The sequence below is a fragment of the Streptomyces cinnamoneus genome, from assembly GCF_014650495.1.
In the GTDB taxonomy this organism is placed as follows: Bacteria; Actinomycetota; Actinomycetes; order Streptomycetales; family Streptomycetaceae; genus Streptomyces; species Streptomyces cinnamoneus.
Window position 1 is genome coordinate 1 of sequence record NZ_BMVB01000030.1, and the last position, 55,011, is coordinate 55,011.

At 72.3% G+C, this 55,011-nt stretch carries 57 protein-coding genes; 29 read left to right on the top strand and 28 right to left on the bottom strand.

Annotation, left to right across the window (positions count from 1 at the left end):
* Positions 1-199: 199 nt before the first annotated feature.
* Positions 200-319 (bottom strand): SapB/AmfS family lanthipeptide, encoded by a 120-nt coding sequence (locus IE182_RS28050; RefSeq protein ID WP_190112769.1) that lies wholly within the window; start codon positions 317-319, stop codon positions 200-202.
* 365 nt (positions 320-684) lie between these two features.
* Positions 685-1,545 carry an NAD(P)-binding domain-containing protein gene (locus tag IE182_RS28055; RefSeq protein WP_190112770.1) on the bottom strand — a complete coding sequence of 287 codons (861 nt, stop codon included), beginning with the start codon at positions 1,543-1,545 and terminating at the stop codon, positions 685-687.
* 100 nt (positions 1,546-1,645) lie between these two features.
* Between IE182_RS28055 and IE182_RS28060 the strand changes: the two genes are divergently transcribed.
* Positions 1,646-1,981: a winged helix-turn-helix transcriptional regulator gene (locus tag IE182_RS28060; RefSeq protein WP_190112771.1), complete on the top strand. Its 336-nt coding sequence runs from the start codon at positions 1,646-1,648 to the stop codon at positions 1,979-1,981.
* Positions 1,982-2,125: 144 nt separating this feature from the next.
* Here IE182_RS28060 and IE182_RS28065 read toward each other — a convergent pair whose 3' ends face one another.
* Both IE182_RS28065 and IE182_RS28070 read right to left on the bottom strand, forming a co-directional pair.
* Positions 2,126-2,737 carry a hypothetical protein gene (locus IE182_RS28065; RefSeq protein ID WP_190112772.1) on the bottom strand — a complete coding sequence of 204 codons (612 nt, stop codon included), beginning with the start codon at positions 2,735-2,737 and terminating at the stop codon, positions 2,126-2,128.
* Positions 2,738-2,861: 124 nt separating this feature from the next.
* Positions 2,862-3,230 (bottom strand): hypothetical protein, encoded by a 369-nt coding sequence (locus tag IE182_RS28070; protein ID WP_190112773.1) that lies wholly within the window; start codon positions 3,228-3,230, stop codon positions 2,862-2,864.
* Positions 3,231-3,417: 187 nt separating this feature from the next.
* Here IE182_RS28070 and IE182_RS28075 point away from each other — a divergent pair, with 187 nt between their 5' ends.
* Positions 3,418-4,104 carry a hypothetical protein gene (locus tag IE182_RS28075; RefSeq protein ID WP_229845181.1) on the top strand — a complete coding sequence of 229 codons (687 nt, stop codon included), beginning with the start codon at positions 3,418-3,420 and terminating at the stop codon, positions 4,102-4,104.
* Positions 4,101-5,462: a nucleotidyl transferase AbiEii/AbiGii toxin family protein gene (locus IE182_RS28080; RefSeq protein ID WP_190112774.1), complete on the top strand. Its 1,362-nt coding sequence runs from the start codon at positions 4,101-4,103 to the stop codon at positions 5,460-5,462. Before IE182_RS28075 ends, IE182_RS28080 begins: the two co-directional genes overlap by 4 nt.
* Before the next feature lie 42 nt (positions 5,463-5,504).
* Here IE182_RS28080 and IE182_RS28085 read toward each other — a convergent pair whose 3' ends face one another.
* Positions 5,505-6,074, bottom strand: a complete 570-nt coding sequence (locus tag IE182_RS28085) for a class I SAM-dependent methyltransferase (RefSeq protein WP_190112775.1) — start codon at positions 6,072-6,074, stop codon at positions 5,505-5,507.
* A gap of 55 nt (positions 6,075-6,129) precedes the next feature.
* On the opposite strand from IE182_RS28085, the gene IE182_RS28090 reads away from it, so the two are divergent.
* Positions 6,130-7,008: a helix-turn-helix domain-containing protein gene (locus IE182_RS28090; RefSeq protein ID WP_190112776.1), complete on the top strand. Its 879-nt coding sequence runs from the start codon at positions 6,130-6,132 to the stop codon at positions 7,006-7,008.
* A gap of 270 nt (positions 7,009-7,278) precedes the next feature.
* Here the strand turns inward: IE182_RS28090 and IE182_RS28095 are convergent, their stop codons facing one another.
* Positions 7,279-8,475: a DUF2786 domain-containing protein gene (locus tag IE182_RS28095; protein WP_373303631.1), complete on the bottom strand. Its 1,197-nt coding sequence runs from the start codon at positions 8,473-8,475 to the stop codon at positions 7,279-7,281.
* 303 nt (positions 8,476-8,778) lie between these two features.
* Complete coding sequence (locus IE182_RS28100) at positions 8,779-10,056, bottom strand: L,D-transpeptidase (protein ID WP_190112778.1); 1,278 nt, start codon at positions 10,054-10,056, stop codon at positions 8,779-8,781.
* 319 nt (positions 10,057-10,375) lie between these two features.
* On the opposite strand from IE182_RS28100, the gene IE182_RS28105 reads away from it, so the two are divergent.
* On the top strand, positions 10,376-10,651 hold the full coding sequence (locus IE182_RS28105; protein ID WP_190112779.1) for a hypothetical protein: 276 nt from the start codon (positions 10,376-10,378) through the stop codon (positions 10,649-10,651).
* Between the two features lie 7 nt (positions 10,652-10,658).
* On the opposite strand, the gene hutH is transcribed toward IE182_RS28105, so the two are convergent.
* The 5 genes from hutH to IE182_RS28130 all read right to left on the bottom strand — a co-directional run bounded on the left by hutH (position 10,659) and on the right by IE182_RS28130 (position 16,705).
* Positions 10,659-12,197 (bottom strand): histidine ammonia-lyase, encoded by a 1,539-nt coding sequence (gene hutH, locus IE182_RS28110; protein ID WP_190112818.1) that lies wholly within the window; start codon positions 12,195-12,197, stop codon positions 10,659-10,661.
* Positions 12,198-12,330: 133 nt separating this feature from the next.
* Entirely contained in the window at positions 12,331-13,446 is a 1,116-nt protein-coding gene (locus IE182_RS28115; RefSeq protein WP_190112819.1) for a sensor domain-containing diguanylate cyclase, read from the bottom strand.
* Between the two features lie 212 nt (positions 13,447-13,658).
* Positions 13,659-14,453: an enoyl-CoA hydratase/isomerase family protein gene (locus IE182_RS28120; RefSeq protein ID WP_190112780.1), complete on the bottom strand. Its 795-nt coding sequence runs from the start codon at positions 14,451-14,453 to the stop codon at positions 13,659-13,661.
* Between the two features lie 103 nt (positions 14,454-14,556).
* A complete protein-coding gene (locus IE182_RS28125) occupies positions 14,557-15,699 on the bottom strand; it encodes an adenylate/guanylate cyclase domain-containing protein (RefSeq protein WP_190112781.1) in 1,143 nt (380 codons plus the stop codon).
* 130 nt (positions 15,700-15,829) lie between these two features.
* A complete protein-coding gene (locus IE182_RS28130; protein WP_190112782.1) occupies positions 15,830-16,705 on the bottom strand; it encodes a biotin--[acetyl-CoA-carboxylase] ligase in 876 nt (291 codons plus the stop codon).
* 147 nt (positions 16,706-16,852) lie between these two features.
* Here IE182_RS28130 and IE182_RS28135 point away from each other — a divergent pair, with 147 nt between their 5' ends.
* From IE182_RS28135 to IE182_RS28150, 5 genes are all read left to right on the top strand, one after another.
* Entirely contained in the window at positions 16,853-18,451 is a 1,599-nt protein-coding gene (locus tag IE182_RS28135; RefSeq protein ID WP_190112783.1) for an acyl-CoA carboxylase subunit beta, read from the top strand.
* Between the two features lie 104 nt (positions 18,452-18,555).
* Positions 18,556-18,762 carry an acyl-CoA carboxylase epsilon subunit gene (locus tag IE182_RS28140; RefSeq protein ID WP_190112784.1) on the top strand — a complete coding sequence of 69 codons (207 nt, stop codon included), beginning with the start codon at positions 18,556-18,558 and terminating at the stop codon, positions 18,760-18,762.
* Positions 18,763-18,854: 92 nt separating this feature from the next.
* The gene (gene mmpB / locus IE182_RS32560; protein ID WP_263868884.1) at positions 18,855-18,983 is read left to right on the top strand and encodes a morphogenic membrane protein MmpB; all 129 of its coding nucleotides are present in this window, start codon (positions 18,855-18,857) and stop codon (positions 18,981-18,983) included.
* 131 nt (positions 18,984-19,114) lie between these two features.
* Positions 19,115-20,566: a peptidoglycan D,D-transpeptidase FtsI family protein gene (locus tag IE182_RS28145; RefSeq protein WP_190112785.1), complete on the top strand. Its 1,452-nt coding sequence runs from the start codon at positions 19,115-19,117 to the stop codon at positions 20,564-20,566.
* A gap of 29 nt (positions 20,567-20,595) precedes the next feature.
* Positions 20,596-21,207: a nucleoside triphosphate pyrophosphatase gene (locus IE182_RS28150; RefSeq protein ID WP_190112786.1), complete on the top strand. Its 612-nt coding sequence runs from the start codon at positions 20,596-20,598 to the stop codon at positions 21,205-21,207.
* A gap of 13 nt (positions 21,208-21,220) precedes the next feature.
* Here the strand turns inward: IE182_RS28150 and IE182_RS28155 are convergent, their stop codons facing one another.
* On the bottom strand, positions 21,221-21,802 hold the full coding sequence (locus IE182_RS28155; RefSeq protein ID WP_190112787.1) for a hypothetical protein: 582 nt from the start codon (positions 21,800-21,802) through the stop codon (positions 21,221-21,223).
* 164 nt (positions 21,803-21,966) lie between these two features.
* Here IE182_RS28155 and IE182_RS28160 point away from each other — a divergent pair, with 164 nt between their 5' ends.
* The 3 genes from IE182_RS28160 to IE182_RS28170 all read left to right on the top strand — a co-directional run bounded on the left by IE182_RS28160 (position 21,967) and on the right by IE182_RS28170 (position 25,524).
* Entirely contained in the window at positions 21,967-22,725 is a 759-nt protein-coding gene (locus tag IE182_RS28160) for an IclR family transcriptional regulator (protein WP_190112788.1), read from the top strand.
* Positions 22,726-23,020: 295 nt separating this feature from the next.
* Entirely contained in the window at positions 23,021-24,775 is a 1,755-nt protein-coding gene (locus IE182_RS28165) for an acetyl/propionyl/methylcrotonyl-CoA carboxylase subunit alpha (RefSeq protein ID WP_190112789.1), read from the top strand.
* 188 nt (positions 24,776-24,963) lie between these two features.
* A complete protein-coding gene (locus IE182_RS28170; protein ID WP_190112790.1) occupies positions 24,964-25,524 on the top strand; it encodes a TetR/AcrR family transcriptional regulator in 561 nt (186 codons plus the stop codon).
* 11 nt (positions 25,525-25,535) lie between these two features.
* Here the strand turns inward: IE182_RS28170 and IE182_RS28175 are convergent, their stop codons facing one another.
* Entirely contained in the window at positions 25,536-26,576 is a 1,041-nt protein-coding gene (locus IE182_RS28175; RefSeq protein ID WP_190112791.1) for a DeoR/GlpR family DNA-binding transcription regulator, read from the bottom strand.
* Positions 26,577-26,668: 92 nt separating this feature from the next.
* Positions 26,669-28,117 (bottom strand): NAD(P)H-quinone dehydrogenase, encoded by a 1,449-nt coding sequence (locus IE182_RS28180; protein WP_190112792.1) that lies wholly within the window; start codon positions 28,115-28,117, stop codon positions 26,669-26,671.
* Between the two features lie 164 nt (positions 28,118-28,281).
* Between IE182_RS28180 and IE182_RS28185 the strand changes: the two genes are divergently transcribed.
* The 3 genes from IE182_RS28185 (at position 28,282) to IE182_RS28195 (ending at position 31,668) form a co-directional block, all read left to right on the top strand.
* Positions 28,282-28,719, top strand: coding sequence for a gamma-glutamylcyclotransferase family protein (locus tag IE182_RS28185; RefSeq protein ID WP_071965776.1), 438 nt, complete (start codon positions 28,282-28,284; stop codon positions 28,717-28,719).
* Between the two features lie 101 nt (positions 28,720-28,820).
* Positions 28,821-29,642 carry a purine-nucleoside phosphorylase gene (locus IE182_RS28190; RefSeq protein ID WP_190112793.1) on the top strand — a complete coding sequence of 274 codons (822 nt, stop codon included), beginning with the start codon at positions 28,821-28,823 and terminating at the stop codon, positions 29,640-29,642.
* Positions 29,643-29,949: 307 nt separating this feature from the next.
* Positions 29,950-31,668, top strand: coding sequence for a phospho-sugar mutase (locus IE182_RS28195; RefSeq protein WP_190112794.1), 1,719 nt, complete (start codon positions 29,950-29,952; stop codon positions 31,666-31,668).
* Between the two features lie 263 nt (positions 31,669-31,931).
* On the opposite strand, the gene IE182_RS28200 is transcribed toward IE182_RS28195, so the two are convergent.
* From IE182_RS28200 to IE182_RS28220, 5 genes are all read right to left on the bottom strand, one after another.
* On the bottom strand, positions 31,932-32,519 hold the full coding sequence (locus IE182_RS28200; RefSeq protein ID WP_190112795.1) for a PH domain-containing protein: 588 nt from the start codon (positions 32,517-32,519) through the stop codon (positions 31,932-31,934).
* An 18-nt stretch (positions 32,520-32,537) separates the two neighbouring features.
* Positions 32,538-33,173: a class F sortase gene (locus IE182_RS28205; RefSeq protein ID WP_190112796.1), complete on the bottom strand. Its 636-nt coding sequence runs from the start codon at positions 33,171-33,173 to the stop codon at positions 32,538-32,540.
* Between the two features lie 212 nt (positions 33,174-33,385).
* Positions 33,386-34,582: a hypothetical protein gene (locus IE182_RS28210; protein WP_190112797.1), complete on the bottom strand. Its 1,197-nt coding sequence runs from the start codon at positions 34,580-34,582 to the stop codon at positions 33,386-33,388.
* 190 nt (positions 34,583-34,772) lie between these two features.
* Positions 34,773-35,378 carry a hypothetical protein gene (locus tag IE182_RS28215; RefSeq protein ID WP_229845182.1) on the bottom strand — a complete coding sequence of 202 codons (606 nt, stop codon included), beginning with the start codon at positions 35,376-35,378 and terminating at the stop codon, positions 34,773-34,775.
* 195 nt (positions 35,379-35,573) lie between these two features.
* Positions 35,574-36,716 (bottom strand): hypothetical protein, encoded by a 1,143-nt coding sequence (locus tag IE182_RS28220; RefSeq protein WP_190112798.1) that lies wholly within the window; start codon positions 36,714-36,716, stop codon positions 35,574-35,576.
* 320 nt (positions 36,717-37,036) lie between these two features.
* On the opposite strand from IE182_RS28220, the gene deoC reads away from it, so the two are divergent.
* The 3 genes from deoC to IE182_RS28235 are packed head-to-tail and all read left to right on the top strand — an operon-like array spanning position 37,037 to position 40,348.
* A complete protein-coding gene (gene deoC, locus IE182_RS28225) occupies positions 37,037-38,038 on the top strand; it encodes a deoxyribose-phosphate aldolase (protein ID WP_190112821.1) in 1,002 nt (333 codons plus the stop codon).
* A 2-nt stretch (positions 38,039-38,040) separates the two neighbouring features.
* On the top strand, positions 38,041-39,471 hold the full coding sequence (locus IE182_RS28230) for an aldehyde dehydrogenase family protein (RefSeq protein ID WP_190112799.1): 1,431 nt from the start codon (positions 38,041-38,043) through the stop codon (positions 39,469-39,471).
* Positions 39,464-40,348, top strand: coding sequence for an aldehyde dehydrogenase family protein (locus tag IE182_RS28235; protein WP_190112800.1), 885 nt, complete (start codon positions 39,464-39,466; stop codon positions 40,346-40,348). Before IE182_RS28230 ends, IE182_RS28235 begins: the two co-directional genes overlap by 8 nt.
* Positions 40,349-40,416: 68 nt before the next feature.
* Here IE182_RS28235 and IE182_RS28240 read toward each other — a convergent pair whose 3' ends face one another.
* On the bottom strand, positions 40,417-40,848 hold the full coding sequence (locus IE182_RS28240) for a hypothetical protein (protein ID WP_190112801.1): 432 nt from the start codon (positions 40,846-40,848) through the stop codon (positions 40,417-40,419).
* Between the two features lie 74 nt (positions 40,849-40,922).
* Here IE182_RS28240 and IE182_RS28245 point away from each other — a divergent pair, with 74 nt between their 5' ends.
* On the top strand, positions 40,923-41,612 hold the full coding sequence (locus tag IE182_RS28245) for a uridine kinase family protein (RefSeq protein ID WP_190112822.1): 690 nt from the start codon (positions 40,923-40,925) through the stop codon (positions 41,610-41,612).
* A 152-nt stretch (positions 41,613-41,764) separates the two neighbouring features.
* On the opposite strand, the gene IE182_RS28250 is transcribed toward IE182_RS28245, so the two are convergent.
* Complete coding sequence (locus IE182_RS28250; RefSeq protein ID WP_190112802.1) at positions 41,765-42,523, bottom strand: SigE family RNA polymerase sigma factor; 759 nt, start codon at positions 42,521-42,523, stop codon at positions 41,765-41,767.
* A gap of 217 nt (positions 42,524-42,740) precedes the next feature.
* On the opposite strand from IE182_RS28250, the gene afsQ1 reads away from it, so the two are divergent.
* The 5 genes from afsQ1 (at position 42,741) to IE182_RS28275 (ending at position 46,570) form a co-directional block, all read left to right on the top strand.
* The gene (gene afsQ1 / locus IE182_RS28255) at positions 42,741-43,418 is read left to right on the top strand and encodes a two-component system response regulator AfsQ1 (protein ID WP_177338123.1); all 678 of its coding nucleotides are present in this window, start codon (positions 42,741-42,743) and stop codon (positions 43,416-43,418) included.
* A gap of 132 nt (positions 43,419-43,550) precedes the next feature.
* Entirely contained in the window at positions 43,551-45,044 is a 1,494-nt protein-coding gene (locus tag IE182_RS28260) for an ATP-binding protein (protein WP_308432176.1), read from the top strand.
* Complete coding sequence (locus IE182_RS28265; protein ID WP_190112804.1) at positions 45,041-45,634, top strand: hypothetical protein; 594 nt, start codon at positions 45,041-45,043, stop codon at positions 45,632-45,634. Before IE182_RS28260 ends, IE182_RS28265 begins: the two co-directional genes overlap by 4 nt.
* 67 nt (positions 45,635-45,701) lie before the next feature.
* Positions 45,702-46,256: a VanZ family protein gene (locus IE182_RS28270; RefSeq protein WP_190112805.1), complete on the top strand. Its 555-nt coding sequence runs from the start codon at positions 45,702-45,704 to the stop codon at positions 46,254-46,256.
* 101 nt (positions 46,257-46,357) lie between these two features.
* The gene (locus IE182_RS28275; protein WP_190112806.1) at positions 46,358-46,570 is read left to right on the top strand and encodes a PspC domain-containing protein; all 213 of its coding nucleotides are present in this window, start codon (positions 46,358-46,360) and stop codon (positions 46,568-46,570) included.
* A gap of 109 nt (positions 46,571-46,679) precedes the next feature.
* Here IE182_RS28275 and IE182_RS28280 read toward each other — a convergent pair whose 3' ends face one another.
* The gene (locus tag IE182_RS28280) at positions 46,680-47,069 is read right to left on the bottom strand and encodes a hypothetical protein (protein WP_190112807.1); all 390 of its coding nucleotides are present in this window, start codon (positions 47,067-47,069) and stop codon (positions 46,680-46,682) included.
* Between the two features lie 191 nt (positions 47,070-47,260).
* Positions 47,261-48,409, bottom strand: a complete 1,149-nt coding sequence (locus IE182_RS28285; protein ID WP_190112808.1) for an adenosine deaminase — start codon at positions 48,407-48,409, stop codon at positions 47,261-47,263.
* Between the two features lie 104 nt (positions 48,410-48,513).
* On the opposite strand from IE182_RS28285, the gene IE182_RS28290 reads away from it, so the two are divergent.
* The gene (locus IE182_RS28290) at positions 48,514-49,308 is read left to right on the top strand and encodes an alpha/beta hydrolase (protein WP_190112809.1); all 795 of its coding nucleotides are present in this window, start codon (positions 48,514-48,516) and stop codon (positions 49,306-49,308) included.
* Between the two features lie 190 nt (positions 49,309-49,498).
* On the opposite strand, the gene IE182_RS28295 is transcribed toward IE182_RS28290, so the two are convergent.
* Positions 49,499-50,431, bottom strand: coding sequence for a LysR family transcriptional regulator (locus IE182_RS28295; protein WP_373303630.1), 933 nt, complete (start codon positions 50,429-50,431; stop codon positions 49,499-49,501).
* A 171-nt stretch (positions 50,432-50,602) separates the two neighbouring features.
* On the opposite strand from IE182_RS28295, the gene IE182_RS28300 reads away from it, so the two are divergent.
* Both IE182_RS28300 and IE182_RS28305 read left to right on the top strand, forming a co-directional pair.
* Positions 50,603-51,868: an MFS transporter gene (locus IE182_RS28300; RefSeq protein WP_373303632.1), complete on the top strand. Its 1,266-nt coding sequence runs from the start codon at positions 50,603-50,605 to the stop codon at positions 51,866-51,868.
* Between the two features lie 204 nt (positions 51,869-52,072).
* A complete protein-coding gene (locus tag IE182_RS28305; protein ID WP_190112812.1) occupies positions 52,073-52,633 on the top strand; it encodes a hypothetical protein in 561 nt (186 codons plus the stop codon).
* A 68-nt stretch (positions 52,634-52,701) separates the two neighbouring features.
* On the opposite strand, the gene IE182_RS28310 is transcribed toward IE182_RS28305, so the two are convergent.
* Positions 52,702-53,307 carry a Uma2 family endonuclease gene (locus IE182_RS28310; RefSeq protein ID WP_190112813.1) on the bottom strand — a complete coding sequence of 202 codons (606 nt, stop codon included), beginning with the start codon at positions 53,305-53,307 and terminating at the stop codon, positions 52,702-52,704.
* 246 nt (positions 53,308-53,553) lie between these two features.
* On the opposite strand from IE182_RS28310, the gene IE182_RS28315 reads away from it, so the two are divergent.
* Positions 53,554-54,066, top strand: coding sequence for a hypothetical protein (locus tag IE182_RS28315; protein WP_229845184.1), 513 nt, complete (start codon positions 53,554-53,556; stop codon positions 54,064-54,066).
* A 50-nt stretch (positions 54,067-54,116) separates the two neighbouring features.
* Here the strand turns inward: IE182_RS28315 and IE182_RS28320 are convergent, their stop codons facing one another.
* Both IE182_RS28320 and IE182_RS28325 read right to left on the bottom strand, forming a co-directional pair.
* The gene (locus IE182_RS28320; protein WP_190112815.1) at positions 54,117-54,809 is read right to left on the bottom strand and encodes an RraA family protein; all 693 of its coding nucleotides are present in this window, start codon (positions 54,807-54,809) and stop codon (positions 54,117-54,119) included.
* A complete protein-coding gene (locus IE182_RS28325) occupies positions 54,803-54,997 on the bottom strand; it encodes a DUF397 domain-containing protein (protein WP_190112816.1) in 195 nt (64 codons plus the stop codon). The genes IE182_RS28320 and IE182_RS28325 overlap by 7 nt, the downstream gene beginning before the upstream one ends.
* Between the last annotated feature and the right edge of the window lie 14 nt (positions 54,998-55,011).

The window sequence follows — 55,011 nt, forward strand, 5'->3', positions numbered from 1 at the left end:
CGCGAGCCACTACCAGGCCATAGTCACCCTCGCCTGCCTACGGCTATGGCTGCCCTGACTTTGCGGACACGCCCTAGCGGGCGTTTCGGCCCCGGCGTCACCCACCCTGCGCGCCCAGTTCCTGCCGCCGCGGCACCGGAACCATCCGTTGGAACCGCCCGGTGGGGGCACCACACCGATGCCCCCACCCCCTGTGCAGCTAGTCCTCGTCGTGGCAGAGCAACAGGCTTATGTCACTGTTGCCGATGCTGGCACCGAACGTCAGCCGGGCCTCGTGTCCTTCCGCAAGGTTCATGACTTGCAGGTCGAGGAGCACCACCCCTCATCACCTCCCTCCCTGCCGATTCGAGGCAGGCCGGGCTCGCAGGGGACAACGGCCGACCCCAAGCGCCGGTCCACCCCACCTCATCGTCGCAATGAGCCATGGCCCCACACAGGCGCAAGCCCCCGGCGGCTAGCTCGCACCACCCCGCCGCAGCGCCCGACCGGCGCAAAACCGGATCACACACCAGCCCGTCCAAGGTGCGATCGCCATGGACGACACCGGCCCACCACCCATCCACGTTGCTGCGGCGGCCCACCCCGGGGGTGCGCTTTCGCCCTGTCCACGGGCCGCCACGCCGATCCCGGCACGGTCGAGCGGGCCTCGGGCCCCGTGGCACGTCCCTCCGACCTACCGCTGACCTACCGCCGCAGCAGCGCGAGCATGCCCGCCGTGTCGTCCAGGCCGTCGCCGGTGCCCTGGGCGAGGCGGCGTTCCATCAAGCGGAAGTACGGCAGGACCAGTTCGGCGCTGACCCCCTGGTCCTGGGCCGTGCGCAGGAGGGTCGCGGTGCCCGCCACCTGCATGGCGAGGTTGGAGTCGGCGCCGGCCGAAGCGCCCGCCGCGTGGGCTGCGGTCATGGCGCCGAGCCACTCGGTGAGCAGCGGGGTGAAGGCGGCGCGGTCGATGCCTTCTCCCTCGACCAGGGCGGTGGCCTGCATCATCCCGGCGAAGAGGCCGTACATGCCGCACAGCAGTGCCACGTCGTGCAGGGCCGCGTAACCCGCGTCCGTGCCCACGAAGCGCGCGCCCGCCGGGACCTCCAGGGTCGCGCGGTGGGCGTCGTACAGCTCGCGGGAGCCGCTGTAGAGGACGTACGCGCCGGATCCGGCGGCCCCGATCATCGGCGGGACGGCCATGATCCCGCCGTCCAGGAACCGGGCCCCGCGGGCGCCGGCCCATGCCGCCCGTTCCCGGGCCGCCGCCGGGGTGCCGGTGGTCAGGTCGATCACGTCCTTGCCGGTGAGGTCGACGCCGTCCAGGACGGCGTCGACCGTGGCGCCGTCGAGCAGGCACAGCACGACCAGGTCGGCCGCGGCGACGGCCTCGGCGGGGCTCGCGGCGGTCCCGGCGCCTTCGGCGGCTAGGGCCTCGGCCTTGGCGGGGGTGCGGTTCCAGACGGTCAGGGGCCGGCCGGCGGCCAGCCAGGCGCGGGCGAGGGCGGTGCCCATGGCTCCGAGTCCGAGGAGGGCGATGCGGGTGTTCTTGTGCGCGTTCGTCATGCCCTTAGCCTTGGGCGGGACCGATAGTTGATCAAGTACGCACTTCGAGGTGGGTACTTACCCCGGGGTGAGCGTGCTGGTCAGAGGGGGAGGAGCGAGGATGGCGACGAGCGGCAGGCCCGGCGCGGCCCACTGCGGGATCGACGCGGCGATGGAGGTCGTCGGCGGCAAGTGGAAGGTGCTCATCCTGTGGGTCCTGGAGCAGGGGCCCCACCGGTTCGGCGAGCTGCGCCGTCTGATTCCCGGCGTCACCGAGAAGGTCCTGGCCGCGCAGCTGCGCGAGCTGGAGGCCGACGGCATTGTCCACCGCGAGGTCTACGACGAGGTGCCGCCGCGCGTCGAGTACTCCCTGACGCCGATCGGCTGCGAACTCGGCGAAGCACTCGCCCCGCTGGGGGCCTGGGGCGCCAAGCACCTGGTCCCCGGCGGGGCGTGACCGGAAGCGGCGAGTACGGACGCGGCGAGTACGGACTCGGGCCGGTACGGACTCAGGCCGGTACGGACTCGGGCCGGCACGGACTCGGGCCGGTGCGGATGCGGGGGCATTGGTTGCTGTCCCCGCATCCGCAGGAGGCGGGGGTCAGCCGCAGATCGGGTTGACGACCTGATCGTCGACGTTCACCGCGTATCCGTCACAGCCACCACGGATGTTGGAGAAGTGGTACTGCAGGTGCGGCTTCGCCACGAGGGGCTTGACCAGCGACACGTACTGGTAGGCGTCGCCGTGCCCGGCCCGCTTGAGGATGTCGTACGCCTGGGCGGGGCTCAGGTACGTCGGCCCGTCGATGGCCGCGACCCCTCCCCACGGCGCCCGGTAGGTGGTCAGCGGACCCACCTCGCCGTTCAGAGTCGCTTTGACCTGCACCGACTTGACGGCCGACTGGCGGTCGGCAGTGTTGAAGACGAACCGCCAGTCCGTGACCTTCGAGACGTCCTGGGTCCTGCCACCGGGTGCGCTGCCGTCCGCCAGCATGAGCTTGGCGTTCGGGTACTCCAGGTGCACCCGCAGGGTGACCAGCTCGGTCAACTGCTGCAGGGAGAGCTGCGCGACGCCCTGCGCGACGTGCGCCGCCGGGCCGGCCGCGACGGGCACGACGGGCACGGCCGCCTGCGCCGCGCCGGCGCCGAGCATGCCCGTCGCGACGAACGCGCAGGCTGCGACCGGGGCTACGAGTCTCGCCTTGAGTTTCATGCCACTCCGTTTCGTGGAGATGCGTACTCGGGCGGATCGGCCCGCGCCACGGCGCGGGCACGACGGCGAGCCTCGTCGATGCGGAATGTCCGGGCAAGCGGTCATTCGGCCACGGACCGCGCGGTCAGTAGCGGACGGTCTGCCAGTCGCTGTCGTCGTTCACGCGACGGATGTTGGGGTGCAGGATGGTGATCAATCCGCGGCCCGCCTCGTCACAGTGCCTGTTGCCGAAGAGCTTGACGTCGACAACGCCCTTCCACCAGTGTCCGCGCACGTACGTGTCGGCCGTCGGCGTCTGCCAGCACAGGCCGACGTTCTGGCCGTTCTGGTTCGATCCGTAGATCCAGATCGATGCCACCTTCTTCCTGGTGTCCTTGAAATGGATCTGCTGTCCGTTCTGCCCGGCGACGGCCGTACCGGTCGTGGACAGGACACCGGCGGCGGCGATGCCGAGAGCGGCCACGCCGAGGGCGGTGGAGCGCACGATGCGCATGATGGGGTTTCTCCCTTGTGAGCCGAGTGGTCGGTGGGCGCCCGACGGTGATCATTTCGGCTCGCCCGTCCACCGGGAAGATCGTTTCTGGTCAACGCCCTGGCCGCCGCGCTTCCGGGCCGCCGGGCCTCCGGGCCTCCGGGCCTCCGGGCCTCCGGGCCGTCGACACGGCTGACATCATCTGCCGGTGACATCCAGCCCCCCGGCCCGTACCGCCACCGTCCCCGCCCCCGCCCCCGCCCCCGCCTTCAGCGGTGACTTCGAAGCCCACATCACCGTCCCGGCCGGTGACGCCCCGCTCGCCGAGCGGTACGCCGCGGCGTGCGGTGCGAAGTTCACGCACATCCTGCTCGACCGCGGGCGTACGCCCAGCCAGCCGATGGTCACGCTCCGCTCCTCCGGACCGCTGCCCGACGTCCGCGAGGCCGTCGACGGCGTCGTGCGCGGGCTGCAGGACGCGGGGGCCGAGGTGGTGCGGGTGAAGGTCGAGGCGGTGCCGTGGGCCCTCGGGGTGCCCGAGAGCGACGAGGCCGCCGCAGCGCTCGGGGAGAGCTACTACTTCGAGCACCACCTCAAGCTGCTGCTCCCGCCCGGCGCCGACCTCACCGCGCTCGCCCGGCTCGCCTCCGCCCACACCGCCCACCTCTCGCGCAACGCCCGCCGGGTGCGGGCCGACGGGCGTGCCGAGCGGTTCGTGACGCAACGGTGCCGCGCGGTCGGCCGGCGGACCGCCGGGGTGCGGCTGGACGCGCTGGTGGCGGCCGTGGAGGACGGCGGCCACGACATCATCTCCGCCGAGCGCGAGTTCGTCGTCCACGACAGCGACGGATCGCTCGACGCGGGCTGGATCACCGAGCAAGGGAGAGACGCATGACGGCCACACCGTGGGAGCAGTTCGGCTACGGCCCCTGGGACGACACGGCGGTCGTCCCCCAGTCGCCGCCCGACGAGGCCACCCGCCTGGCCAAGGACCTGCCGCCGACCCTGCTGCCGGTGGTCGGCGAGGGCGTCGTCCAGCGCGCGGCCTACGACCCTGCCGTCAATCACCACATGCGGGGCATGCGGCTCACCGAGCCGCAGTTCGCGAGTGCCCGTACCGGCGAAGCGTGGCTCTCTGCCCGGCGCCGGGCCCTCGACCTCGCCCTCGCGGCCGTCGCCGGCTCCGGGTGGGCCGGCCATCTCGTGCTGCGCGGCAGCGTGCTGCTGAAGGCGTGGTACGGGGACGCCGCGCGCGAGCCCGGCGACCTGGACTTCGTGGTGGTGCCCTCCACCTGGGCCCTGGAGGACGAACGCACCGACGCCCTGCTCGACGACATCGCACGCGCCGCCGAGGACCTCTCGCGTGCCGGGGGCGGCGTGCTCATCGACGCCTCGGGCGCGGTCAGCGGCGAGATCTGGACGTACGACCGGGTACCGGGCCGCCGTCTCGTGCTCCCCTGGACCGCACCGGCCGACGGGCCGGACGCCCTGCCCTCCGGCAGCGTCCAGCTGGACTTCGTCTTCAACGAAACCCTTCCCGCCCTGTCCGTGCGCACCGCAATCCCCCGCCACGACGGCGGCGAACCGGCCGTCCTCATGACCGCCGGCCCCGAGCTCTCCCTCGCCTGGAAGCTCCTGTGGCTGATGACGGACATGCACCCGGAGGCCAAGGACCTCTACGACGCGGTCCTCCTCGCCGAGAACTGCCGGCTCCCCTACGAGTTGCTGCGGCGCGTGCTCCTCACCTCGGAGGAGTACGGCGAGGGATCGGAGTTCCACCTCGTGCAGGTCCTGGCGGCGGCGTCCCAGGCCGACTGGCCCGAGTTCCGCAAGGACCATCCCGGCTTCCCCGTGCCGGAGGCCGCCTGCTTGACCCGCCTGGCCGTCGCCCTCGCCCCCGTCTTCCACCCCGCCGAGCAGGGGTTGTACGCACGGCTCGCCGTGGCCTTCGCCCCCATCACGGACATCCTCCGCGACGAGCACGGGAACGGGGGCATGGCGGCGGTCGAGGCGTGGTTCTGCGCCCGCCACGTGCACAGCGTCGAGGCGCTCGTCGCCGTGCGCGGGCTCCTCGGCGACGCGGAGTGCACGTGGCGCGCCGCCGCGGACCTCCTCGTCTCCTTCCGCTGCACGGACCGGCGCCCCCGCGGGAAGGACAGCGGCCCCTTCACGGGCGAGTGGTGCGGGGCGCCGCACCAGGTCGCCGCCTGGCTGGAGGCCGCCGAGGCGGACGAGGCCGCCGGTCCCTCCTGACCCCCGCCCCAGCGCCTGCCCCTGCCACCGCCACCGCCCCGCCTACCCCCCGCGCACCGCCCGGAAGCGGAAGCTGCCCTTCCCCACGGTGACCTCCGCCTCCCCGAACCCCGCGGCCCGCAGCCGTGCCGCCAGCGTCGCCGGCGGCACGGGCACGCACGTGTCGCCGAGGTGGATCAGCCGGAAGCTCCAGCTGCTCAGCGCGTCGCACCCGGCGAAGACCCCGCCCGGGCGCAGCACCCGCCGCGCCTCGGCGAAGAGCACGTCCTGCAGCCGTGGCGAGGGCACGTGGTGCAGCATCGTGAAGCAGGCGACGGAGTCGAAGCGCCCGTCGGGCAGGGGCAGCGCGGCACCGTCGCCGTGCAGGACCTCGGCGCGGTCGCCGAACTCCCGGCGCAGGCCCGTCACGTACGACGCATCGGCCTCCACGACGCTCAAGTGCCGCACCCGTGGCAGCAGTACGCGCGTCGTGGCCCCGTAACCGGGCCCGATCTCCAGGGCGTCGGGCCCGAGGGACACGTCCTCCAGGGCCCAGGGCAGCAGCTGTTCCTCGACCGCCCGGGCCCACTTCCGGGAACTGCACAGACGTCGGTGGATGAGATTCATCGGCATACGGCGAGGCTAGGAACCGGGCGTGGATGTCGTATACGGGCCAGGAGGCCAACCCATGTCGCGAGACGGACACCCGACGCCCGGCGAGGACGCCCCGAACGCCCCGCACACCCCGCACGCCCCGCAACCCGTGACGGGCGCCGCCCACGTCGTCGCCCCCGCCGGCAGCGCCATCGCCGTCGGCACCTTCGCGCTCGCCGACGACGAGTGGTTCGACGAGCACGAGCACGGCTTCCACCAGCTCGCCTGGGCCCCGCACGGCGTGCTGGCCGTGCGGGCCGCCGGCCGCACGTGGGTCCTGCCCTCGACCGTCGCCCTGTGGATCCCTGCAGGCACCCCGCACGCCACCGGCGCGACCTGCGCCGCCCTGATGCGCAGCCTCTACTTCCGGCCGGAGCAGTGCCCGCACACGTGGCCGGCGCCGTGCGTCGTGCCGGTGCCGGGGCTGTTGCGCGAGCTCATCGGCCACCTCTCGCAGGACCTCGCACAGGGCGGTCCCGATGCCGCTGCTCGCCGGCGCGCCGAGGCGGTCGTCCTCGACCAGCTCCGTCCCGTGTCCGTGACGACCGTCCGGGCCCCGCTGCCCGCCGACGCCCGGGCCCGCCGCGTGGCGGAGGCCCTGCGCGCCGACCCGGCGGACGGGCGGACGCTCGCGCAGTGGGGCGCGGTGGTGGGCGCGAGCGCCCGCACGCTGGCGCGTGCGTTCGCGGCCGGTACGGGCATGTCCTTCGCGCGGTGGCGCACCCAGCTGCGACTGGAGGCGGCGATGCCGCTGCTGGCCGGAGGCGCGACGGTCTCGGCCGTGGCCCGGCGGGTGGGTTACGGCTCGCCGAGCGCGTTCGTGGCGGCGTTCCGGCGGGGGGTCGGGGTGCCGCCGGGCGCGTACTTCACGCCTGCTCCCCGGCGGGGGTCCGGGGGGCCACCGGGCGCGTAGCCCACGTCCGCCCGGGGGGTCGGGGTACCGCCGGGCACCTACTGCACACCTGCTCCCCGACGGGCGGCCCGGGGGCCACCGGGCGCGTAGCCCACGTCCGCCCGGGGGTCGGGGTGCCGCCGGGCACCTACTGCACACCTGCTCCCCGACGGGAGGTCAGGGTGCCTCCCGGCGCGTAGTCCACGTCCGCCCGGGGGGGCGGGGTGCCTCCAGGCACCCACTTCACGCCCGCTCCCCGGCGGCAAGCCGAGGCCCCGCCACCCACCTACCTCACGCCCGCCTCCCGGCGGAGGGGCGGCCGGACAGGCGGGCCGAGTCCGCGGCCTCGCGGCCCTGTGCCCAGCCCTCCGCGTCGCGCCCCTTGAGGCGGTACGAGGTCGTCTCGGGGAACATCCGTCCGGCCGTCTCGCCGACCGCCACGTCCCGTGCGGCGAGCACCGGCAGGACCTCCGGCCGGGCCTCCGCCGCCGCCACGTCCTGCACGGCCGCCGAGAGCCGGTCGCTGATCCGGCCCGCGTAGGCGATCAGGAACGACTCCCGGAAGTCGCGCGTGCGGCGCGAGCGGCCGCTGGCGTGGTGGTCGTCGGCGGCACGGTTCATCGCCGAGGTGGCCTGCACCAGCAGGGACGTGTAGAGCAGCTCCACCAGCTCCAGGTCGGCGTCGAAGCCGACGACCGTGGAGAAGCCGTACTCGGCCGACCAGACCGACTGGCAGTGGTTGGCCGCGGCCACCGCGTCCAGGAGCAGCGCCTTGGCCGATTCGTACGGGCCCTCGACGCCGATCCGCCAGGCGCCCGGCCCCTCGCCGGCGCCGTCGGAGCCGGCGGCCAGCAGCGCCTCGTCGATGGAGTGCCGGGCCATGAGCTCCTGCGCCTTCGCGGAGAGGGCCTCCGCCTCCTCCGGGAACTGCGTCGACTCGGCCTTGGCCAGCAACGCCCGGATCCGGCCGAGCATGCGGGGCGGGGCGGCCGTGGCCTGCGCGCCGACGTGGGCGGTGCCGGGGAGCGGGCCGGCGCCGCCGATGCGCGGGAGCGAGTCCAGCAGCCGCAGCGCGCCGAGCGCGCAGGCGGCCGTCTCGAAGCGGGTCAGCCGCTCGCGCCGCCCGAAGCCGCCGAGGAACGCCTGGTCGCCGCCGGCGTCCTCCTCCCACCACGCCTGCGCGTCCAGCTCGGTGAGCTGCGCGGCCCAGCGGGCGCCGAGCGTGTCCGGTGCGTAGCGGCGCGCCTCCGCGGCGATGACGCCGACGGTGAAGCGCGTCTCGGCGGGCGTCAGGTCCCGCCGGGCGAGCCGTACGACGTCCGCGGGCTGCCAGCCGTACTCCCAGCAGCGGCGTACGGTCGCCGAGGCGATCCGCAGCACCGCACCGCTGATGGCCTCCCAGCCGGCGGGGGCGGCGGCCAGGGCGGATGCGGCCGCGTAGACGGCGTCGTCGAGCGCGTCGCCGTGCAGGCCCCGCAGGCCGCGCACGGCGGCCTCCACGGTCTGCAGCGGCGGCTCGGGCTGCGCGGGCGTCTGCACAGTGGTGGTCCTTCGAACGTGGGGGGGCCACCCCGGTACGGGGCGGGAGGCCATTCTCGCGCACGCCCGAAAATCCCTGCGCTGACCTGCAGGCATGCTTCGAACACCGAGAGTGGCGGGCAGGCCGGCCGACGCCCCGGGCAGACAGCCGAAGGCCCCCTCGGCGGTGTGCCGAGGGGGCCTTCGTCAGGTGACGGACGCCCGGTGACGGGCGTCGGACCCGGCCGTCAGGGACGACCTGGCGTCAGGGCGTCAGGAGCCGGTCGCGCTGCCGGCCACCCACTTCGCCCAGTCCATGTTCCAGCCGTTGAGGCCGTTGTCGGGGGCGATGGTCTTGTCGTCGGAGTTCTTGACCTCGACGACGTCACCGATCAGCGAGTTGGCGTAGAACCAGGCGCCCGGGGTGTTCGGGTCGTTCGCGCCCTGCTTGTCCTCCAGGCCCACGCAGCCGTGGCTGGTGTTGGAGACGCCGAAGACGCCGCTGCCCCAGTAGTTGCCGTGGATGAACGTGCCGGACGTGGACAGGCGCATGGCGTGCGGCACGTCCTTGATGTCGTACTCGCCCTTGCCGTCCGCCTTCGAGAAGCCGACGGTCGAGCCGTCCATCCGGGTCTCCGTGAACTTCTCGGAGATCACCATCTTGCCGTTGTACGTCGGGTTCGACGGGCTGCCGGCCGAGATCGGGATGGTCTTGATGGTCTTGCCGTCGCGCACCACCGTCATCTGGTGGGTCTTGGCGTCGACCGTGGAGACCTGGGAGTGCCCGATCTTGAAGTTGATCGTCTTCTTCTGGACGCCCTTGATGCCCGGGGCGCCCTCGACGCCGTCGAGATCCATCTTCAGGGTGACCTCGGAACCGGACTTCCAGTACTCCTGCGGGCGGAAGTCCAGGCGCTGGTCGCTGAACCAGTGACCGACGACCTGCTGGCCGCTGCTGGAGGTGACCTGCAGGTGGGACTGGACGGCCTTGCGGTCCTTGATCGGCTTGTCGAAGTTGATCGACACGGGCATGCCCGCGCCGACCGTCGAGCCGTCCTCCGGGTTGAAGGAGCCGATGAAGCTGTTCTTGGGCGAAACGGTGGAGAAGGCGGAGTTCTCGGTGGCCTTGCGGCCCTTGTCGTCCTTGGCCTCGGCGATGACCTTGTACTTCGTCGAACGTTCGAGCTGCTTGTTCGGCTTCCAGGTCTTCTTGTCCGAAGATATTGAACCCTCGACGGGGGTGCCCTTGTCCGTCGTCATCTTGACGCTCACGAGCTCGCCGTCACTGACGGTGACCTGAACGGCGTCCGTGGTGATACCGGCGTCGGCGACACCGCTCTTCGGCGTGATCTTGATCTGCGCCTTGGACGCGTCCTTGGCCGCCGCGGCGTCGACCTGGCCCTGCGACTTCTTGCCCTTGCCGTCGTCGCCGCCCTTGGCGCCGTCGTCGTCGCCGCCGCACGCCGCCAGAGTCAGTACACCGCCGAGCACAGCGGCCGCGGCCACCAGGCCCTTGCGGCGCTTGCCGTACGTCATCACACGCTTCTCCATTGCTCCTGGACCCCGGAATCCCCGAGCCGATCATGGGGCTCGTGGGGTTGCACGCATCCCGGCTACTACATACAAGAACGCCTGCACCCTTTCTCCCGTTCCACGCTTCGGAAAATTGTGGGGAAGGCCACGACAAGTAAAGACCCCCGGACGGCAGACGCCGCAACGAGGGTCTTGCTCAAGGGCGGAAGCCCTGCTAGAGGAGCGGGTGGCGCACGCGACTTCCCCAGGGGCCGCCCCTGTCACTAACATCGTGTCAGTCGGGACGCGCCGAAGCTCCACGACCCCCAATCGCCGTCGCCCCAAGGGGGATTCTCCCGTGACCGCACGCCGCCCGCTGCTGACCGCCGTCGCCGCCGGCACGCTGTTGTGTGCGGTGTGGTTCGTGCCGAGCGCCAACGCCTCGGCGGACCGCCCGGCCCCGGCCGACCGGCAGCAGGCCCGTCAGACGCCCGCCCCCGCCGCCGAGCTGGCCCTGGCGGACACCGGCAGCGTCGACACCACCCCGTACGTCTTCGGCGGCGTGGCCTTCGTCGCCGCGGGCGGCGCGCTCGTCACCGCCGCTGTGCGCAAACAGCGCACAGCGGCTCGGTAACGCAGGGTCAGCCGAGCGGTCCGGTCACCGTCTCGACGGCCTCGACCAGCTTCCCGGCCCGTACGAACGCGTCGGCCGCGGCCAGGTCGGGCGCCAGGAAGCGGTCCTCGCCCGGACCCTCCACGCCCGCCTCGCGGACGGCCTTGAGCACCGCCTGCGTGGCCGGGCCCGGCGTCAGACCCTCCCGCAGCTCGATGGCGCGGGTGGCGGCGACCAGCTCCACGGCCACGACCCGGCCGAGCGCCTCAAGGGCCGTGCGCAGCTTGCGCGCCGACGACCAGCCCATGGAGACGTGGTCCTCCTGCATCGCGGAGGACGGGATCGAGTCCACGGACGCGGGCACGGCCAGCCGCTTCATCTCGCTGACCAGGGCGGCCTGCGTGTACTGGGCGATCATCAGCCCGGAGTCCACGCCCGCGTCGCCCGCCAGGAACGGCGGCAGCCCGTGCGAGCGGTCCTTGTCGAGCAGTCGGTCGGTCCGGCGCTCGGCAATGGAAGCAAGGTCGGCAGCCGCGATCGCAAGGAAATCAAGGACGTAGGCCACCGGCGCACCATGGAAGTTGCCGTTGGACTCGACGCGGCCGTCCCGGAGCACGACCGGGTTGTCGACGGCCGACGCCAGCTCGCGGTCGGCGACCAGCCGCGCGTGCGCGAGGGTGTCCCGCCCGGCGCCCGCGACCTGCGGCGCACAGCGGATCGAGTACGCGTCCTGCACCCGCGGCGCGTCGTCCTGGTGGTGCCCGGTGAGGCCGGAGCCCTCCAGGACCGCGAGCATGTTGGCCGCGGAGACCCCCTGGCCCGGGTGCGGACGGATGGCGTGGAGCTCCGGCGCCAGGACCTTCTCCGAGCCCAGCAGCGCCTCCAGCGAGAGCGCGGCCGTGATGTCCGCCGAGGTCATCAGCCGGGACAGGTCGGCGCAGGCCATCACGAGCATGCCGAGCATGCCGTCGGTGCCGTTGAGGAGGGCCAGGCCCTCCTTCTCCCGCAGCTCAAGGGGCTCGATGCGGTGCTCGGCCAGCAGCTGGGCGGCCGGGCGCACCACGCCGTCGGGGCCCTCCGCGTCGCCCTCTCCCATCAGGGTCAGCGCACAGTGCGAGAGCGGCGCGAGGTCGCCGGAGCAGCCCAGCGAGCCGTACTCGTGCACGACGGGGGTGATGCCGGCGTTCAGGACGGCGGCCATCGTCTCCACGACCAGGGGCCTGACGCCCGTGTGGCCGGAGGCGAGCGTCTTCAGGCGCAGGAACATCAGCGCCCGTACGACCTCCCGCTCGACGCGCGGACCCATGCCGGCGGCGTGCGAGCGGACGATGTTGCGCTGGAGGCGGGCGCGCAGCTCGGGGCTGATGTGGCGCGTGGCGAGGGCACCGAATCCGGTCGAGACGCCGTAGACGGGGTCGGGCTTGGCGGCCAGGTCGTCGATGACCTGCCGGGCTGCGGCGACGGCGGCCAGGGCTTCCTCGGACACGACGACGCGCGCTCCCTTGCGCGCCACGGCGATCACATCATCCGCGGTCGTCCCGGTCGTCCCCACCACCACAGTGTGCATATCCATATTCAGGCACCCTAGAGACTGAATCGCGACCTGTCACCACCCCTTTTTCCAGTACAACGAACAAAGGCCCGACGACCTTCCTCCACCGGGCCCGATGACCTTCCTCCGCCAGGCCCGACGATCTTCCTCAGCCGGACCCCCCGCGGCCCCGGAACCGCCGCCGTTCCACCGCGCCCCCGGGCCCGGCCGTGGGCGCCGGCGGCCGGTCCGCCATCCGCACCACCGGATCCGGCCGCCCCCTGCCCCCCTCCCGCCCCGCAACCACCGGCTCCGCCGACCGCGCCCCCTTCGCCCGGTACTGCGCCGCGTCCGCCAGCCGGAACAGCCGCCGGGCCGAGCGCACCGGCCCGATCGGGTCGCCGGTCGACGCGACCCCGCACGCGACCCCCTCCCCCAGTTCCAGCTCCCCGGCCCGCCGGCACAGCTCACCGGCCACCCGCACCACCTCGTCCGCCTCCGGCCCCACCATCAGCAGACAGAACTCGTCACCGCCCAGCCGCGCCGCCAACGCCCCCGGCAGCATCGCCCCGCACAGCGACAGCACCGAGCTGAAACGTTCCAGCAGCCGGTCGCCCACCGCGTGCCCCAAGGTGTCGTTGACGCGCTTGAGCCCGTTGAGGTCGCACACCACCAGGCTCACGACGACACCGTCCAACTGGTGTCGTTCCACGGCCTCGTCGAGTCGCGCGTCGACGGCCCGACGGTTCGCCAGCCCCGTCAGCGGATCGGTGAACGCCAGCCGCCGCGCCTCTTCCAGCCGCTCGGTCTGGGCGATCCCCGACGCGGTCACCGCCGCCAGCACCGTCGCGAACTCCGCGTCCGCGCGACCGAAGACCGGCGACCCGACGGGGCGCGCCACGTACAACTCGCCCCAGGCGCGGCCGTGCAGGACGATCGGGGCGACGATGCAGCACCCCCGCCCGCGCCGCCGCAGGCCGGCCGCACGCCGGCGGTGCGCCTCCTGTCCGGGGGCGTCCGCCGTCTCCACCCACGCGCACGGCGAGCCCCCCGCCCCCTCCTCCTGCAGGACCCCGGCAATCTCCGGAAAGGCGTGCACGGGGTAGGACTCATCGCCGGGGAAACGTTCCTCTCCGGGGGCCAGCTCCCCGGCGTTGACGAGCACCCGCAGCCGTCCGCGCTCGCGCTCCCACACCGAGACGGCGGCGAACGCGGCGCCCAGCGCGCGTCGCGCGCCCTCCGCGGCGGCCTCGACGCTTTCGAGGGGGGTGGGCGCGGCGGCCATCGCCTGCGCCAGCTCCACCACGGCGCGCAGGCGGTCGTCGCGCTCCCCGTCAGCTGCCACCCGAGCCTCACATTCCGTCACGGTGCGCAGGTTCTGCACTCCAGCCTAAGAACGTTGGGCTCATTCCGCTTTATAAGAACCTTTATGCACACTTGGCCGACGGAACGGCTCCCGGAGCCGGCGCCCGGAGCGGGCCCGGCCGCGGGAGCCGCTCACTCGCCCGGCCAGTCCGGCGTCCGCTTCTCGTTGAAGGCCGCCACGCCTTCCGCCCGGTCGCCGGAGAAGGCCGCCGTGCGCCACGCCGCGTCCTCCACCTCCAGGCCCGCCCGCAGGTCCAGCCCGTGCCCCAGCCGCAGGGCCCGCTTCGCGGCGCGCACGCCGACCGGCGAGTTGCCCGCGATCCGTCCGGCCAGTGCCAGCGCCTCGGTACGGGCCTGCCCGGCATCCACCAGCACGTCGACGAGCCCCAACTCGCGGGCCTCGGCCGCCTCCACGCGCCGCGCGGTGAAGATCAGCTCGGCCGCGCGGGCGGCTCCGACGCGGCGGGGCAGCAGCTGGGTGCCGCCACCCCCGGGGATCACGCCCACCGAGACCTCGGGGAGGCCGACGACGGCGGTGCTGTCGGCGACGATCAGGTCGCAGGACAGGGCGAGCTCGAAGCCACCTCCCAGGGCGAAGCCCTGCACGGCGGCGATGGCGGGCACGGGGAGTTCGAGCACGCCGGTGTAGCAGGCGCGGGCGTAGGGGCGCTGGCGGCGCAGGTCGTCGTCGCTGAAGGAGTTGCGCTCCTTCAGGTCCGCGCCCACGCAGAACGCGCGGTCGTTCGTGGACGTCAGGACGACGGCCCGGACGTCGCGGTCGGCGGCGAGGGCGGCGGTGGCCTCGGTGACGCCGCGGCCGAGTTCGGTGGAGACGGCGTTCATGGCCTTGGGGCGGTCCAGTACGAGCTCGGCCACGTGGCCGTGCCTGCGGATGGCGATCCATTCCCCGAAGCGGCGCTCACTCACGTTTGCCCTCCTGATCTGCGACTGATCCATGTCCGGCTGTGGGCACTGATCATGCCGGGACCCGGGGCGCGGGACCAGAGCCGTGCGCCCCGCAGGGCGCCGGTCAGTCGCCGCGGCGGGTGAGGAGCCAGGGCTCCACCACGCCCAGGCCCCGTACCGGCCGCTGCCACATCGGCTGGAGTGCGAAGCGGTACTCGGGGTGCTCCTCGCCCGCCTCCTGGGCCGCCGCGGCCTCCGCCTCCGACTTGGGGGCGTCCCCGGCGCGGGCCAGTTCCTCCGCGAGGGCGCCGTCCACCAGCACGGCGTCCTTCGGCGCTATCGACGTCAGCCGGCTGGCGAGGTTGACGGTCGTGCCGAAGACGTCGCCCATGCGGGTCGTGACCGTCCCGAAGGCGATGCCGACCCGCAGTTCGGGCATGGTCTCGTCGTTGGTGAGGGTCTCGATGAGCCGCAGGCCGATCTCGGCGGCGGTGCCCGCGTCGTCGGCCGCGTACAGGACCTCGTCGCCCAAGGTCTTGATCAGGCGGCCCCCGTGGGCGGCCACGAGGTCGGCGGCCGTGGTCTCGAACGCCTCGACCAGCTCGCCGAGCTCCTCCTCCTCCAGGCGGCGCGTCAGCCGGGTGAAGCCGACGAGGTCCGCGAAGCCGACGGCGAGGCGCCGGTCGACCATCTCCGCGTCGTCGGCCGCCTGGACGACACGGCCGGTGGCGGCGGCCAGCTGGCGCCGCCAGACGTAGATGAGGAACTCCTCCAGCTCCGGCAGGAGCAGCTCGACCAGCGGATAGGTGATCTCCGTGCGGCTCATGCCTTCCTGAGGCTCGGTCAGGCCCTCCAGGAAGGAGTCGATCTGCCAGTCGGCGAGCCGGGCCGTGGTCTGCCCGGTCGAGCGGGCGACCTGGACGGCCATGGGCTCGCTGAGCAGTCCCGCCTCGACCAGGCCGGCCAGGCGCCGCAGCGCCAGCACGTCGGCCTCGGTCAGCGCCCTGGCCTGGCCGATGTCGGCGAAGCCCATGGCACGCCAGAAGCGGGCGGCCAGGTCCATGGAGACGCCGGCCGCGCGGGCGGCCTGGAACGGGGTGTAGCGCCGCTCGGCTCCCAGGATCAGGGCTTCGAGCCGGAGGGCGAGGGGGTCGCCGCCCTCCTCGCCGTTCTCCTCGCCGAAGTCCTCCTCGGAGGCTGCGCCTGCGGCACCGTCCTCCCCCGTGGCCCTGACGGCACGGGAGATGCCCCCATCGTCGGCGGTCACCGCCCGCCCCCTGTCCGATCCGTGCGCACTGCCCTGCCGATCACTGCTCGCTTAGGTTCCGCGCACAACGATACGTCAGGTGTGCCGTAGCTCACTCTCCCAACGACACGGCACTCACTCTTTACGACGTTTACGACCCTGCCGGCCGCAAATGGACGATGTCACCCGCTCCGACCGGCTCCTGCACCCCGTCGGCCGTCGCCAGCACCAGCCGTCCGTCGCCGTCGACGGCCACGGCCTCGCCGACGAGCTCCCGGCCGCCCGGCAGTTCGGCGCGCACGGTCCGGCCGAGGGTGGCGCAGCCCGCGGTGTACGCCTCCTGCAGGCGGCAGGCCGCGGGGTCGCCGCCGGCGGCGCGCCACTCGCCGTACCACTCCTCCAGCGAGCGCAGCACGGCCCGCAGCAGCGGGTCGCGGTCGAGGACCCCCGCCCCGGCGAGCGCGAGCGATCCGGCTCCCGGCACGGGCAGCTCGTCGGCGCGCAGCGAGACGTTGAGGCCGATGCCGACCACGACGCTGTCCCCGGCGCGCTCGGCGAGGATGCCACCGGCCTTGCGCTCCTGCCCGTCGACGGTGACGAGCAGGTCGTTGGGCCACTTCAGGGCGGTGTCGACGCCGGCGGCGCGGGAGAGCGCGGTGGCGGTGGCGACGCCGGCGAGGAGGGGGAGCCAGCCCCAGCGTCCGACGGGCACGCCGGGGCCGGGGGTGAGGCGGACGGAGAAGAAGAGGCCGGAGCGGGGCGGTGCGGACCAGGTGCGGTCGAGGCGGCCGCGGCCGGCGGACTGCTCCTCGGCGACGAGCACGGCACCCTCGGCGCCGCCGGAGGCGACGAGGTCGGAGTTGGTGGAGCCGGTCCGCTGCACCACGTCGACGGAGGTCCACAGCGCGCCGGGGCGCAGCAGTCCGCGCCGCAGGGCGGTGACGTTCAGCGGGGGCCGGTCCAGGTTGGACCAGCGGTTCGCGGGGTCGGGGGAACCAGGGGAGTCAGGGGCGTCAGGGGGCGTCATAACAGCCACCATAGGAGGCGGACGAGGAGGAATCGGTGTGGCCAACGACGCACTGCCGCAGCGCAGCCACGCGGATACGCTACGGACCGGTAGCACCCGGTCAGCCCGAACTCACCCACACCTCTGGACGAGCAGGAGCCGTATCCCGTGTCCGAGCCGCACACCTCTGGATTCGACATCCACACCACCGCCGGCAAGCTCGCGGATCTGCAGCGCCGGATCGAGGAGGCGACGCACGCGGGCTCCGCGCGTGCGGTGGAGAAGCAGCACGCCAAAGGGAAGCTGACGGCGCGCGAGCGGATCGATCTGCTGCTGGACGAGGGCTCGTTCGTCGAGCTCGACGAGTTCGCCCGGCACCGCTCGACCAACTTCGGCATCGAGGCCAACCGCCCCTACGGGGACGGCGTCGTCACCGGCTACGGCACGGTCGACGGCCGGACGGTCTGCGTGTACTCGCAGGACTTCACCATCTTCGGCGGTTCGCTCGGCGAGGTGTACGGCGAGAAGATCGTCAAGGTGATGGACTTCGCCCTCAAGACGGGCTGCCCGGTCATCGGCATCAACGACGGCGGCGGGGCGCGGATCCAGGAGGGCGTGGTCGCGCTCGGACTGTTCGCCGAGATCTTCCGTCGAAACGTCCACGGGTCGGGCGTGATCCCCCAGATCTCCCTGATCGTCGGGCCGTGCGCGGGCGGTGCGGTCTACTCCCCGGCGATCACGGACTTCACGGTGATGGTCGATCAGACCTCGCACATGTTCATCACCGGCCCCGACGTCATCAAGACGGTCACGGGCGAGGACGTCGGCTTCGAGGAGCTGGGCGGCGCCCGGACGCACAACACCACCTCGGGCGTGGCGCACCACATGGCGGGCGACGAGAAGGACGCCATCGACTTCGTCAAGGCGCTGCTGTCGTACCTGCCGTCGAACAACCTCTCCGAGCCGCCGGCCTTCCCCGAGGAGGCGGACCTGGAGGTCTCGGACGCCGACCGCGAGCTGGACGTGCTGATCCCGGACTCGGCGAACCAGCCCTACGACATGCACACGGTGATCGAGCACGTCCTGGACGACGGCGAGTTCCTGGAGACCCAGGCGCTCTTCGCACCGAACATCATCACGGGCTTCGGCCGGGTCGAGGGCCACCCGGTGGGCATCGTCGCCAACCAGCCGATGCAGTTCGCCGGCTGCCTGGACATCAACGCCAGCGAGAAGGCCGCGCGCTTCGTGCGCACCTGCGACGCCTTCAACGTCCCGGTGCTGACGTTCGTGGACGTCCCCGGCTTCCTGCCGGGCACCGACCAGGAGTACAACGGCATCATCCGGCGCGGCGCCAAGCTGATCTACGCCTACGCCGAGGCGACGGTCCCGCTGATCACGGTCATCACGCGCAAGGCGTTCGGCGGCGCGTACGACGTGATGGGCTCCAAGCACCTGGGCGCGGACCTCAACCTGGCCTGGCCGACCGCTCAGATCGCGGTCATGGGCGCGCAGGGTGCGGTCAACATCCTGCACCGCCGTTCCCTCGCGGCCGCGGAGACGCCCGAGGCGCAGGAGGAACTGCGGGCGCAGCTGATCGCGGACTACGAGGACGCGCTGCTCAACCCGTACGCCGCGGCCGAGCGCGGCTACGTCGATGCGGTGATCATGCCGTCGGAGACGCGCCGGCACATCGTGCGCGGGCTGCGGACGCTGCGGGACAAGCGTGAGGTTCTGCCGCCCAAGAAGCACGGGAACATTCCCCTGTAGGGACGCACCTCTCAGGCCCGATCAGGTCAGGCCCTATCCGGTCGGGCCCGATCAGGTCGTGCCCGACCGGGCAACAGCACCAGGCAACAGAAAGGGAAGCCGTCGTGATCAAGGTCGTACGGGGCAACCCGACCCCCGAGGAGCTGGCCGCCGCCCTGGCGGTGGTCCAGGCCCGCGCGGCGGCGGGGGCGGCCGCCGCGCCGTCCGAGCCCGACCGGCCGGAGTGGTCCAGCCCCGAGCGGCTGGTCGCGGCCCGGCGCGTCCCGGCCCCGGGGCCGCGCTCGTGGCGCACCACCTACTGGCCCTCCTGAGCCCCGGAAGCACCCGTCGTTCCCGTTTTGCGCGTGGCGCCTGAGTACGCGTACTCAGGCGCCACGCGCGTTCCGGCCGGACCATGGGGGCCATGCTCTGGTCCGACCCGTCCGATGAACCGCCCGAGGAACTGCGCGAGGCGCAAGCCATGCTCCGGCGGGCCGGGATCGTGCTGGCGGTGGGAATGGTGCTGCTGTTCCTGCTGCTGGGGACGGGCTGAGCGGGGCGGCCGGGACGGCCGGGGTCACAGGCGCCTCATAGGTTTGCCCCTTCTGCAACCGCATTCGCCCTATTCGCGTCATGCCCAGTGATATGCCGTGAACGGGGAGAACCGCGGGAGTCCGTCTCATCATGAACAAACCCGTACGACGAATAGCGATATTCACCGGGGCGCTGATCCTCTCCCTGCTGATGCAGGCCACGTGGGTGCAGTTCGTCCGCGGCGACGAGCTGGCCGGCCACGAGAAGAACCGCCGGGTGGCCATCGCCGGCTTCTCGCAGCCGCGCGGCAACATCATCGTCGGCGGCCGGCCCGTCACCGGCTCCACGGCGACGGACGGCGACCTGAAGTACAAGCGGACCTTCACCGACGGCGCGATGTACGCCCCCGTCACGGGCTTCTCCTCGCAGAGCTTCGGCAGCTCCTACCTCGAAGGCGTCAACGACAAGCTGCTCGGCGGCGCCGACGACCGGCTCCTCCTGCAGCACCCGACGGACATGCTGACCGGCAAGAAGCCCCGGGGCGGCGACGTGGTGACGACCATCGACCCGAAGGCCCAGAAGGCCGCCTACGAGGGCCTGGGCGACCGGAAGGGCGCCGTCGTCGCCCTCGACCCGCGCACCGGCCGGATCCTCGCGGCCGCCTCCACGCCCTCGTACGACCCGTCCGTCTTCGCGGGGAACACCAAGAAGGACCAGGCCGCCTGGGAGGCGCTGCAGAAGGACCCGGACAAGCCGATGAACAACCGGGCACTGCGGGAGACCTACCCGCCCGGCTCCACGTTCAAGATCGTGACGGCGGCCGCGGCCCTGGAGAACGGCCTCTACACGGACGTCGACGCGAGCACCGACTCCCCCGACCCGTGGATCATGCCCGGCACGGTGACCCGGCTGCCCAACCAGAACCCCAACGCCCCCTGCAAGAACGCCTCGCTCAACGTCGCCATGCAGAACTCCTGCAACACCGTCTACGGCAAGGTCGGCTCCGACCTCGGCAAGGACAAGCTGCGCGGGACGGCCGAGAAGTTCGGGTTCAACCAGGAGTACTTCGTGCCGGTGCGGGCCAGCAAGAGCACGTTCCCCAAGGACATCAACAAGTCCCAGACCGCGATGGCCGGCATCGGCCAGGGCAGCCTCACCGCCACCCCCCTGCAGGTCGCCATGATGACCGCCGCCATCGCCAACGACGGCAAGCTGATGAAGCCCTACATGGTCGAGGAGCTGCGCGGCCCGGACCTGTCGACGATCGAGAAGCACGAGCCGGAGCAGATGTCCCAGGCGGTCTCGCCCGAGCTCGCGCGGAAGATCCAGCGGATGATGGAGGACACCGCCACCAAGGGCACCGGCAAGGCCGCGCTCATCGACGGCGTCACCGTCGGCGGCAAGACCGGCACCGCCGAGCGCGGCAAGGACCAGAAGAACCTGGCCTGGTTCATCTCCTACGCCAAGACCTCCGACGGCTCCCCCGTCGCCGTCGCCGTGATGGTCGACCCGGACGACAGCGTGCCGGACGACGAGATCTCCGGCGGCCGGCTCGCCGGGCCGATCGCCAAGAAGGTCATGCGGGCCGTGCTCGACAAGTGACGCCCCGTGCCGCCCGTAGGCTGGCCCGTATGACCGACAGCACCGCGCGCCGCCGCCTCGTCCTCGCCTCCCAGTCCCCCGCCCGCCTCGGCCTGCTGCGCCAGGCCGGGCTGGCTCCCGAGGTGATCGTCAGCGGAGTCGACGAGGACGCGCTCGACGCCCCGACCCCCGCCGAGCTGGCCCTGGTCCTCGCCGAGGCGAAGGCCGCCGCCGTCGCCGGCCAGGACGCGGCGGCCGGGGCGCTGGTCGTCGGCTGCGACTCGGTGCTGGAGCTGGACGGCCTGGCGCTCGGCAAGCCGGCCGACGCCGAGGAGGCGACGGCCCGCTGGAAGTCGATGCGCGGCCGCTCCGGTGTCCTGCGCACCGGGCACTGCGTCGTCGACACCGCCACCGGCCGCCGGGCCTCGGCGACCGCCTCCACCACCGTCCGCTTCGGCGAGCCGTCGGACGCCGAGATCGCCGCCTACGTGGCCTCCGGCGAGCCGCTGCACGTCGCGGGCGCCTTCACCCTCGACGGCCGCTCCGCACCGTTCGTCCAGGGCATCGACGGCGACCCCGGCAATGTGATCGGCCTGTCGCTGCCGCTGCTGCGCGAGCTGCTCGCCGAGCTGGGGGTCGGCATCACCGACCTGTGGGCGTGACGTCGGGCGGAGCCTAGAGCGGCAGCGCGGCGGGGACCTGCTTCAGCTGGTTCAGCTGGTCGAGCTTGCGCAGCCCGTTGACGATGCCGGGGTGCAGGCTCTGGTCCTGCGGCGGCGCGATGTCCGGGGCGATCGGCGCGTCCGGCATGCCCTTCGGCGGCTGCGGACCGGACTGGCCCTGAACGGCGTGCGCGGCCTTGGCGGGGGCGCTCTTGGCGTGCGCGCCCTTCGCGTGCGCAGCCTTGGCAGCCTTGGCGGGAGCGCTCTTCGCGTGCGCAGCCTTGGCCGGCGCCCCCTTGGCGGGAGCGACCTTCGCCGGCCCGGTCTTCGAAGGCCCGGGCTTCGCGGGCCCGGTCTTCGCGGGCGCCGTCCTGCCCGGGGTCGCCTTCGCCGGGGCCGTCTTCCCCGGGCCCGGCTTGGCGGCCTTCGCGGGGGCGTCCTTCGGCGGGGCGGTGACCTTGACGGGGCCCGCGCTCGACGAGGGCGGCGGCGCGACCGGCGTCGGCGCGACGGGCGAGGCGGAGGCGGTGGCGGCCGAGGACAGGGACAGTGCGGCCCCGGCCAGGGCCGCAGCGGCAGCAATGCGCTTGATCATGACTTCATCAACGATGTCAGGGTATTTCGGTCACCCCCGCCTCCCCCGGTCGAGCGGTTTTCGCCACCTGCCCGGAACCCGTACATTTCCCATAACTTCCCTTTAAATACTGCCCCTTCACCTACCGCTGCACACTGCTCGAACAACCGCGAGAGAGGTCCGTCATGCCGCAGTCCGTCGACCGCGCCCTGGACGTCCTGGACGCCGTCGCCGCGTCCGACGGGCCGGTCCCCGCCAAGGCGCTCGCCCGGCAGCTGGGCTGCGGCCTGTCCACCGTCTACGAGCTGCTGGGCACCCTCGCCGCCCGCGGCCACGTGGTCCGTACGCCCGCCGGCTACGTCCTGGGCTACCGGGTGCCGGCCCTGCACGACGCCTTCCGGCGGCAGATGCGGATGAGCGGCGAGGTGCAGGAGCTGCTGCAGCAGACACGCCGGGCCGTGGGCGTGGACACCTACTTCAGCACCTACCGCGATGGCGGCATCGCCGTGCTCGCCGCGGCGACCACCACCCACCCGGCCACCGGCGGCTTCACGCTCGGCCGGGACGACGACGGGCACGCCACCGCCCACGGCAAGGTCCTCCTCTCGGCCCTGCCGCGGGCCGCCCGGCTGCGCTATCTGGCGGCATCCGGGATGCGGGCGATCACCCCGCGCACCATCACCTCCCCGCAGCGACTGGACGCCCAGTTGCGCCGGGTGCGCCGCGAGGGGGTGGCCGTGGAAGTGGAGGAGTGCGCGCCCGGCGTGGCGTGCGTGGCCGTGCCCGTACCGACGGCCGGAGCGCTCACGGCCGTCTCCGCCGCGCTGCCGCTGGAGGACTTCCACCGCCACGGCCGGGACGTGGCCGAAACGCTGCGCCGGGTGGCGGCGGAGGCGGCCGCGTTCCAGAACGCGGTGGACATCAGCAGCGCTACTGGCGGGTAAGCCCATGGATACGGGGCCCTACGGTCCGGGACTGCACGCAAACTTTCCGTCACCCGTTCGTAGGGACTCCACAAAGAAACGGCTTCACAAGGGCCCGGCACCACCCGAGAGCTTGACCACACCTTCGCGCGATCGGCACGCCGGGAAACCCGGCGTACCGTGGATGATCTGGGGACTTCCGCCCGCACACGGCTCCCTTCTCACGCTCCGTGTGGGCAAGGTCACCCCGGAAGTCGGGTCGGCACAGAGTGTCGCCAGTACCTAAACTCGCCTTGTTTCAAGGAGGGAGCCAATCGTGCGCAAGGTGCTCATCGCCAACCGTGGCGAAATTGCTGTCCGCGTCGCTCGTGCGTGCCAGGACGCCGGGATCGGAAGTGTGGCGGTGTACGCCGATCCGGACCGCGACGCGTTGCATGTCCGCGCGGCCGACGAGGCCTATGCGCTGGGCGGTGACACCCCCGCGACCAGCTACCTCGACGTGGCCAAGGTGCTTGCCGCCGCAGCCGAGTCCGGCGCGGACGCCATCCACCCGGGTTACGGATTCCTCTCGGAGAACGCCGACTTCGCCCAGGCCGTCATCGACGCCGGCCTGACGTGGATCGGACCGCCCCCGCAGGCCATTCGCGACCTGGGCGACAAGGTGGCGGCCCGTCACATCGCCCAGCGTGCGGGCGCTCCGCTCGTCGCCGGCACCTCCGACCCCGTCAGCGGGGCCGAGGAGGTCGTCGCGTTCGCCGAGGAGCACGGCCTGCCGATCGCCATCAAGGCCGCCTTCGGCGGCGGCGGCCGCGGCCTGAAGGTCGCCCGCACCCTCGAAGAGGTCCCCGAGCTCTACGACTCGGCCGTCCGTGAGGCCGTCGCCGCCTTCGGCCGCGGCGAGTGCTTCGTCGAGCGCTACCTGGACCGCCCGCGCCACGTCGAGACCCAGTGCCTCGCCGATAAGCACGGCAACGTGGTCGTGGTCTCCACCCGCGACTGCTCGCTGCAGCGCCGTCACCAGAAGCTCGTCGAGGAGGCCCCCGCGCCGTTCCTGAGCGACGAGCAGAACGCCGAGCTGTACCGCGCCTCCAAGGCCATCCTCAAGGAGGCCGGCTACGAAGGCGCCGGCACCTGCGAGTTCCTGGTCGGCCAGGACGGCACGATCTCCTTCCTGGAGGTCAACACCCGTCTGCAGGTCGAGCACCCGGTCACCGAGGAGGTCACCGGCATCGACCTCGTGCGCGAGATGTTCCGCATCGCCGACGGCGAGGAGCTGGGCTACGACGACCCGCCGCTGCGCGGCCACTCGTTCGAGTTCCGCATCAACGGCGAGGACCCGGGCCGCAACTTCCTGCCGGCCCCCGGCACCGTCACCCGCTTCGACCCGCCGGCCGGCCCCGGCGTCCGCCTGGACGCGGGCGTGGAGTCCGGCTCGGTCATCGGCCCCGCCTGGGACTCCCTGCTGGCGAAGCTGATCATCACCGGCGCCACCCGCGAGCAGGCCCTGCAGCGCGCGGCCCGGGCCCTGGCGGAGTTCCAGGTCGAGGGCATGGCCACGGCCATCCCCTTCCACCGGACGGTCGTCGCCGACCCCGCCTTCACCTCGGACCCCTTCCGGGTCCACACCCGGTGGATCGAGACCGAGTTCGAGAACACCATCGCGCCCTTCGCGGGTGCGGCGGTCGACGAGGACGAGGAAGCGCCCGGGCGCGAGACCGTGATCGTCGAGGTGGGCGGCAAGCGCCTGGAGGTCTCCCTGCCCTCCTCGCTCGGCATGACCATCGCCCGCACCGCCGCGGCCGGCGGCGCCAAGCCCAAGCGCCGGGCGGCCAAGAAGTCCGGCTCCGCGGCCTCCGGCGACGCCCTGGCCTCCCCGATGCAGGGCACCATCGTCAAGGTGGCCGTCGAGGAGGGCCAGCAGGTCAACGAGGGCGACCTCATCGTGGTCCTGGAGGCCATGAAGATGGAGCAGCCGCTGAACGCCCACCGCTCCGGCACGGTCAAGGGCATCACGGCCGAGGTCGGCGCGTCCGTCTCCTCCGGCGCCGTGATCTGCGAGATCAAGGACTGACCCGGTTCAGCTCCGCCCACGGGCCCCGGCCGCACAGGCCGGGGCCCGTGGCATTCGTGGGCCGGGGCGCGCACGGGCCTGGCATCCTTGACCGACGGGGACTGTGGGACCTGAGGCCGGCTTTGCGGCCACCGATCGGGAGGACTGACGGAATGGCGACCGACGCGGCGCAGACGTCACCACGGCCTATGCGCGCGGACGCCCGGCGCAACTACGAGCGGCTGCTCGTGGAGGCCCGCACGGCGTTCACCGAGCACGGCACGGACGCCTCCCTGGAGGACATCGCCAAGCGGGCCGGGGTCGGCATCGGCACGCTCTACCGGCACTTCCCCAACCGCACCGCGCTGATGAGCGCGGTCTTCCAGGGCGAGGTCGACGGCCTGCTCGCCCGCTCCCGCGAGCTGCTGGCCTCCCCCGAGCCCTGCCGGGCGCTGGTCGCCTGGCTGCGGGCCATCGTGGCGCACGCCAGCACCTACCGCGGCCTGTCCCGGGCCCTGATGGCCGCGCAGACCGACGAGGGCTCCGCGATGTCCCGGTGCAGCCTGCCGATGCGCGAGGCGGGCAGCATGCTGCTGGCCCGCGCGCAGCGGGCCGGCGCCATCCGCGACGACGTGGACATCGTGGACCTGATGCAGCTCACCAATGCCATTTCGCTGGCGGTCGAACAGTCCCCGGACGACCCGGAGTTGGCCGACCGCCTGCTCACCCTGACGCTGACGGGGATAAAGGCCCGGACCGTCCCGGCCTAGGTCCGTCCCGCCTAGCGGCGACGCGGGGCCAGGTCCGTCACCCGGGCCGTGGCCTGGTCGCCGAGGGAGACCGCGCTGCGCAGCTGCGCCCCCGGCGGCCCGCCCGGTACCGGGCCGCCGCCCTGTCCGTGGCCCAGGGGCAGGTTTCTGCGCTGCCCCGGCAGCGGCGGCACGTCCCGGCGGCGGGCCGCCGGGGAGACCGCGTCGCCGTGCGCCGCCGCGGCCCCCGGGCCGGAGCCGGCACCGGGCCCGGCGACCGAGATGTGCACGCCCTGGTCGGCCAGCGCCTGGAGCTCGGTGGCGGCCCGGTCGTCGTGAGCGGGCGGTTCGTCGGTCACGAGTCTGGTGATGACGTCCGTGGGCACGGTCTGGAACATCGTGTCCGTGCCCAGCTTGGTGTGGTCCGCGAGGACCACCACCTCCGCCGCGGCCTGCACCAGCGCCCGGTCCACGCTCGCGGAGAGCATGTTGGACGTGGACAGCCCGCGCTCGGCGGTCAGCCCGCTCCCGGACAGGAAGGCCCGGGAGACCCGCAGCCCCTGCAGGGACTGCTCGGCGCCGCTGCCGACCAGGGCGTAGTTCGACCCTCTCAGGGTGCCGCCGGTCATGACGACCTCGACGCGGTTGGCATGGGCCAGCGCCTGGGCGACGAGCAGGGAATTGGTGACCACCGTCAGTCCCGGTACGCGGGCGAGCCGGCGGGCCAGCTCCTGCGTGGTGGTACCGGCGCCGACGACGACGGCCTCGCCCTCTTCGACGAAGCTCGCCGCCAGATCGGCGATGGCCGTCTTCTCGGCGGTCGCTAGATGGGATTTCTGCGGGAAGCCGGACTCCCTGGTGAAACCGCCCGGCAACACCGCACCGCCGTGCCGGCGGTCGAGCAGTCCTTCGGCCTCCAGCGCCCGCACGTCCCGCCGTACGGTCACTTCTGAGGTCTGGACGACGCGGGCGAGCTCCCGGAGCGAAACCGCTCCGTTGGCCCGCACCATTTCGAGGATCAATTGGCGACGTTCTGCAGCGAACACGAAACCGACAGTAACGCCAACGTCCATCTGTTTTCAGCAGGTTGCAGCAATTAACGGAAGTTGTCCGTGCCGCAACCCATGGAGTGGTATAGGGAACCGGAAGGCCCGGTCCCCTCCCGCTACGCCTCCCGCTGCGTCTTCCTCGTGTGCAACTGGCGTGCCACCTCGGCAATCGAACCGGACAGCGAGGGGTACACCGTGAACGCGTTCGCGATCTGCTCCACGGTCAGATTGTTGTCGACCGCGATCGAGATCGGATGAATCAGCTCGCTGGCCCGGGGCGAGACGACCACACCACCGACCACGATGCCCGTGCCGGGACGGCAGAACATCTTCACGAAACCATCCCGAATACCTTGCATCTTCGCTCGCGGATTGCGCAGCAACGGAAGCTTCACGACACGCGCGTCAATCAGACCGCTGTCGACATCGGCCTGCGTATACCCGACCGTAGCAATCTCGGGATCCGTAAATACGTTCGCGGATACAGCCTTGAGATTGAGCGGGGCGACCGTGTCGCCGAGGAAGTGGTACATCGCGATCCGGCCCTGCATCGCCGCGACCGACGCCAGCGCCAGCACGCCCGTGCAGTCACCGGCGGCGTAGACGCCCGGCGCGCTGGTGCGCGAGACCCGGTCCGTCCAGATGTGCCCGGACTCCTTGAGCCGGACCCCGGCCTCCTCCAGGCCGATCCCCTCGGTGTTCGGGATCGAGCCCACCGCCATGAGGCAGTGCGTGCCGCTGATGACGCGCCCGTCGGCCAGCGTCACCTCGACCCGGTCCCCCACCCGCTTCGCGGACTGGGCCCGCGAACGCGCCATCACGTTCATGCCGCGCCGCCGGAAGACGTCCTCCAGCACCGCCGCGGCGTCGGGGTCCTCGCCCGGCAGCACCCGGTCCCGCGACGACACCAGCGTCACCTTGGAGCCGAGCGCCTGGTAGGCGCCGGCGAACTCCGCACCGGTCACACCGGAACCGACCACGATGAGCTCCGCGGGGAGCTCGTCCAGGTCGTAGACCTGCGTCCAGTTCAGGATCCGCTCGCCGTCCGGCAGCGCGTCGGGGACCTCCCGGGGGTGCGCACCCGTCGCGATCAGGACGGCGTCCGCGGGCAGCGTCTCCTCGGCGCCGTCGGCGGACGTCACCACCACCCGGCGCGAGCCGTCCGCCGCCTGGTGCGGCTCCAGCCGTCCCCGGCCGCGCAGCACGCGCCCGCCGGCCCGGGTCACGGAAGCGGTGATGTCGTGCGACTGCGCCAGCGCGAGCCGCTTCACACGCCGGTTGACCTTGCCCAGGTCCACGCCGACCACGCCGGCCGCCTGCTCCAGCGGCGGCGTGTCGTCGGCGACGATGATCCCCAGCTCCTCGTACGAGGAGTCGAAGGTCGTCATCACCTCGGCCGTCGCGATAAGAGTCTTCGAGGGTACGCAGTCGGTCAGTACCGACGCCCCGCCCAGACCGTCGCAGTCGACGACGGTCACCTCCGCGCCGAGCTGAGCGGCGACGAGCGCCGCCTCATAGCCGCCGGGTCCGCCACCGATGATCACGATCCGAGTCACGTACTCCATTGTCCCGCACCCATCAAAGTGACTCCTTCCGGGGCCTCCCTACGCGCTCGGCGCGCCGATCCGTGCGAACTCTGTACGAATTCCGACAGAAAGTTCCGCCCGAGCCTCCCTTCGAGATTGCCACCCCAAATGCCCTCCCGCCTCACTCACGTACCCTCGGAACCATGTCGCTCTACGCCGCGTACGCCGGCAACCTCGACGCGCGGCTGATGACCCGCCGCGCACCTCACTCACCACTGCGCGGCACCGGCTGGCTCAACGGCTGGCGGCTCACGTTCGGCGGGGAGCAGATGGGGTGGGAGGGCGCACTCGCCACCATCGTGGAAGCACCCCGCTCGCAGGTCTTCGTGGCCCTCTACGACATCGCTCCGATGGACGAGGACTCGATGGACCGTTGGGAGGGCGTCGGCCTGGACATCTACCGCCGCATGCGTGTCCGCGTGCACACTCTGGACGGTGAGGAGCCAGCCTGGGTCTATGTCCTCAACGGTTACGAAGGCGGTCTGCCCTCCGCCCGCTACCTCGGCGAGATCGCCGACGCCGCCGAATCCGCCGGCGCGCCCCACGACTACGTCATGGAGCTGCGCAAGCGTCCGTGCTGAAGGTGACGATTGCATCTCGTCGCAAAGCACAAAGCAACAATCGGAACACCGTAACCAGCGACATCTACGCGCGTAGGCCATCAGCGGTTACCCTCGTCCGCGTGAACGCTTCTGTTACCCCCGACATCCAGGCCGACCCGTACGCCGCGGCCGACGCCGCCGCCGCCCGCCTGCGCGAGCTCACGGGCGCCGAGACCCACGACGTCGCCCTGGTCATGGGCTCCGGCTGGGTCCCCGCCACCGAGGCGCTCGGCGCCCCCGAGGCCGAGTTCCCGGTCACCGAGCTGCCCGGCTTCACGCCGGCCGCCGTCGCGGGCCACGCGGGCACGATCCGCTCCTACAAGGTCAACGACAAGCGCGCGCTCGTCTTCCTCGGCCGTACGCACTACTACGAGGGCCGCGGCGTCGCCGCCGTCGTGCACGGTGTCCGCACCTCCGTCGCCGCCGGCTGCAAGACCGTCGTCCTGACCAACGGCTGCGGCGGCCTCCGCGACGGCATGCGCCCCGGCCAGCCCGTGCTGATCAGCGACCACATCAACATGACGGCGACCTCGCCGATCGTGGGCGCCAACTTCGTCGACCTCACCGACCTGTACTCGCCGCGCCTGCGCGCCCTGTGCCAGGAGGTCGACGAGACCCTCGAAGAGGGCGTCTACGTCCAGCTCCCCGGCCCGCACTACGAGACCCCGGCCGAGATCAAGATGGTCCGCACCCTCGGCGGCGACCTCGTCGGCATGTCCACCACCCTCGAAGCGATCGCGGCCCGCGAGGCCGGCGCCGAGGTCCTGGGCATCTCCCTCGTGACCAACCTCGCCGCGGGCATGACGGGCGAGCCGCTGAACCACGAAGAGGTCCTGGAGGCCGGCCGCGACGCCGCTGCCCGCATGGGCTCGCTCCTGGCCCAGGTCCTGCCGAAGCTCTGACCTTTCCTGCTCCGCGCCGGAGGCCCCGCGTCTCCGGCGCGGGGCTTTTTGCGCGCCCCAGGCGCGCAGCGCCCACCCGCCCGGAACTGCCCGGCAGCGGGCCGAGGCAGCCCCACCGGCCCGCGGACGCCGAACCGGCCGGAGGGGCCGGGGCGGGATGGGCCCTGGCAGGGGGCGTGAAGCGTGATTTGCGGCGGCATTGGGGGCACCCTCAACGCTGGGCCCGTCCGCCGTAAATCATGCAGCCCCCAGAAGGGCCCGTCCCGCCCCGGCCCCGCCCCCGAACGCACTGCACCGCACCGCACCCATGCGCACCCCCAAAGACCTCCGGAGGAAAACCGTGGAGCGAGACCTCATCGCACAGGCCCAGGCATGGCTCGCCGAGGACCCCGACCCCGAGACCCGCGACGAGCTCGCGCGGCTCATCGACGCCGGTGACCTCACCGAGCTGGGCAACCGATTCGCCGGCACCCTCCAGTTCGGCACCGCCGGCCTCCGCGGGGAACTCGGCGCCGGCCCCATGCGCATGAACCGCGCCGTCGTCATCCGCGCCGCCGCCGGCCTGGCCGCCTACCTGAACGAGCAGGGCCACACCGGTGGCACCGTCGTCATCGGCTACGACGCCCGCTACAAGTCCGCGGACTTCGCGCTGGACACGGCCGCGGTCATGGTGGGCGCCGGCCTGAAGGCCGCGCTGCTCCCCAGGCCCCTGCCCACCCCCGTCCTGGCCTTCGCGATCCGCCACCTCGGCGCCGTGGCCGGCATCGAGGTCACCGCCAGCCACAACCCGCCGCGCGACAACGGCTACAAGGTCTACCTCGGCGACGGCTCCCAGATCGTGCCACCCGCCGACGCGGGCATCGCCGCCGAGATCGCCGCCGTCGCGAGCCTCAACGACGTGCCGCGGCCCTCCGCCGGCTGGGAGACCCTCAGCGAGGACGCCGTGGTCGGCGCCTACCTGGAGCGCACCGACGCCGTCCTGACCGGCGGCTCCCCCCGCGACGTCCGCGTCGTCTACACCCCGATGCACGGCGTCGGCCGGGACGTCCTGACCGCCGCCTTCGCCCGCGCCGGGTTCCCGGCGCCGGCCGTGGTCGCGGAGCAGGCCGAGCCCGACCCGGACTTCCCGACGGTCGCCTTCCCGAACCCGGAGGAGCCGGGCGCGATGGACCTCGCCTTCGCGACGGCCCGCGCGGCCGCGGAGGCGGGCGACGCGCCCGACATCATCATCGCCAACGACCCCGACGCCGACCGCTGCGCCGTGGCCGTACCGGCCCCCGACACCGTCGAGGGCTGGCGCATGCTGCGCGGCGACGAGGTGGGCGCGCTGCTGGCCACGCACCTGGTGCACAAGAGCGCCCGGGGCACGTTCGCGACGACGATCGTCTCGTCCCAGCTGCTGTCGCGGATCGCGGCCGCGGCCGCCGGGGCGTCGTACGAGGAGACGCTGACGGGCTTCAAGTGGCTCGCCCGGGTGGACGGCCTGCGGTACGCGTACGAGGAGGCGCTGGGCTACTGCGTCGACCCGGAGGGCGTGCGGGACAAGGACGGCATCACGGCCGCGCTGCTCGCCGCGGAGCTGACGGCGGAGCTGAAGGCGTCCGGGCGGACGCTGAGCGACCTGCTGGACGACCTGGCGGTCGAGCACGGGCTGCACGCCACGGACCAGCTGTCGGTGCGGGTGGAGGACCTGTCGCTGATCGGTGCGGCGATGCGCCGTCTGCGGGAGCAGCCGCCGACCGTTCTGGCCGGACTGCACGTGGTGTCGGCGGAGGACCTGACGAAGGGCACGGAGTCGCTGCCGCCGACGGACGGCCTGCGGTACGCCCTGGCGGGCGACGAGGCGGGTGCGGTGTCGGGGGCACGGGTGATCGTGCGGCCCAGCGGCACGGAGCCGAAGCTGAAGTGCTACCTGGAGGTCGTGGTGCCGGTGGCGGCGTCCGCTGCGCTCGCGGATGCGCGGGGGCGTGCGGCCGAGGTGCTGGCGGCGATCAAGACGGACCTGGCGCGGGCTGCGGGCATCTGACGCCTGCGTCTCGCGTCCCGCGTCCCGCTTCCGTTCCCGTGCCGTTGTGGTGCGGGGGCGGGGCGGGGCGGCAGGGGACGGGCCCTTCTGGGGGCTGGATTATTTACGGCAACGGTCAGCCGTTCAGGTTGCCCGGAACGTCGCCGCAAATAACCCTTACGCCCCCTGCCAGGGCCCATCCCCTACCGCCCCACCCCGCCCCCTCCCGCCGTCGGGCGAGTGCGGCACCGAACGGCACCGGGTCATCGGGCGCATGCCGGGGGTCAGATCACCGCGGCCAGTACCGCCAGCAGCACCAAGCCGATGGCGGACGGCACCATCAGTTCGTACGCCCAGCGCACGCTGGGCTGGCCCTGGGCGCCCTCGTTCGACGCGCAGCGCTCGGCGAGCTCGCCTAGATCGGCGATGGCCTGGTCGGACGGGGCGCGCAGCGGCCCGTCCTGGGAGCCGGACCCCTGCCGGCGCGTCGCCCGCTTGCGCTGGCGCAGGGACACCGGGATGGCCCACAGCTGGTACTTCGCCCCGCCGGCGAGCACCTCGCTGGAGTAACCGGCCCGGACGGCCTCGACGCAGGCCCACGGCAGTGTGATCGTGCGGAACGGGTTCCGCACCAGCAGCCGCTCCTCCCCCGCCCACACCGCGGGCCGCAGCGTGAACGCGATGATCAGCGGCACCGCGAAGAGCAGGCCCGCCAGAGCGAGCCAGGGCGCGTCGCCCTCGCCGCTCACGATCGCGTCGCCTCCCAGCCACGCGGCCAGCGCCAGTAGGAGCACACCGCCGCCGATGCCGCCGGAGGAGCGGTAGCACCGCTCGGCGTATTCCTGGCCGGGGGCGTCAGGGGATCTCGTCATGGCGCCGATTCTGCACGACTACGCGCGGGGGGTGGCAGCCGTGGTCGAGGTGAGGTCGGCGTACAGGACGATGTTGTCCGGCCGGTGGCCGTCACGGAGGTCGCCGCCGCAGGTGATGAGGCGCAGCTCGGGGCGGTCGGTGTTGCCGTAGACCTTCTGGGTGGGGAAGTTCTTCTTGTCGACCTGCTGCAGCTCGCGGACGGTGAAGGTCGCGGTCGAGCCGTCGGCGCGGGTGACGGTGATGCGGTCGCCGGTCCTGACCTTGGCGATGTCCTTGAGGACGGCCGGCCCCTCGGCGGTGTCGTAGTGGCCGATGAGGACGGCGGGGCCGGTCTCGCCGGGGGTGACGCCCTTGTCGTACCAGCCGATGCGGTCGGCCTGCTCGACGGAGGGCACCTCGACGGTGCCGTCGTCGGCGAGCCCGAGGTCGAGGATGGGGCCGGCGTCGACGGAGGCCGCCGGGATGGTGACGCGGACGGGCTTGGAGGCGGCCAGCCCGGGGACGGCGGCGGGGCGGGGCGCGGTGGTGGCCGAGACGTGGGCGCCGGCCTTGGCCGTGTGCGAGCCGTTGCCGCAGGCGAGCAGCCCGCCGCCGAGGGCGACGGCGAGCAGCGCGGCCGCGGCGGCCCGGCGGGGACGGGAGGACAGGGACATGTGGGGCTCCTGGCAGGGGAAGCCGGCCGCCGGGCGGAGGGGGCGGGGTGGGGCGGCAGGGGATGGGCCCTGGCAGGGGGCGTAAGGGTTATTTGCGGCGACGTTCCGGGCAACCTGAACGGCTGACCGTTGCCGTAAATAATCCAGCCCCCAGAAGGGCCCGTCCCCTGCCGCCCCGCCCCGCCCCCGCACCACAACGGAACGGTGACCGGTCAGACGCCGGCGCGAACGGCGCGGCGGCGCAGCACGGCGAAGGCGACACCCGCGGCGCTGACCGAGGCGAGGGCGCCACCGGCCGCGAGGAGCGCGGTGTCGTTGCCCTCACGCACGCCCTCGGCACCGGCCGCCACGCCGCCCTGCGGGATGGCCTTGGTCTGGGTCATCTGGGCGGAGGCGTTGCCGGCGGTGGCCTGGGTGGCGGAGCCGCCCGCCTTGCTGCCGGAGGTGGTGGCCGAGTCCTTGGTGACGCTCTTGGCGAGGACCTCGCCGCGCAGGGCGGTGAGCGTGATGGACATGCCGTTGTACGCGAAGGTCACGTCCTGGCCGTTGGCCGTGACGGACTTGACGACCTGACCACCGGAGATGATGTCGACGCGGTGGGTCTCGGGACCCGACTCGAAGACCTTCGCCACGCTGCCGTCGGCAAGGGTCACCGTGCGGTGCAGCCACCAGGAGCCCGCGACCTTCTCGGTGCGGATCTCGCCGCGCAGGGCGGTGAGGGTGAGCTTCATGCCGTTGTAGTCGAAGGTCACGTCCCGGCCGTTGGCCGTGACGGACTTGACGACCTGACCGCCGGAGACGATGTCGACGCGGTGGGTCTCGGGACCCGACTCGAAGACCTTGGCGACGCTGCCGTCGTCGAGGGTCACGGTGCGGTGCAGCCACCACGAACCGTAGACCTTCTCGGTGCGGACCTCGCCGCGCAGGGCGGTGAGCGTGATGGACATGCCGTTGTACGCGAAGGTCACGTCCTGGCCGTTGGCCGTGACGGACTTGACGACCTGACCGCCGGAGACGATGTCGACGCGGTGGGTCTCGGGACCCGACTCGAAGACCTTGGCGACGCTGCCGTCGTCGAGGGTCACGGTGCGGTGCAGCCACCAGGAGCCGTAGACCTTGTCCTCGCCCTTGCCGGTCTCGGTCTTCTTGCCCGTCTCGGCCTTGGCTCCGGCGTCCTTCTTGGTGCCGGTGGCGGCCTCGGTCTTCTTCTCCTCCGCCTTGGCGGGCGTCTTGGTGCCGGCGGTCGGCTCGGTCGCCTTGGTGACGGGGGCGGCCGGGGCGGCGGGAGCCGCGGGCGCGGCCGGCTCCGCCGCGAAGGCGGCGGTCGGCGCCAGGACGGCGGAGGCGAGTGCGGCGGAGGCGACGGCGGCGCGGAAGGCGATACGGCGGCGCGGGGACATAGCTGACATGCTGGACTCCTGGCTGGTCTGGCCTGGGAAGAAGGGAATTCGCATGCCGCTTCCCTCAGTTCGGGGTTCCTCGTTGTGGTTGAGGCCGGAGAGGTCGGGCGGGGCTGCTGAGAAAAATCTTACGGATCACAAGTGATCGAACTTTCTGCTTTTTGTCACCAAACATCGACAGCAAGCGGAAGACGTATCGTCACTTGCGATCAAATCCGTATGAACCGGACGCCTCGGGGGTGACATTCCGGCGCCGCCGGGCGTACGCGACCGTGAGGATGGCGACCAACGGCCCCCACAACAGCAGCGGGAAGTAACAGGCGTTCATGACGAACGCGGCCGTCCCCTGTGGAGCCTCGGCGCCACCGGCGCCGGCGGGCGTGGTGAGCAGGAACATCGGCCATGCCAGCGCCGTGGCCGCGAGCGACCCCAGCGTCGCCGGGACGACCGCCACCCACACCGGAATACGCCTGTCGGCCAGGAACGGGACCCAGCCCGGCACCCGCTCGCCCCAGGGCCTGACCAGCCCGAGCGCCAGCAGTGCGAAACCTTCGCTGACCAGGGTCAACAAGGTGATGTAGGTGGAGGTCTCGGGGCCGGCTTTCCAGTCCTCGGCCAACTGGCCGGTGAAACCGACCGGGATGCCCACTGCCATGGCCATCCGCCACAGGCCCGACGGCAGGACGGCCAGCGGCACGGCACGCGCCATCCACTCCGCCCGGCGCGGCACCACCCGCGGAGCGGCGGCATCGGCAGTGTCGGCGGTGTCGGCGACATCTGCGGGCAAGGCATTCGGGGTGACCATGGCGACCTCCGGAACGGCACGGGTGCCGTCCCAGGCTCCTCTCCTGCCCCCTTGGCGCACGTCCCTCCAGAGGGCTGTCGCATTCGTCCCGCTCCCCCATCCGGATGGGCTACCCACCCCTCCGGGAGGATGACGAAAGGGCGGACCGCTGCCGGGTAGCAGCGGTCCGCCCTTTCGTCTCTTGCTATGAGGTTGTCAGGAGTTGAGGCCCGCCACCGTCCGGCGGCGGTACAGCACCGCGAAGCCGAGGCCGGCCGCGCCGGCCGACGCCAGGGCGCCGCCGCTCGCGAGCAGGAGCGTGTCGTCGTTGCCCTGGCCGACGCCCTCGGCACCGGCCGCCACGCCGCCCTGCGGCATGACCTTGGTCTGGACAGCGGCAGCGGCCTGGGCGGCCTGCGCGGGCTGCGCCGCGGTGGCGGCCTTCGCCTGGGTGGCCTTGGCCGCGGTGCCGGCAGCGGCCTTGGTCACCGTGCCCCCCGCGGGGAACGCGAAGGTCTTGCCGCCGACGCGCAGCACGGGGCGGGAACCGTCCGCGCCCTCCAGGCTCAGGTGCAGGCCACGGACCGTCTCGGTGCGGTGCTCGCGGTTCAGCACGGTGGCCACGCGGCCGGTGACCACGTCGCCCTGCTGCCACGTCGGCCCGACGTAACGGATCCACGCCTCCGGCCCGCCCGTGTTGGGGTCGTGGCGGAGAACGGCGATCATGCCGTTGCCGAGGGAGACGGCGGTGCCGGAGTAACGGTCCGCCTCACCGGCGTGCGGGTCGACACGCTCGCCGGCCGGGGTGACGGGGCCCTTGTCCCACGCGGAGGAGACGGTGCCGTCCTTGTGCAGGACCACGCGCATGCCGCCCCAGTAGCCGACGTCGAGACCCGGCTGGCTCGACAGGATCAGCACGGCGCGGCCGTCGACGACGAGCTCGGCACGGAAGTTGTCCGGGCGGTCCTTGCCGATCGCCATCTCGTGACCGTCCACGAGGGTGACCCGGGACGGGGCCGCAGCCTTGCCGGCCTTGTCGGCCTCGGCGGCCCGGCCCGCCTTGCCGCCCTGCGCGGCCTTCTCCGGCGCCTTGGTCGCGGCCTTCTCGGCCTTCTCGGCCTTCTCCGCCTTCGGGGCGTCCGACCGCGTCTCGGCCTGCGCCGCCGGGGTGGCGGTGCCGGCGGCCTGCTCGGCTGCCTTGGCCGCGGGAGCGGCAGGGGCGGCCGGGGCGGCGGGAGCCGCGGGCGCGGCCGGCTCCGCCGCGAAGGCGGCGGTCGGCGCCAGGACGGCGGAGGCGAGTGCGGCGGAGGCGACGGCGGCGCGGAAGGCGATACGGCGGCGCGGGGACATAGCTGACATGCTGGACTCCTGGCTGGTCTGGCCTGGGAAGAAGGGAATTCGCATGCCGCTTCCCTCAGTTCGGGGTTCCTCGGTGTGGTTGAGGCCGGAGAGGTCGGGCGGGGCTGCTGAGAAAAAGATTATGGATCTTGTGTGATCGCACCTTCGCGCATTTGTCACCAAACATCGACAGCAAACGGAACGCCGACCACGACTTCATGCCTCGTGCCACGAAGTCCGGACATATCCTTCTCTACAGGGCGGCCACGTGAGGCCGCGCACACCCGGCCCGCCAGGGGGGTGACACGCGCTACGCGCGTAGATATGCTCATCCGGTGACCATGCACTCTCCCCCGACAGTCCCCTCAAACGGCAACGAGGCCGCGGAGCGACTGGCGTCGATGGCGGACGTGACCGCTTCCGACGGTGCGCTGCGCCGCTTCCTGCACGGCCTCCCGGGCGTCGACCCGGTCGGGCTGGAGGCCCGCGCCGCGGCGCTGGGCACCCGCTCGATCAAGACGACGGCGAAGGCTTACGCCATCGACCTGGCGATCTCGATGATCGACCTCACGACCCTGGAGGGCGCGGACACCCCGGGCAAGGTCCGGGCGCTGTGCGCCAAGGCCCTCAACCCGGACCCGACGGACCGCGGCACCCCGCGCACCGCCGCGATCTGCGTCTACCCCGACATGGTGGCCACCGCCGCCGGGGCCCTCGCGGGCTCCGACGTGAAGGTCGCCTCCGTCGCCACCGCGTTCCCGGCCGGCCGCGCCGCGCTGCCGGTCAAGCTGGCCGACACCCGCGACGCCGTGGCCGCCGGTGCGGACGAGATCGACATGGTGATCGACCGCGGGGCCTTCCTCGCCGGCCGGTACCTGTCGGTCTTCGAGGAGATCAAGGCCGTCAAGGAGGCGTGCCGCCGCGAGGACGGCTCCGCCGCCCGCCTGAAGGTCATTTTCGAGACCGGCGAGCTGTCGACCTACGACAACATCCGCCGCGCCTCCTGGCTCGGCATGCTGGCCGGCGCCGACTTCATCAAGACCTCCACCGGCAAGGTCGCGGTGAACGCCACCCCGGCGAACACCCTGCTGATGCTGGAGGCCGTGCGCGACTTCCGCGCCACGACCGGGGTACAGGTCGGAGTGAAGCCCGCGGGCGGGATCCGGACCACCAAGGACGCGATGAAGTTCCTGGTGCTCGTGAACGAGACCGTGGGCGAGGAGTGGCTGACCAACGAGTGGTTCCGCTTCGGTGCCTCCAGCCTCCTCAACGACCTGCTGATGCAGCGGCAGAAGCTGAGCACCGGGCGCTACTCCGGTCCTGACTACGTGACGGTGGACTGATCATGGCTTTTGAATACGCACCGGCGCCGGAGTCGCGCGCGGTCGTCGACATCGCCCCGTCGTACGGGCTCTTCATCGACGGCGAGTTCCGCGAGGCGTCGGACGGCAAGGTCTTCAAGACCGTTTCGCCGTCGACGGAGGAAGTCCTCTCCGAGGTCGCCCAGGCGTCCGCCGAGGACGTCGACGCGGCCGTCAAGGCCGCCCGCAAGGCGTTCGAGAAGTGGTCGGCGCTGCCGGGCTCCGAGCGCGCGAAGTACCTGTTCCGCATCGCCCGGATCATTCAGGAGCGCTCGCGCGAGCTGGCCGTTCTGGAGACCCTCGACAACGGCAAGCCGATCAAGGAGACCCGCGACGCGGACCTCCCGCTGGTCGCCGCGCACTTCTTCTACTACGCGGGCTGGGCCGACAAGCTCGGTCACGCCGGTTTCGGGCCGGACCCGAAGCCGCTGGGCGTGGCCGGCCAGGTCATCCCGTGGAACTTCCCGCTGCTGATGCTGGCCTGGAAGATCGCCCCCGCGCTGGCCGCCGGCAACACGGTCGTGCTGAAGCCGGCCGAGACCACGCCGCTGTCGGCGCTGTTCTTCGCGGACATCTGCCGCCAGGCCGGTCTGCCCAAGGGCGTCGTGAACATCCTGACCGGCGACGGCACCACCGGTGCCGCGCTCGTCGGCCACGACGGCATCGACAAGGTCGCCTTCACCGGCTCCACCGCCGTCGGCAAGCAGATCGCCCGCACCCTTGCCGGTACGGACAAGCGGCTGACGCTGGAGCTCGGCGGCAAGGGCGCCAACATCGTCTTCGACGACGCGCCCATCGACCAGGCCGTCGAGGGCATCGTCAACGGCATCTTCTTCAACCAGGGCCAGGTCTGCTGCGCGGGCTCGCGCCTGCTGGTGCAGGAGTCGATCCAGGACGAGCTGCTGGACGCCCTCAAGCGCCGGATGTCGACGCTGCGCGTCGGCGACCCGCTGGACAAGAACACCGACGTCGGTGCGATCAACTCCGCCGAGCAGCTGGCCCGCATCACGGCGCTGGCGGACAGTGGCGAGGCCGAGGGTGCCGAGCGCTGGGCCCCGGCGTGCGAGCTGCCGGGCGCCGGTTACTGGTTCGCCCCGACGCTGTTCACGAACGTCACCCAGGCCCACCGGATCGCCCGCGAGGAGATCTTCGGCCCGGTGCTGTCCGTGCTGTCCTTCCGCACCCCGGCCGAGGCCGTCGCCAAGGCGAACAACTCGCAGTACGGGCTGTCGGCCGGCATCTGGACGGAGAAGGGTTCGCGGATGCTCGCCGTCGCCGACAAGCTGCGCGCGGGCGTCGTCTGGGCCAACACGTTCAACAAGTTCGACCCGACCTCGCCCTTCGGCGGCTTCAAGGAGTCGGGCTTCGGCCGCGAGGGTGGCCGTCACGGTCTGGAGGCCTACCTCGATGTCTGATCGGCTCAGTGTCTTCAAGACCTACAAGCTGTTCGTCGGGGGCAAGTTCCCCCGGTCCGAGAGCGGGCGGGTGTACGAGGTGACCGACTCCAAGGGCAAGTGGCTCGCCAACGCCCCCCTGTCGTCCCGCAAGGACGCCCGTGACGCCGTCGTGGCGGCGCGCAAGGCGTTCGGCGGCTGGTCGGGGGCGACCGCGTACAACCGCGGCCAGATCCTCTACCGCGTCGCCGAGATGCTGGAGGGCCGCCGGGAGCAGTTCGTCGCCGAGGTCGCCGAGGCCGAGGGGCTGTCGAAGTCCAAGGCCGCCGCCCAGGTGGACGCCGCCATCGACCGCTGGGTCTGGTACGCGGGCTGGACGGACAAGATCACCCAGGTCGTCGGGGGCACCAACCCCGTCGCGGGGCCGTTCTTCAACGTCTCCTCCCCCGCGCCGACCGGTGTGGTGGCCGTCGTGGCCCCGCAGGAGTCCTCCCTCCTGGGCCTGGTCTCCGTGATCGCCCCGGTGATCGCCGGCGGCAACACGGTGCTCGTGGTCGCGTCCGAGAAGGCGCCGCTGCCTGCCCTGTCGCTGGGTGAGGTGCTCGCCACCTCCGACGTGCCCGGTGGCGTGGTCAACATCCTGTCCGGCAAGGCCGCGGAGATCTTCCCGTCGCTCGCCGCGCACCAGGACGTCAACGCGATCGACCTGGCCGGTGCCGACGCCGAGCTGGCGAAGGCCCTGGAGGTCGCCGCGGCCGACAACCTCAAGCGCGTCGTCCGTCCACAGGCTGTGGACTGGGCCGCCGACCCGGGCACGGGCCGGCTGACCGCCTTCCTGGAGACGAAGACCGTCTGGCACCCCACGGGTTCGCTGGGCGCGGGCGGCTCGTCCTACTGAGGCACCACCGCACACGGAGAGGGCGGCCCCCCGGTGACCGGGGGGCCGCCCTCTCCGTTTCGCGGGCCTCAGGGGCCCAGTGTCACGCCGCCCAGGAGCTGGCCGACGAGCGGCAGGTCGCCGAGCTGTCCGGTCTTGGTGATCGGCGACGTCAGCATCTGGGTGTTGATCGGCTGGAAGTCGGCGACCTGCGTGCGGGCGCCGTTGTTCAGCGGGTCCACGGGGGTGGCCGCCAGCGGGTGGTACTTGAAGGTCCTCACCACGGGCCCCAGCCCCTCCGCGGACTTCTCCAGGGCGATGCGCGTGCCCTGGAGCGCCGCTTTGACGTCCGTGCGGCCCAGCTCGGCGCGCGGCGCCTGCGGCTGGGCGCCGGCCTCGACGGCACCGCCCGCGACGAGCGCTGCGCCGGCCGAGACGGTCAGCCCGACCCGCGCCAGGGTGCGCCTGCGGCGCGGCGGGGGGACGGGGGCGGAGCGTGCGTGACGTGCGTGGGAGGCCATGACCACCTGCCGGGGTTGGGGTAAAGGATCCAGTCGGGTCGCATTCGACAGCGCAGAGTATCCAAGCAATGACAATGCGTGCACGGCGCGACCCGGGGGGATCCTCCATACGGCTCAATGCGTCACACTGGTGTCCCGTGACATCCCTCCTGCCCTCCGCGCGCGTCATCCTGCTCACCGGACCGTCCGGCTCCGGTAAGTCGTCCCTCGCTGCCCGCACCGGCCTGCCCGTGCTCAACCTGGACGACTTCTACAAGGAGGGCCACGACCCGACGCTGCCCCAGCTGCTGGACGGCAGCGGCACGGACTGGGACTCCCCGCTGTCGTGGGACGCGGAGGCGGCCGTCGCGGCCATCGACTCCCTGTGCCGCACGGCCCGTACCGACGTACCGGTCTACGACATCTCCACCAGCTCGCGGGTGGGTGCGAGTGCGCTCGACATCGGCCGCACCCCGCTGTTCATCGCCGAGGGCATCTTCGCGGCCGACATCATCGAGCAGTGCCGTGATCTGGGTCACCTCGCCGACGCGCTGTGCCTGCGCGGCCGGCCGTCGACGACGTTCCGCCGCCGGCTCCTGCGCGACCTGCGCGAGGCCCGCAAGCCCGTGCTCTACCTCGTCCGCCGCGGACTGCGGCTGATGCGTTCGGAGCGGGCCATCGTGGCGCGTCAGACGGCGCTGGGCGCGTTCGCCTGCGGCCGGGACACCGCCATGGGCCGGATCGCCGCCGCGGCCGCCGGGCGCCGGGAGAGCGTCCACTCCTGACGGCCGGCCGCGCGGCCCGCTGAACGGCCGGCACGCGGCACGCGTACCGATACGTGCGAGAGCGGGCGGGGCAGTCCCCCCGGCTGCCCGCCCGCTCTCTTCCCCCGTGTTTCCCCCGTTGGTTCCCCTGGGGCCCCCGCCCCCGTTCCCGGCTAGGCCACGAGCTCCCCGAAGGACTCCCGTACGCCCCGGCCGGAGCCGATGACCTCGTCGTCGCGCAGCCGGCGCAGGGAGCGCCAGATGCTGCTCTTGACCGTGCCGACGCTGATGTCGAGGATCTCCGCGATCTCCGGGTCCGTACGGCCCTCGTAGTAGCGGAGGACGAGCATGGTGCGCTGCAGCTCGGGCAGCCGGGCGAGGGCCTGCCACAGGACGGCGCGCAGTTCGGTGCCGCGCATGGCGTCCGTCTCGCCGGGCGTCTCCGGCAGTTCCTCGGTCGGGTACTCGTTGAGCTTGCGGCGCCGCCAGGCGCTGATGTGCAGGTTGGTCATGGTGCGGCGCAGGTAGCCGCCGACCGCTGCCTTGTCGGTGATGCGGTCCCAGGCGCGGTAGGTCGAGAACAGCGCGCTCTGCAGCAGGTCCTCGGCCTCGTGCCGGTCGCCGGTGAGGTGGTACGCGGTCGCGTACAGGGAAGCCCGGCGCTCCTGGACGTAGGCGGTGAACTCCGCCTCCGCCCGGGACGCGCCACCGGCCCGTTCCCCCGTGGCCGTGCCCCCCGAGGCGCCCCCCGCGCCTCCTGCGGGCTCCCCGTACGCGATCGCGTCGATCGCCACCATGTAAGGCGGCCGCATGCGTCCGGTGCCGCGAGCGCACCCCCGCCCGCCCACGGCACCGGACTTCTCGGGGCTCCGGCCGGCGTCGTGCAGGCGCGTGCGAACTGCGCTGTTCGTGGTGCTGTGCAGTGTGTTCATCTCGCGCCCCCCGTCGGTGGAGCCAGCTCGGTCCGTCAGTGACCCGGACCTCGTACTGCCCGGTGACCAAAAGACTGCCGGGCCAGTTTCATGGCGCTGTCCGCCGACTGTCACAGCCCTGCAACAGGCCGTGCCGCCGCTGTTGCAGGGGCACGGACAAGTCGCTGCGGCGTCCTTCTGTCGAACTACCGGCCAGTCTTAGGCCAGAATGACCACCGTGCCTTTCCTGTTGCTGATCGAGGACGACGACGCCATCCGCACGGCTCTCGAATTCTCCCTGTCCCGCCAGGGTCACCGTGTGGTGACCGCGGCGACGGGCGAGGACGGCCTGAAGATGCTGCGCGAGCAGCGGCCGGATCTGATCGTGCTGGACGTCATGCTGCCCGGGATCGACGGCTTCGAGGTGTGCCGCCGCATCCGGCGCACCGACCAGCTGCCGATCATCCTGCTCACCGCCCGCAACGACGACATCGACGTGGTCGTCGGACTGGAGTCCGGGGCGGACGACTACGTGGTCAAGCCCGTGCAGGGCCGGGTGCTGGACGCCCGGATCCGCGCGGTGCTGCGCCGCGGGGAGCGGGAGTCCAGCGACTCGGCCTCGTTCGGTTCGCTGGTGATCGACCGGTCGGCGATGACGGTGACGAAGAACGGCCAGGACCTTCAGCTGACCCCGACCGAGCTGCGGCTGCTGCTGGAGCTCAGCCGCCGGCCGGGGCAGGCGCTGTCGCGCCAGCAGTTGCTGCGGCTGGTGTGGGAGCACGACTACCTGGGCGACTCCCGGCTGGTGGACGCCTGCGTCCAGCGGCTGCGCGCCAAGGTCGAGGACGTGCCGTCGTCGCCGACGCTGATCCGTACGGTCCGGGGGGTCGGTTACCGCCTGGACGCCCCGCAGTAGGACCGAGCAGCAGCGCGAGCGGCCCGCAGTACCCGTAGGACTTCCGTAGTGCAGAGGACAGAGAGTTCAGTGACACAAGAGCCCGGTCGGGGGCGGGGCTGGGCATCGGCCACGAACGTCATGAAGCTGAGCATGCGGTGGATCAGTCTGCGGCTGCGGCTGATGCTCGTCTTCGCGCTGGTGGCCCTGGCCGCCGCCGTGTCGGCGTCGGCCATCGCGTACTGGCTCAACCGTGACGCGGTCCTCACCCGTACCCAGAACGCCGCCCTGGACGACTTCCGCAAGTCGCTCCAGGACAACACCGGCTCGCTGCCGCTGAGCCCGACCTGCCCGGAGCTGCAGGAGGCCGCGGACCGGATGGCGGCCACCTCGCAGAAGTACGAGGTGCTGCTGATCGGCACGGTCAAGGGCGGCGGCGACTGCGCCGCCCCCTCGGACCGCGACCTGTTCACGCTGGGGGTGGTGCCCAAGACCCTGGTCACCGCCGTCAACCGGGAGCGCAAGGTCGACGACTCCAACCCCTACCCGTACCACCTGTACTGGCAGCGGATCACGCTCGACGGCAAGCCCTACCTGGTGGGCGGCGCGAAGGTCATCGGCGGCGGGCCCACCGGCTACCTGCTGAAGTCGCTGGACAACGAGCGCGCCGACCTCAACTCGCTGGCCTGGTCGCTGGGGATCGCGACCGGCCTCGCCCTGATCGGCTCGGCCCTGCTCGCGCAGGCCGCCGCCTCGACGGTGCTGCGGCCCGTGCAGCGGCTCGGCGACGCGGCCCGCAGGCTGGGCGAGGGCAAGCTGGACACGCGCCTGCAGGTGTCGGGCACCGACGAGCTGGCCGACCTGTCGCGCACCTTCAACAGGACCGCGGAGTCGCTGGAGAAGCGGGTGGAGGAGCTGAGCGCGCGGGAGGCGGCCAGCCGCCGTTTCGTCGCCGACATGTCGCACGAACTGCGCACCCCGCTCACGGCCATCACCGCGGTGACCGAGGTGCTGGAGGACGAGGCGGACAACCTCGACCCGATGATCGCGCCCGCGGTGCAGCTCGTGGTGAGCGAGACCCGCCGACTGAACGACCTGGTGGAGAACCTGATGGAGGTCACCCGCTTCGACGCGGGCACGGCCCGGCTGGTCCTGGACGACGTGGACATCGCCGACCAGATCACGGCGTGCATCGACGCGCGGGCCTGGCTGGACGCCGTCGAACTCGACGCCGAGCGCGGAACCATGGCCCGGCTCGACCCGCGCCGCCTGGACGTGATCCTCGCCAACCTCATCGGCAACGCGCTCAAGCACGGCGGCTCGCCGGTGCGGGTGTCGGTGCGGCAGACGGACGACTCGCTGGTCATCGCGGTGCGCGACCACGGCCCCGGCATCCCCGAGGACGTCCTGCCGCACGTCTTCGACCGCTTTTACAAGGCGAGCGCCTCGCGCCCGCGCTCCGAGGGCAGCGGCCTGGGCCTGTCCATCGCCCTGGAGAACGCCCACATCCACGGCGGCGAGATCACCGCCGCGAACTCGGCGGAGGGCGGGGCCGTCTTCACGCTCACCCTGCCCCGGGACGCCTCCGGCGTCACGGACGACGGGAGCACGCCGCCCGGCGGCGCGGCCGAGGGGAGCGCGGAGTGAGACTCGCCGACACCACCCGTGCGGCGGCCGTCGCGGCCGGCCTGCTGCTGCTCACCGGCTGCGGCATCCGCGGCACGGCCGTGCCCGTGGACGCCGGGAGCGCGCCCTCGCGCGCGACCTGCGTCGCCCGCTCCGGCCACCAGAACACGGCGGCGCCGGGCAGCTCCGCGTACTCCGTCCAGCTCGTGTGCTCCTCGCAGCTCCTGCCGGTGACCCGGACGGTCGCCGTTCCGGAGGAGGGGGACGCCACGGCGATCGCCCGGGCGCTCCTCGACGAGCTGCGCCGCCAGCCCTCGCCCTCCGAGGAGGAGGCCGGCTTCTCCACCGACGTGCCGCAGCGGCTGTCGGTCGCCGGGCCGCGCAGCGGCGACCCGGAGGGGACGCTGCGCCTGAACACGGCGCCGGACGAGCTGCCCCCGCTGGGGCTGGCGCAGCTGGTGTGCACGTACGCCGGGACCCGCGCGGCCGACGGGCACAGCACGGTGATCCTGGGCGGGCCGGGCGAGGACAAGCCGCGCGGCTACGCCTGCACGGAGGAGGCGCGGACCCGTCCGGAGACGGTTCAGGGCTCCGGTGGCGCCGTCTCCTGACAACGGGCGCTGACTCTCTGTACCCGGCTGCGGAACCGCGCGCCCCGCGCACCGCGTCATGGGGGGCGTGCAGCGTCATGGCTACGGCGGTTCGCCCGCCCTCCGATACCGCTACCGCGTGGCGGGCTGTGTCCTCCTGTCCGCCCATCTCCTGGTGGTCGGCTGGCTCGCTCTGCGGCCGCTGACCGCACCGTGGGTGACCGCCGCGCACCTGGAGCCGCTGGCCACGATCCGGGCCGATCTGGCGCTGGGTCCGTGGGGGGCGGTGCGGACGATCGGGGCGGGGCTGCTGCCGTTCGCGCCGCTGGGGGTGCTGCTGCCCTGGGCGGGAGGCCGGATCGTCGCGTCGACGCCGGTGTCGCTGGCCCGGACGGTCTTCACCGCGGCGATGGTCTCGCTGGTCCTGCAGGTCGTGCAGGGGGGTGTGGTCGGCCAGGTCCTGGACGTCGACGCGCTGCTGCTGAACGTCACCGGCGTGACCGTCGCGCACCTGGCCGTCGTCCCCGCGGTACGGGCGCGCCTCCGCCGCAGGGGCGAGGCGGGCCCTACCCGGGCCGTCCGCCGGGAGGAGCCGGACCGGGGTCTGACCCCGACGATCCCCAGGGTCGGGATCGCTCCCTAGAGTGACGCTGCGCCGGGGCCGGCGGCCGTAGCGTTGAGGACATCGGGAGACGTTCCCGCACCTCGACGCTGAGACGCCACGACGCTGAAGGAGTCACCGCCATGTCCGCTCCGCTGGTCCGCCCCCGTCACCACAGGATGATCGCCGGAGTCTGCGCGGGTCTGGCCGAGCGCTTCGGCACTTCCCGGACGACGATGCGGGTCATCTTCCTCCTGTCGTGCCTGCTGCCCGGCCCGCAGTTCCTGCTCTACATCGCGCTGTGGATCCTGATGCCGGAGGAGGGCAGCCGGCGGGCCGCCGCCAAGAGCTGGTGATGCCCGGGCCGCCCCCGGTGCGGCCGTCCGGTGCGACGCGCGGGCCGCGCACCCCTCGAAGGGGTGCGCGGCCCGTCGTGCCGTCCGTCCCGTGTGCGGTGCCGGTGCCTCAGCGCATGTTGGGCGTCCCCAGGCCAGGCAGGGAGATCCCGTTGGGGGCGATGGCCTTGGTGGGCAGGGCGCCGAGCAGGCCCGCGTTGCCCTTGTTGTCGTTCGGCGCGAGCCTCTCGGTGGGCAGGTTGGGGGCGATGGCGACGTCGACGGCCCTGGCCGTCTGCTCCAGGACCCCGGAGGCGACCAGCCTGTTCGCGGCGACGAGCAGCGGCCCGCCGGCCGGGGCCGCCGGGGCGAGCTGCTCGATGGGGAGCCCCTTCGACGCGCCCGTGGCGGTGGTGGTGACGGCCTCCAGCGCGTCGGCGGAGGCGGTGCCCGCGGCGCCGACGGCGATGGCGGCACCGACAACGGCGGCGCCAAGGGCCTTGAGGGATGCCTGCTTCATCAGTTGTGTCCTCGTGACGGGGAATGCGGGGAGCAACGGAAAATGCCGAGCGGCACGCAACCTAGCCACGAGTGCGGTGGGCACGCAATCACTGACACGGCCGGGATGTAAATCCCGGCCGTATCCACCGGTACCTTCACCGTATTTTCCACCGGGCCGGCCCACGGGCCGGCCCGAAAAGGAATTGCTGGTCAGGCCGTTCCGCCCGGCGTCCGGTCGAAGAGCCACTCGGACTTCAGCTCGGCGTAGCCCGGCTTGATGACCTCGTTGATCATGGCCAGACGTTCATCGAATGGGATGAACGCCGACTTCATCGCGTTGACGGTGAACCACTGCATGTCGTCCAGCGAATAGCCGAACGCCTTGACCAGGTGCTCGAATTCACGGCTCATGCTGGTGCCGCTCATCAGACGATTATCGGTGTTCACCGTCAGTCGGAAGTGCAGCTTACGGAGAAGACCGATGGGGTGCTCTTCGTATGAATCCGCAGCGGCGGTCTGGAGGTTGGAGGTGGGGCACATTTCCAGCGGAATGCGCTTGTCGCGCACGTAGGACGCCAGGCGGCCGAGCGTGACCGTGCCGTCCTCGGCGACCTCGATGTCGTCGATGATGCGCACGCCGTGACCGAGCCGGTCGGCACCGCACCACTGCAGGGCCTGCCAGATCGAGGGCAGGCCGAACGCCTCGCCGGCGTGGATCGTGAAGTGGTTGTTCTCGCGCTTGAGGTACTCGAACGCGTCCAGGTGGCGGGTGGGCGGGAAGCCCGCCTCGGCGCCCGCGATGTCGAAGCCGGCCACGCCGGAGTCGCGGTACTTGTTGGCCAGCTCGGCGATCTCCAGCGCCCGGGCCGCGTGCCGCATCGCGGTCAGCAGCGCGCCGACGCGGATGCGGTGGCCGTTGGCGCGCGCCCGGCGCTCGCCCTCCCGGAAGCCCTCGTTCACGGCCTCGACGACCTCGTCGAGGCTGAGGCCCTTCTCCACGTGCAGCTCGGGGGCGTAGCGCACCTCGGCGTAGACGACGCCGTCCTCGGCCAGGTCCTCGGCGCACTCGGCGGCCACCCGGACCAGCGCCTCGCGGGTCTGCATGACGGCGCAGGTGTGGGCGAAGGTCTCCAGGTAGCGCTCCAGCGACCCGGAGTCGGCGGCCTCGCGGAACCAGACACCCAGCCGGTCCGGGTCCGTCTCGGGCAGCTTGTCGTACCCCACCTGGGCGGCGAGGTCGATGACCGTCCCGGGCCGCACTCCACCGTCGAGGTGGTCGTGGAGCAGCACCTTGGGCGCGCGACGGATCTGATCGGGTGAAGGCCGGGAGGCCGGCCGGGAGAAGGTCTCGCTCGTCATCTCGGCACTGTAGCCCCTACGCGCGTAGATGTACGCGAACGATACGGAACAGTGACCCATCGGCGGGGTGGACACCACCCGTCCTTCTGCCATCGTTGTCTGCCATGGTGCAGCAAGCGTTGCCGCAGCGAGATCCAGAAGGTCCGGCGGACCCGCGACCGGCGGCCCGCCTCGGAAAACCGCTCGGAGCCGGCCCCATCGGGAACGCCGTGCACGGGGTGGCCCTGTTGCTCCCCGACGGCAGCGCCACCGGAATACGCCGCCCCTCGCGCTTCGCGCCGGCCGCGCAGCGGCCGCTGGCCCGCCGGCTGACCCGGGCGGGCGGGGACGAGGGCCTGGTCGTCCACGTCCTCCACTACCGCCACCGCGGCTGGAACGGTCCGGCGGCCCATCCCGTGCAGGACACGGAGTGGGCGGCCGAGGAGGTGGTGCGGCGCTACGGCGACGTACCGGTCTGTCTGATCGGTACGGGCATGGGCGCCCGCGCCGCGCTCCGGGCCGCCGGGCACCCGGCCGTCACCTCGGTGCTGGCGCTCGCGCCCTGGCTGCCGGATCCGGAGGCGGTGCTCGATCCCGACCCGGTGCGGCAGCTCGCGGGCCGGCAGGTGCTGCTGGTGCACGGCACCAACGACGAGCGCACGGACCCGGACCTGTCCTACCGGCTGGCCGAACGGGCCAAGAAGATCAACAGGAACGTGTGCCGCTTCGAGGTCCACTCGGACGGCCACGCCCTGCGCCAGCACCGCCCCGAAGTGCAGGCCCTGGTGGCCGACTTCGTCCGCGGCGCGCTCTTCGCCCACCCCTACGCCCGCCCGGTGGCCGACGCGCTGGCGGCTCCTCCGCCCCTGGGCCTGCGCATGCCTCTGGCCTCCGGCTTCGGCCAGTCACTGCGGCACTGACCGGGGCTCCGCCCCGGACCCCGGTCCTCAATCGCCGGACGGGCTGGTTTCCCGGCTTGTCCGGCGCTTGAGGACAAGCAGCACCACCGGCCCGTCCGGCGCTTGAGGACAAGAAACGGTGAAAGGGCGGGGCAGGGGCAAGATCCCCCCAGGCCCCGGCACGGGCACACGGCACCGGCACCGGCACCGCCTAGCGGTGCAGCAACAACTGCCCCCGCCGCGACAGCAAAAACCGCTTGAAGGCCGCAACGGGCGCCGTGTCCGGATGCCCGTCCAGCCACGCCACCCCGATCTCGCGAACGGCCCGCGGCGCAGTCACCGTCAGCTCCACCACTCCCGGCCGCGGCACCGCGGGCGGCGGCAGCAGCCCCACCCCGAGGCCCGCCGCCACGAGCCCCCGCAGCGTCTCCGGGTCCTCCCCCTCGAACGCCACCTTCGGCACGAACCCCGCCTCCGCGCACAGCGCGTCGGTGATGCGCCGCAGCCCGTATCCCGGTTCGAGGGTGACGAACAGTTCCCCGGCCGCCTCCGCGAGCCGGATCCGCTTGCGCACCGCCAGCGGGTGATCGTCCGGCACCACCAGCCGCAGCTTCTGCTCGTCGAGCCGGCGCGCGACCAGGTCCGGCGCGTCCGGCACCGGCGACGTCAGGCACAGGTCGAGGTCACCGTCGCGCAGGCGCTCGATCATCGCCTCGCCGTAGTTCTGGAAGAGCTGGAAGCGCACGCGCGGATGGTCGGTGCGGAAGGCCCGGATGAGTTCGGGTACGGTCTCGGAGCCCATCGTGTGCAGGAAGCCGAACGCGACCTTGCCGGTCGACGGGTCGGCGTCGGCCCGTACGGCCTCGGCGGCTCGGTCGACCTCGGCCAGGGCGCGCTCGACGGAGCCGAGGAAGGCACGGCCGGCCGCGGTGAGCGAGACCGTGCGGCCGTGCCGGGCGAAGAGGTCGACGCCCAGGTCGTGTTCGAGCCGGGCCATGGAGCGGCTGAGCGTCGACTGCGGCATGCCGAGCTGCTGGGCGGCGCGCGTGACGTGCTCGTGGCGGGCGACGGCCACGAACTGGGCCAGACGCGGCGTCAGAGTGGTGGCCCAGGAGCCCGCCTCCAGTTCGGCCGTTGCCGGCACGTCAGAGTTTTGGGTAACACTCCTGTTGCCAATTGGTGACAGAGACACCCGTGACCTGCGGTCATGCTGCATGGGATCGATTATGGCGAGTCTGTGCATTGGACGCATCAGATGCAGGCTGCATACGGTTTTCCCATGCCTCCTGCCGATACCGGGGCATCCGTCGTCATCATGCGTTCGGGTGCCTCCACCTCGTCGTCCCTCCCCTCCGATGACACCGACACCCGGCTGGTCCCCGGCGGGCCCGGCTACCGCCGGATGAGCTTCGCGCTCTTCGCCGCCGGTGTCGCCACCTTCGCCCTCCTCTACTCCACGCAGGCGCTGCTCCCGGCGATCTCGGACGACCTCGGCGTGACGCCCGATCAGGCCAGCTGGACCGTTTCCGCGGCGACCGGCGGTCTGGCCCTCGCGGTCATCCCGCTCAGCGCGCTCTCGGAGCGCTACGGACGGCGCACGACGATGACGGCGGCACTGTGCGTGGCCGCGCTCCTGTCGGTGCTCGTGCCGCTCGCCCCGGACCTGGGCTGGCTGGTGGCCCTCCGCACGGTGCAGGGTGCCGCGCTGGCCGGCGTGCCGGCGTCGGCGATGGCGTACCTGGCGGAGGAGGTGCGCCCGAAGGCACTGATCGGTGCGATCGGGCTGTTCGTGGCGGGCAACAGCATCGGCGGCATGGTCGGCCGGATCCTCGCCGGCTGGGTGACCCAGGCATGGGGCTGGCGTGCGGGCCTGGCCGCGGTCGGCGCGCTGGCCGTGGTGTGCGCGGTCGTCTTCCGCGCGATGATCCCCCGGGCCCGCCACTTCACGCCGGCGGCGGTCTCGGTGAAGTCCCTCGGCCGGACGCTCGGCGCGCACCTGTCCGATCCGCTGCTGCGCCGCCTCTACGCGATCGGCCTGCTCTTCATGACCGTCTTCGGAGCGGTCTACACGGTCATCGGCTACCGGCTGGCGGACGCCCCGTTCTCGCTCCCGCAGGGCGTGGTGGGCTCGATCTTCCTCATCTACCTGGTCGGTACCCTCTCCTCGGCCGCGGCCGGCCGGCTCGTCGGCCGCCTGGGCCGCCGCGGCGCCCTGTACCTGGCCGTCGGCACGTCCACGGCGGGCCTGCTGCTGACCCTGACGTCCTCCCTGACCGCGGTCCTGCTGGGCCTGGTCCTGATCACCGCCGGCTTCTTCGCGGGCCACGCGGTGGCCTCGTCCTCCGTCAGCCGCGCCGCCACCACGGGCCGCGCCCAGGCGTCCGCCCTCTACCAGACGGCCTACTACCTGGGCAGCTCGGTGGGCGGCACCCTCGGCGCGATGGCCTTCCGCTCGGCGGGCTGGGACGGCACGGTGGTCCTGGGCCTGCTGGCCATGGTGGGCGCGGCGTCGATCACGCTGTACGCGACGCGCCAGGCGATGACGCGCCAGCGGGTCGTGGCGGTCTCCGCCCGCCGCTGAACCGTTCCATCCTTCACGCCGGAGGGCCCGTCCCCTCACCCGTCGGGTGGTGGGACGGGCCCTTTTGCTCCCGCTTCCACCAAAGGGGGATGACGCCCTCCCCTCGTTCCGGTGTGCTGGGCGACGACAGACGTGAAGTGCCCATGTCGACGGGGCGGGTGTGTAGTGGACAGGCATTCCAGGCAACTGCGGAGCAGTGCGGCAATGGCGGGCGTCCGTCGACGGATCGCCGCCGTCATCGGCGCAGTTGCGATGATCGCGACCGTCCTCACGGGCGCCGGCACCGGCACGGCCAGTGCCGCGCCCAATGGATGGAAGCCGACGGGCAGCTGGACCTGCTCCGGGACGCCCGTCCCGGACGGGTACGTCATCAGCGCTTCCGACCCCAAGGGCTGCGGCGGCCTGGGCTCCTGGTTCCAGGAGCCTGTCAAGAACGGGATCTGGACCTGCTCGGGCTCGCCCATCCCGTCCGGCTACGTCATCACCGACCACGACCGCCAAGGCTGCAACGGCATGGGCGCCTGGTGGCTGGCGCTCGCCACCGAGCGCCAGTGGACCTGCTCGGGCTCGCCCATTCCGCCCGGCAAGGTGACCACCAACTTCAGCCGCGACGCCTGCCGGGGCATCGGCATGTGGCACCAGGAGCCCGCGCGCGACGGCCTGTGGACCTGCATCGGCTCCCCCATCCCGCCCGGCTACCGCAGCACCACCTACCAGTGGGACGGCTGCGGCGGCGCCGGCGCGTGGCGGATGGTGCGTGTCTGACCCGTTCGGCACGACATGGCACGAGGCACCGCGCGCTGCGCGGTGCCTCATGTCATTCCCTTTGCCTGTCAGGCCGCGGGAAATGCATCCGTGTCGATCACGATGTCGAACGGTGCGGGAAGGTGGATCCCGTCACCGAACTTCCCTGCCTGCAGGACGCGGTAGACATCGTTCTTCGGCTCCCCGAAGAGCGTGATCGTCGGCCCCCCTTGAGCCCACCTGTCAACGAGCAGGTACAGGGGCACACCGGCGTGGGCGTATCCGGCGGGCTTGCTGACTCGGTCGTGCTGCGCGTTGAACTTCGAGGTGATCTCGACGACGAGCTCAGCTGCCTCAGCCTGGATGAAATTCTCGGAACCGTTGGCTTGGGTCGGCGCCGAATCCACCACTGCCTCGGGCGCCACGACAAGATCGGGGATGTAGAGACCACTGCGGGACGGTACGGCGACAGCCAAGGTCTGGTAGATGCCCCAGTCCTTGGGAATGATCGTGGTCAGCTGGCGCTGGAGTTTCCAGGCCACGCTGTTGTGCGTGTTGCTGGGGGCGGGCGACACGGTGACGATCCCTTCAATGATCTCCACTTTGCAGCCCTCAGGAGCGTCCGTCTGCTCCCAGATCCGGACGAGGTCGTCCCAGCCCCTGCCGGGGCCGTGATCGACGGTGAGTGCGCTCATGGCGGTCTCCCCTTCAGGTACGTCACCGATCCCAGCATGCCGAACGAACCCGGCGCCGGTCCATCGCTCTCGTTCACCCGTACGAGTAGCGCAACGCCTGCTTCCACCAAAGGGGGATGACGCCTTCCCCGCGTTCCGGTGTTCTTGGCTCTCGACAGACGCATGAAGTGCACATGCCGACAGGACAGGTGTGAAGTGGACAGAGGTTTCCTGAGCAGGATCGCCGCAGTCGTAGGAGCGGTTGCGATGATCGCGACCGTCCTCACGGGGGCCGCCGCCGGTACGGCCGGTGCCGCGCCCAGCGGGTGGAAGCCGCGGGGCAGCTGGACCTGCTCCGGCGCACCCGTCCCTGACGGCTACGTCATCTCCGGCTACGACCGCACCGGCTGCAACGGCGCCGGCTCCTGGTACCAGGAGCCCGCCAAGAACGGGATCTGGACCTGTTCGGGCTCGCCGATCGTGTCCGGCTACGTCATCACCAACTACGACCGCAACGGCTGCAGCGGCATCGGCGCCTGGTGGCACTCGCTCGCCACCGAGCGCCAGTGGACCTGCTCGGGCTCGCCCATCCCGCCCGGCAAGGTGACCTCCAACTTCAACCGCGACGGCTGCCAGGGCATCGGCATGTGGTACCAGGAGCCCGTCCGCCACGGCATGTGGACCTGCGTCGGCTCCCCCATCCCGCCCGGCTACCGCAGCACCACCTACCAGTGGGACGGCTGCGGCGGCGCCGGCGCCTGGTGGATGGTGCGTGCCTGACCCGCTCGGCACGCAGGACAGAGGCATCGCGCGCTGCGCGGTGCCTCTTGTCATTCCTCGATGGCCCCGCCGATCCGGCGCAGGTGCCGGCGGAAGGTGTACGACGGGTCGGCCGCGCGGCGGGCCAGGTAGTCGTCGAACGACGTCTGGCTGCGCAGCGTGTCGCCGGACCTGATGCGGTGCGCCTGTTCGCGCTCGGTGCGCCGGATCTCGTGCGCGGTCGCCAGTACGGCCTCGGCGTGCGTGGCGGCGAGGAAGACGACGCCGTCGTCGTCACCGAAGGCGAGGTCGTCGCCGCTCACCAGGTGCGGCCCGAAGCGTGCCGAGGCCAGGGCCTCGGGCTCCTGTTCGTCGAGCCGCACTGGGCCGGGCGGGTAGGCGCCGTAGCTGAACACCGGCAGGCCGATCTCGACCAGCTCCGGGGTGTCCCGGTGCAGCCCCCACACCACCAGCCCCGCCACGCCCGCCGCTTCGGCCTCCAGCACGGCCAGGTCGCCGACGCACGCCTCGTCCGTGCGGCCGCCGTTGTCGATGACGAGCACGTCACCTGGCTCGGCCCGGCCGAACGCCTCCAGGAACACGTCGACACTGCCGTAGTGCCGGGCGGGCAGAACCCGTCCCGCGACCCGATGGCCGGGTACGACCGCGCCGATGCCGGCGGGGGCGATGCGGAGCGGTATGCCGTGCCGCACACAGGCGTCGGCCACGAGCGGAGTGGACAGTTCGGCGAATTCCTTCAGCATGCGGGGAGCCTTCCGGCTTTGACGGTGGTGAGGAGGGCGGCCCAAGCCGTGGGGGTGGCGGTGATGACCTGGGCGGGGTCATCGCTCTCGCGGAGACGTATGAGACCACCAGCGGTGCGGGCGGCTTCGAGGCAGGCGCCTTCCGGGCCAGTGCTGAATGAAGACTTCTGCCATGCGGGGCGAGACATGTGGTCACCTATCG

Coding starts and splice junctions, on each gene's coding strand:
- IE182_RS28200 (WP_190112795.1), bottom strand. CDS start 32,519: ATGACGAGATCCCCTGACGCCCCCGGCCAGGAATACGCCGAGCGGTGC.
- IE182_RS28130 (WP_190112782.1), bottom strand. CDS start 16,705: ATGACGCCCCCTGACGCCCCTGACTCCCCTGGTTCCCCCGACCCCGCG.
- IE182_RS28205 (WP_190112796.1), bottom strand. CDS start 33,173: ATGTCCCTGTCCTCCCGTCCCCGCCGGGCCGCCGCGGCCGCGCTGCTC.
- IE182_RS28185 (WP_071965776.1), top strand. CDS start 28,282: ATGTCGCTCTACGCCGCGTACGCCGGCAACCTCGACGCGCGGCTGATG.
- IE182_RS28235 (WP_190112800.1), top strand. CDS start 39,464: ATGTCTGATCGGCTCAGTGTCTTCAAGACCTACAAGCTGTTCGTCGGG.
- IE182_RS28085 (WP_190112775.1), bottom strand. CDS start 6,074: ATGCCGATGAATCTCATCCACCGACGTCTGTGCAGTTCCCGGAAGTGG.
- IE182_RS28310 (WP_190112813.1), bottom strand. CDS start 53,307: ATGAGCGCACTCACCGTCGATCACGGCCCCGGCAGGGGCTGGGACGAC.
- IE182_RS28155 (WP_190112787.1), bottom strand. CDS start 21,802: ATGATCAAGCGCATTGCTGCCGCTGCGGCCCTGGCCGGGGCCGCACTG.
- IE182_RS28325 (WP_190112816.1), bottom strand. CDS start 54,997: ATGTCTCGCCCCGCATGGCAGAAGTCTTCATTCAGCACTGGCCCGGAA.
- IE182_RS28150 (WP_190112786.1), top strand. CDS start 20,596: ATGACCGACAGCACCGCGCGCCGCCGCCTCGTCCTCGCCTCCCAGTCC.
- IE182_RS28245 (WP_190112822.1), top strand. CDS start 40,923: ATGCGTGCACGGCGCGACCCGGGGGGATCCTCCATACGGCTCAATGCG.
- IE182_RS28070 (WP_190112773.1), bottom strand. CDS start 3,230: ATGCGCATCGTGCGCTCCACCGCCCTCGGCGTGGCCGCTCTCGGCATC.
- IE182_RS28260 (WP_308432176.1), top strand. CDS start 43,551: ATGCGGTGGATCAGTCTGCGGCTGCGGCTGATGCTCGTCTTCGCGCTG.
- IE182_RS28250 (WP_190112802.1), bottom strand. CDS start 42,523: ATGAACACACTGCACAGCACCACGAACAGCGCAGTTCGCACGCGCCTG.
- IE182_RS28290 (WP_190112809.1), top strand. CDS start 48,514: ATGGTGCAGCAAGCGTTGCCGCAGCGAGATCCAGAAGGTCCGGCGGAC.
- IE182_RS28175 (WP_190112791.1), bottom strand. CDS start 26,576: ATGGACGTTGGCGTTACTGTCGGTTTCGTGTTCGCTGCAGAACGTCGC.
- IE182_RS28195 (WP_190112794.1), top strand. CDS start 29,950: ATGCGCACCCCCAAAGACCTCCGGAGGAAAACCGTGGAGCGAGACCTC.
- IE182_RS28275 (WP_190112806.1), top strand. CDS start 46,358: ATGTCCGCTCCGCTGGTCCGCCCCCGTCACCACAGGATGATCGCCGGA.
- IE182_RS28285 (WP_190112808.1), bottom strand. CDS start 48,409: ATGACGAGCGAGACCTTCTCCCGGCCGGCCTCCCGGCCTTCACCCGAT.
- IE182_RS28060 (WP_190112771.1), top strand. CDS start 1,646: ATGGCGACGAGCGGCAGGCCCGGCGCGGCCCACTGCGGGATCGACGCG.
- IE182_RS28220 (WP_190112798.1), bottom strand. CDS start 36,716: ATGTCAGCTATGTCCCCGCGCCGCCGTATCGCCTTCCGCGCCGCCGTC.
- IE182_RS28215 (WP_229845182.1), bottom strand. CDS start 35,378: ATGGTCACCCCGAATGCCTTGCCCGCAGATGTCGCCGACACCGCCGAC.
- IE182_RS28320 (WP_190112815.1), bottom strand. CDS start 54,809: ATGCTGAAGGAATTCGCCGAACTGTCCACTCCGCTCGTGGCCGACGCC.
- hutH (WP_190112818.1), bottom strand. CDS start 12,197: ATGCACACTGTGGTGGTGGGGACGACCGGGACGACCGCGGATGATGTG.
- IE182_RS28240 (WP_190112801.1), bottom strand. CDS start 40,848: ATGGCCTCCCACGCACGTCACGCACGCTCCGCCCCCGTCCCCCCGCCG.
- mmpB (WP_263868884.1), top strand. CDS start 18,855: ATGCTCTGGTCCGACCCGTCCGATGAACCGCCCGAGGAACTGCGCGAG.
- IE182_RS28315 (WP_229845184.1), top strand. CDS start 53,554: ATGATCGCGACCGTCCTCACGGGGGCCGCCGCCGGTACGGCCGGTGCC.
- IE182_RS28170 (WP_190112790.1), top strand. CDS start 24,964: ATGCGCGCGGACGCCCGGCGCAACTACGAGCGGCTGCTCGTGGAGGCC.
- IE182_RS28115 (WP_190112819.1), bottom strand. CDS start 13,446: ATGGCCGCCGCGCCCACCCCCCTCGAAAGCGTCGAGGCCGCCGCGGAG.
- deoC (WP_190112821.1), top strand. CDS start 37,037: ATGCACTCTCCCCCGACAGTCCCCTCAAACGGCAACGAGGCCGCGGAG.
- IE182_RS28305 (WP_190112812.1), top strand. CDS start 52,073: ATGGCGGGCGTCCGTCGACGGATCGCCGCCGTCATCGGCGCAGTTGCG.
- IE182_RS28145 (WP_190112785.1), top strand. CDS start 19,115: ATGAACAAACCCGTACGACGAATAGCGATATTCACCGGGGCGCTGATC.
- IE182_RS28090 (WP_190112776.1), top strand. CDS start 6,130: ATGTCGCGAGACGGACACCCGACGCCCGGCGAGGACGCCCCGAACGCC.
- IE182_RS28160 (WP_190112788.1), top strand. CDS start 21,967: ATGCCGCAGTCCGTCGACCGCGCCCTGGACGTCCTGGACGCCGTCGCC.
- IE182_RS28230 (WP_190112799.1), top strand. CDS start 38,041: ATGGCTTTTGAATACGCACCGGCGCCGGAGTCGCGCGCGGTCGTCGAC.
- IE182_RS28065 (WP_190112772.1), bottom strand. CDS start 2,737: ATGAAACTCAAGGCGAGACTCGTAGCCCCGGTCGCAGCCTGCGCGTTC.
- IE182_RS28100 (WP_190112778.1), bottom strand. CDS start 10,056: ATGGAGAAGCGTGTGATGACGTACGGCAAGCGCCGCAAGGGCCTGGTG.
- IE182_RS28180 (WP_190112792.1), bottom strand. CDS start 28,117: ATGGAGTACGTGACTCGGATCGTGATCATCGGTGGCGGACCCGGCGGC.
- IE182_RS28210 (WP_190112797.1), bottom strand. CDS start 34,582: ATGTCAGCTATGTCCCCGCGCCGCCGTATCGCCTTCCGCGCCGCCGTC.
- IE182_RS28055 (WP_190112770.1), bottom strand. CDS start 1,545: ATGACGAACGCGCACAAGAACACCCGCATCGCCCTCCTCGGACTCGGA.
- IE182_RS28080 (WP_190112774.1), top strand. CDS start 4,101: ATGACGGCCACACCGTGGGAGCAGTTCGGCTACGGCCCCTGGGACGAC.
- IE182_RS28280 (WP_190112807.1), bottom strand. CDS start 47,069: ATGAAGCAGGCATCCCTCAAGGCCCTTGGCGCCGCCGTTGTCGGTGCC.
- IE182_RS28300 (WP_373303632.1), top strand. CDS start 50,603: ATGCGTTCGGGTGCCTCCACCTCGTCGTCCCTCCCCTCCGATGACACC.